Source organism: Streptomyces sp. NPDC028910 (genome assembly GCF_055564955.1).
Genome location: NZ_JBVHVF010000019.1, coordinates 1 through 57,452, shown reverse-complemented (window position 1 = coordinate 57,452; position 57,452 = coordinate 1). Strand labels below are relative to the sequence as shown.

The following is a 57,452-nucleotide window of genomic DNA, read 5'->3' as shown; positions in this document are numbered from 1 at the left end:
ATCCGCCGCTACCAGGCGCGTCTGTCGGGGCCGTTGCTCGACCGGGTGGACCTGAGGGTGGAGGTCGAGCCCGTGACGCGGTCCGACCTGCTCGGACAGGGCGGCCGGGGGGAATCCACCGCAGTGGTCGCCGACCGGGTGCGGGAGGCCCGGGAGCGGGCCGCGGCCCGGCTCGCCGACACCCCGTGGCGGCTCAACTCCGAAGTGCCGGGACAGGAGTTGAGGACCCGGTGGCAGGCGGGGCCGGGAGCCCTGGCGCAGGCCGAGCGGGAGTTGGAAAGGGGGCTGCTCACCGCGCGCGGGCTGGACCGGGTCCTGCGGGTCGCCTGGACCGTGGCCGACCTGCGGGGGCGGGACCGGCCCGAGGCGCTGGACGTGGCCGTGGCACTGGAGCTGCGGACCGGGATCGCCCGCGGGGCGATGTCGGTGACGGGGGCCGGGACGTGACCGGGGCCGGGGAGGAGGAACTGCTGGCGCGGGCGGCGCTGACGCGGGTGCTGGAGCCCGGGGACGAGCACGGCGGGCGGTGGCTGCGGGAGCACGGTGCCGCGGGCCTGATACGGCTGCTGACCCGCCCGGAGGCGCAGTCGCCCGATCCGGGCGGGGCGGGGCCGGCTCCGGCCGGGGTGGGGCCGGAGCGGCTCGCCGGGTACCGCAGACGGGCGGCGCTGGCCGACCCGCGGCGGGACCTCGCGCTGGCCGCCGAGTCGGGAGGCCGCTTCGTATACCCCGGATCGGCGGAGTGGCCGACCCAGCTCGACGACCTCGGAGACGAACGGCCCGTGGGGCTGTGGCTGCGGGGCCGGCCGAACTTGCGTACTTGGGCGCTGCGTTCGGTCGCCGTGGTCGGGGCCCGGGCCTGCACCCCGTACGGCGCGCACATGGCCCAGACGCTGGCCGCGGGCCTCGCGGAGCGGGGCTGGGTCGTGGTCTCCGGCGCCGCCTTCGGGATCGACGGCGCCGCCCACCGCGGGGCCCTCGCCTCGGGCGGTGCGACGGCCGCGGTGCTCGCCTGCGGGGTGGACGTCGCCTACCCCCGCGGACACGCCGGGCTGCTCGGACGGATCGCCGGCCAGGGACTGGTCCTCGGGGAACTGCCCCCCGGCAGCCACCCGACGCCCAGCCGGTTCGTCCTGCGCAACCGGGTCATCGCGGCCCTCACCCGGGGCACGGTCGTCGTGGAGGCCGCCCACCGCAGCGGTTCCCTGGTCACCGCCCGGCGGGCGCAGCGCCTCGGGCGGTTCACGATGGGCGTCCCCGGGCCCGCCACCAGCGGACTCTCGGCCGGGGTGCACGAGCTGCTGCGGGGCGAGGCCGTGCTCGTCACCGACGCGGCGGAGGTGGCAGAGCTGGTCGGCTCCATCGGCGAGCTGGCTCCCGAGCGGCGCGGCCCGGTGTTCGCCCGGGACCTGCTCGACCGGGACACCGCCCGCGTGCTCGAAGCGCTCCCGGCCGGCCGCCCGGCCGACGCGTCGGATCTGGCACTTGCCTGCGGCACCGGCACCGATGAAGTCATCGGCAGACTGTACGAACTTCACTCTCTGGGGTTCGTCGAACGGCAGGGCGACGGCTGGCAGTTGAGCAGAGAAACGGCTGGAGGAGGCAGACAAACCGGAGTCGCCCGGCGAGGCGGTCGTTGACCTGGGGCGTTCCGGTGAAAGAGTGAAACCGATGAGAGACGCGGTCTTCCCGGTGGCAGCCGCCGGGACCGTGCGCGAGGCGCCGGTCCCGGGTCGCCCGTGCGAGTCGGGACGCCCCTGCGCCCCCGCGCCATCCCGTACTCTTCGCGCACCGCGACACTTCCGTCACGCTACGCTCCCAAGGAATCCGGCTCCGGCAAAGGCGAAGCATGCCCCAGCACACCTCAGGGTCTGACCGCGCTGCGGTGCCCCCCGCTGCCCGCGGCAGCGTGCGGTCGACCGCGCCCTCGTCCCTGGAGGTGCTGTGGCGCTCGTACAAGGACTCGGGTGACGAGCGGCTTCGGGAGCAGCTGATCCTGCACTACTCGCCCCTGGTGAAGTACGTCGCCGGCCGCGTGAGCGTGGGGCTGCCGCCCAATGTGGAACAGGCCGACTTCGTCTCCTCCGGGGTCTTCGGACTGATCGACGCCATCGAGAAGTTCGACATCGACCGGTCGATCAAGTTCGAGACGTACGCGATCACCCGGATCCGCGGCGCGATGATCGACGAACTGCGGGCACTGGACTGGATCCCCCGCTCGGTCCGGCAGAAGGCGCGGGCCGTGGAACGGGCCTACGCCACGCTGGAGGCCCAGCTGCGGCGCACCCCGACGGAGAGCGAGGTCGCCGGGGAGATGGGGATCGGAGTGGAGGATCTCCACACCGTCTTCAGCCAGTTGTCCCTGGCGAACGTGGTCGCCCTGGAGGAACTGCTGCACGTCGGCGGGGAGGGCGGCGACCGCCTCTCGCTGATGGACACCCTGGAGGACACCGCCGCCGACAACCCGGTGGAGGTGGCGGAGGACCGCGAACTGCGGCGCTTGCTGGCGCGGGCCATCAACACACTGCCCGAGCGGGAGAAGACGGTGGTGACCCTCTACTACTACGAGGGCCTCACGCTGGCCGAGATCGGCAACGTGCTGGGCGTCACCGAGAGCCGGGTCAGTCAGATCCACACCAAGTCCGTCCTGCAACTGCGTGCGAAGTTGGCGGATGTGGGGCGGTGAGCTTGCGGTACCTCCGTAGAGTGGATGCGTGCCCAGGATTCGAGCGGCCTCCGTGGCCGAGCACCGGTCGATGCAGCGCGGCGCCCTCTTGGACGCCGCGCGTTCCCTGCTGTCCGAAGGCGGGACGGAGGCGCTGACCTTCCCCGCCCTCGCGGAGCGGACCGGGCTCGCCCGGTCCTCCGTGTACGAGTACTTCCGCTCCCGCGCGGCCGTGGTCGAAGAACTGTGCGCGGTGGACTTCCCCGTGTGGGCCGCCGAGATCGAGGCGGCGATGGAGCAGGCGCAGTCACCCGAGGCGAAGATCGAGGCCTACGTGCGCAGCCAGTTGGGGCTGGTCGGCGACCGGCGGCACCGGGCGGTGGTGGCCATCTCGGCGAGCGAGCTGGACGCCGGGGCGCGGGAGAAGATCCGCGCGGCCCACGGGGGGCTGGTGGCGATGATCGTCGAGGCGCTGGGTTCTCTTGGGCAGGCGGAGCCGAGGCTGGCCGCGATGCTGTTGCAGGGGGTCGTGGACGCGGCTGTGCGGCGGATCGAGCTCGGTGCGGCCGAGGATCCGGCCGTGATCACGGAGGCGGCCGTGGCCATGGCCCTGCGCGGCGTCCGGGGCTGAGTTCCCTGGGGCTCGGCCCCCGACCCCGCGCCTCGAACGCCGGCGGGGCTGGAGTTGCCCGGTAGGAGGCGGGGAGTGGGTCGGGGGAGGAGGGTGAGGGGGTTCAGGTACACCTCGCCCGCCAGCAGGCCCCAGTGGAGGCAGGGTGCCGGGCAGTGGGAGCCGGCCGTCAGGACCGCCACCACCTGGCCCGCCGTGACCTGCTCGCCCTCCGCGACCAGTGGGCGGACCGGCTCGTAGGTCGTGCGCAGCCCGTTCGGCAGGGCGAGCGAGAGGACCCCGCGGCCGGCGACCTGGCCGGCGTAGTGGACCCGGCCGGCGGCGACCGCCCGGAGCTCCGCGCCCACCGGGGCGGACAGGTCCACACCGCGGTGCCCCGCCGCGTACGGGGTCGGGGGCGGGTCCCACCACCGGGCCACCGACAGCGGCGCGGGCAGCGGGCGGACCCCGGGTACGGCCGCCTGGGCCAGGGCCAGGAGCAGGCTGAGCAGCAATGTCGTCATGGCCCACAGAGTCCCGCGCGTGCCCGGGGCCGTGGGCCGTCCTGTGGACAGTCCGGGCACTGTGGACAACGGCGTCACCCGGCATACCGCCGGGTCCCGTACACTTCTTGTGGCGATCCGGGTCACCGGGTCGACTTCGCACGCCCCAGCACCAGCCGGAAACGGCCAGGTGACAGCGTCTCTCGGTCCCTCATGGGGGCAGGGCGCGTCGGGGCGTCAGGAACCAAACCGAGAAACCAAGGAGATGGCCATGGCCGTCGTCACGATGCGGGAGCTGCTGGAAAGCGGCGTCCACTTCGGTCACCAGACCCGCCGTTGGAACCCGAAGATGAAGCGCTTCATCTTCACGGAGCGCAACGGCATCTACATCATCGACCTGCTGCAGTCGCTGTCGTACATCGACCGCGCCTACGAGTTCGTGAAGGAGACCGTCGCGCACGGTGGCTCCATCATGTTCGTCGGTACCAAGAAGCAGGCCCAGGAGGCCATCGCCGAGCAGGCGACGCGCGTTGGTATGCCGTACGTCAACCAGCGCTGGCTGGGTGGCATGCTCACCAACTTCTCCACCGTCTACAAGCGCCTCCAGCGTCTGAAGGAGCTTGAGGCGATCGACTTCGAGGACGTCGCCGCCTCGGGTCTCACCAAGAAGGAGCTCCTGGTCCTCTCCCGCGAGAAGACCAAGCTGGAGAAGACCCTCGGTGGTATCCGCGAGATGTCGAAGGTCCCCAGCGCCGTCTGGATCGTCGACACCAAGAAGGAGCACATCGCCGTCGGTGAGGCGCGCAAGCTCCACATCCCGGTCGTCGCGATCCTCGACACCAACTGTGACCCCGACGAGGTCGACTACAAGATCCCGGGCAACGACGACGCGATCCGTTCCGTCACCCTGCTCACCCGCGTGATCGCCGACGCCGTCGCCGAGGGCCTCATCGCCCGCTCCGGCGCTGCGACCGGCGACTCGAAGCCGGGCGAGAAGGCCGCCGCCGAGCCGCTCGCCGAGTGGGAGCGCGACCTGCTCGAGGGTGACAAGAAGGCCGACGACGCCGAGGCCGCTCCGGTCGAGGCCGCTGCCGAGACCGCCCCGGCCGCCGAGGCTGTCGAGGCCCCGGCCGCCGACGCCGAGCAGGCCTGACCCACTGAGCGCGCCCGGCGTTCACGCGCCGGGCACTCGCAGCACGGACGATGACGGCGGGGGAGCCGCGCCCTGGGCGCGGCGCCTCCGCCGTTCACCCGTAGATCTACGACTTCGAGAGAGAATCACAGACTCATGGCGAACTACACCGCCGCTGACGTCAAGAAGCTCCGCGAGCTCACCGGCGCCGGCATGCTGGACTGCAAGAACGCACTCGTGGACGCCGACGGCGACGTCGAGAAGGCCCAGGAGGCCCTCCGTATCAAGGGTCAGAAGGGCGTCGCCAAGCGCGAGGGCCGTTCTGCCGAGAACGGTGCCGTCGTCTCCCTGATCTCCGACGACCACACCTCCGGTGTCCTCGTCGAGCTGAAGTGCGAGACCGACTTCGTCGCCAAGGGCGAGAAGTTCCTGGCCGTCGCCAACCAGCTGGCCGCCCACGTGGCCGCCACCTCCCCGGCCGACATCGAGGCGCTCCTCGCGTCCGAGATCGAGCCCGGCAAGACCGTCACCGCTTTCGTCGACGAGGCCAACGCCAACCTCGGCGAGAAGATCGTCCTGGACCGCTTCGCGCAGTTCACCGGCGGTTACGTGGCGTCGTACATGCACCGCACGATGCCCGACCTGCCCTACCAGATCGGTGTCCTCGTCGAGCTCGACAAGGAGAACGCCGAGGTCGCCCGCGGCGTCGCGCAGCACATCGCCGCGTTCGCCCCGCAGTGGCTCTCCAAGGAAGACGTTCCGGCCGAGAAGGTCGAGTCCGAGCGTCGCATCGCCGAAGAGGTCACCCGCGCGGAGGGCAAGCCCGAGGCCGCCCTCCCGAAGATCGTCGAGGGTCGCATCAACGGCTTCTTCAAGGACGCCACCCTGCTCGGCCAGCCGTACGCGCTGGACAACAAGAAGTCCGTCCAGAAGGTTCTGGACGAGGCCGGTGTCACCCTCAAGCGGTTCAGCCGCATCAAGGTCGGCATCTGAATCCGTCCGTACGCGACGGACACCGGACCCCGGTAGGGTCTGAGGCAGTCGTCCGCGCTCGCGCAGGACGACCGCAGATCTGACGAGGAGGCCATTGCCGTAGAGGGAACCGCAAGGACCCACCGGCAATGGCCTTCTTCGTATGTGCACGAGGAGATCTCCATGAATCAGGGCGTGGACCCCCACACCGCATCCGACGACAAGAGCGACCAGGACCAGAAGGGCCGCCGCTTCATGCTGAAGCTGTCGGGCGAGGCCTTCTCCGGCGGCGGAGGACTGGGCGTCGACCCCGACGTCGTCCACGCCATCGCGCGTGAGATCGCCGCGGTGGTCCGCGACGGCGCGGAGATCGCCGTCGTGATCGGCGGCGGCAACTTCTTCCGCGGCGCCGAACTCCAGCAGCGCGGCATGGACCGGGCCCGGTCCGACTACATGGGCATGCTCGGCACCGTCATGAACTGCCTCGCACTCCAGGACTTCCTGGAGAAGGAGGGCATCGACTCCCGCGTGCAGACCGCCATCACCATGGGCCAGGTCGCGGAGCCGTACATCCCGCTGCGTGCCGTACGGCACCTGGAGAAGGGCCGCGTCGTCATCTTCGGCGCCGGCATGGGCATGCCCTACTTCTCCACCGACACCACGGCCGCCCAGCGCGCCCTGGAGATCGACGCCGAGGCCCTGCTCATGGGCAAGAACGGTGTCGACGGCGTGTACGACTCCGACCCGAAGAAGAACCCGGACGCGGTGAAGTTCGACGCGCTGGAGTACAGCGAGGTCCTCTCCCGCGACCTCAAGGTCGCCGACGCCACCGCGATCACGCTCTGCCGTGACAACAAACTGCCGATCCTCGTGTTCGAGCTGCTCGCCGAGGGCAATATCGCCCGTGCGGTCAAGGGTGAGAAGATCGGCACGCTCGTCAGCGACCAGGAAACCCGGGTCTGAGGAGTCCGCTGCCGGACCGAGCCCGGACCGGCCCCGCCCGCCCCGCCCGCCTGAACCATCCATTCAAGACATGCAGGAGCACGTGGTGACCGAAGAGATCCTCCTCGAGGCCGAGGAGAAGATGGAAAAGGCCGTCGTCGTCGCCAAGGAAGACTTCGCCGCGATTCGCACCGGCCGTGCGCACCCGGCGATGTTCAACAAGATCGTGGCGGAGTACTACGGCGCCATCACGCCCATCAACCAGCTCGCCTCCTTCTCGGTGCCCGAGCCGCGCATGGCGATCGTGACCCCGTTCGACAAGAGCGCCCTGCGCAACATCGAGCAGGCCATCCGGGACTCCGACCTCGGTGTCAACCCGAGCAACGATGGCAGCATCATCCGGGTGACCTTCCCCGAGCTGACGCAGGACCGCCGCAAGGAGTACATCAAGGTCGCCAAGAACAAGGCCGAGGACTCCAAGGTCTCCATCCGCTCCATCCGCCGCAAGGCGAAGGACGCCCTTGACAAGCTCGTCAAGGACAAGGAGGCCGGCGAGGACGAGGTGCGCCGCGCGGAGAAGGAGCTCGACGACACCACCGCGAAGTACGTCGCGCAGGTGGACGAGCTCCTCAAGCACAAGGAAGCCGAGCTCCTCGAAGTCTGATGAACGACTCTTCCTGGCAGCCGGAGCCTGTTCCGGCGGGTCCCGCATACGATGCACAGGTGGGCCCGCACACTCGGCCCATGCCCATCGTGCCCGATGCCGCCGGCCGTGACTTCGACGACCGGGAAGCACGCGATCGGGGGGCCGCCGTGGACGGTGGCCCCCTCTTCCGCGCCGATACGCCGCCGCAGGAGCCCATGCCCAGCCCCCCGCCTCCGCATGCCCAGCAGCCGCAGGACGCCTCGCCCCCGCCGCCGAAGAAGCGCGCCGGGCGGGACCTGCGCGCCGCCATAGGGGTCGGCGTCGGTCTCGGCGCGGTGATCTTCGCCTCGCTGCTGATCGTCAAGGCGGTCTTCGTCGGCGTCATCGTCGTCGCGGTGGTCGTCGGCCTGTGGGAGCTCACCTCCCGGCTCCAGGAGAAGAAGGGCATCAAGGCCCCGCTGGTCCCGCTCGCGGTCGGCGGCGCGGCCATGGTCATCGCCGGATACGTCCGGGGGGCCGAGGGCGCCTGGGTCGCCATGGCCCTGACCGTGCTGGCGGTCCTGGTGTGGCGGATGACCGAGCCGCCCGAGGACTACCTCAAGGACGTCACGGCGGGTGCCTTCGCGGCGTTCTACGTGCCCTTCCTGGCCACCTTCGTCGCGATGCTGCTCACCGCCGACGACGGTCCCGAGCGGGTGATCACCTTCCTGCTCCTGACCGTGGTCAGCGACACCGGGGCCTACGCGGTCGGCTGGCGCTTCGGCAAGACCAAGCTCGCGCCGCGCATCAGCCCCGGCAAGACCCGCGAGGGGCTGTTCGGCGCGGTGGCCTTCGCGATGGCGGCCGGCGCGCTGTGCATGGAGTTCCTGATCGACGGCGGCTCCTGGTGGCAGGGCCTGCTGCTCGGTCTCGCGGTCGCGGTCAGCGCCACCCTGGGCGACCTGGGCGAGTCGATGATCAAGAGGGACCTGGGCATCAAGGACATGGGCACCCTGCTGCCGGGCCACGGCGGCATCATGGACCGGCTGGATTCCCTGCTGCCGACGGCTCCGGTGGTCTGGCTGCTGCTGGTGGCCTTCGTCGGAACCGGTTGACAGGGCTCGGGTTATCCTGGAGGGCGCGCCGCGACCACGTGGCGCGCCCTTTCCGTCTCGCGGCCGAGCCGCGGACCGGCCCTGCACGCGCGGGGTGACCCCCACCTCGTCGTACTGAGGAGTACCGCATGGCCCCCCGTCCTGCTCCGGGTGAGCTCACTTTCGTCGCGCCCCGCGGAGCGAAGCGGCCGCCCCGCCACCTCGCCGACCTCACTCCGGAGGAGCGCCGCGAGGCGGTCGCCGCGATCGGTGAGAAGCCCTTCCGGGCCAAGCAGCTCTCCCAGCACTACTTCGCCCGCTACGCGCACGACCCGGCCGAGTGGACCGACATCCCCGCGGGCTCGCGCGAGAAGCTCCAGCAGGAGCTCCTCCCGGACCTGATGAACGTCGTCCGGCACATCAGCTGCGACGACGACACCACCCGCAAGACGCTGTGGAAGCTGCACGACGGCACGCTCGTCGAGTCCGTGCTGATGCGCTACCCGGACCGCGTCACCATGTGCATCTCCTCGCAGGCCGGCTGCGGCATGAACTGCCCCTTCTGCGCCACCGGCCAGGCCGGCCTGGACCGCAACCTGTCCACCGCCGAGATCGTGCACCAGATCGTCGACGGCATGCGCGCCCTGCGCGACGGCGAGGTCCCCGGCGGCCCGGCCCGGCTGTCGAACATCGTCTTCATGGGCATGGGCGAGCCGCTGGCCAACTACAACCGCGTGGTCGGCGCCATCCGCCGGCTCACCGACCCGGAGCCCGACGGCCTCGGGCTGTCGCAGCGCGGCATCACCGTCTCCACCGTCGGCCTGGTCCCGGCCATGCTGCGGTTCGCCGACGAGGGCTTCAAGTGCCGTCTCGCGGTCTCGCTGCACGCGCCCGACGACGAGCTGCGCGACACCCTCGTCCCCGTGAACACCCGCTGGAACGTCCGCGAGGTGCTGGATGCGGCCTGGGAGTACGCCGAGAAGTCCGGCCGCCGGATCTCGATCGAGTACGCCCTCATCCGCGACATCAACGACCAGGCCTGGCGCGGTGACCTGCTCGGCAAGCTGCTCAAGGGCAAGCGCGTGCACGTCAACCTGATCCCGCTGAACCCGACGCCCGGCTCCAAGTGGACGGCCTCCCGGCCCGAGGACGAGAAGGCCTTCGTGGAGGCCATCGCCCGCCACGGCGTGCCCGTGACCGTACGGGACACCCGCGGCCAGGAGATCGACGGCGCGTGCGGCCAGCTGGCCGCTTCGGAGCGCTAGATTCCGCTGCTGCTCGTCATGATCCGGCCACGGGGTACCCTGTGGCCGAACCAATTTCATATTCCGACAGGGGAGCGCCACAGCGCTGAGAGTGCGGCAACCGTCATCCGCAGACCCTCTGAACCTCGCCCCGGTCATTCGGGGTAGGAAGTTCGGTCACCACTCAAGCTGTTGCGCCCTGCCCGGCGTCCGCTCCCACAGAGCGCCGGGCAGGGCCGCGTCTTCTCCTGGTCATCCCAGGAGGAATTCACCAGTGAGCACCACCAAGAAGCTGGCGGGCGCCGCGCTCGCGGCCGCGCTGGGCGTCACGACGCTCAGCGCCTGCGGCGGCGACGCCGAGGACAAGACGGCGGGCGCGACCGACGCCCCGAAGCCCCAGACCGTCACGCTCGTCTCCCACGACTCCTTCAACGTGACCGACACGGTCCTGAAGGAGTTCGAGCAGCAGAGCGGCTACACCGTCAAGGTGCTGAAGTCCGGGGACGCGGGCGCGGCGCTGAACCAGGAGATCCTCACCAAGGGCTCCCCGCGCGGCGACGTCTTCTTCGGTGTGGACAACACCCTCCTCTCGCGCGCCCTCGACAACGGCATCTTCACGCCCTACGAGGCCAAGGGCCTGGGAGAGGTGAAGCCCGAGTACGTGCTCGACAAGGAGCACCGGGTCACCCCGGTCGACTCCGGTGACATCTGCGTCAACTACGACAAGGCGTACTTCGCCGACAAGAAGATCGCCCCGCCGCAGACGCTGGACGACCTGATCAAGCCGGAGTACAAGAACCTGCTGGTCACCGAGAACGCCGCGACCTCCTCGCCCGGTCTCGGCTTCCTGCTCGCCTCCGTCGGCACGTACGGCGAGGACGGCTGGAAGGACTACTGGAGCAAGCTCAAGGCCAACGGCGTCGAGGTCGTCGACGGCTGGGAGCAGGCCTACAACGAGCGCTTCTCCGGCTCCGCGGGCGGCAAGAAGGCCAAGGGCGACCGCCCGCTGGTCGTCTCCTACGCCTCCAGCCCGCCGGTCGAGGTGCTGTACGGCGAGCCGCAGCCGGCCGAGGCCCCGACGGGTGTCGCCACCGGCACCTGCTTCCGCCAGATCGAGTTCGCGGGTCTGCTGAAGGGCGCGAAGAACGAGGAGGGCGGCAAGGCGCTCGTGGACTTCCTGATCAGCAAGAAGTTCCAGGAGGACATGCCGCTCCAGATGTTCGTGAACCCCGTGATCAAGGACGCCGCGCTGCCGGAGCTGTTCACCAAGCACGGTGTGGTGGTCGAGAAGCCCACGAGCGTGGCTCCGGAGACCATCGCCAAGAACCGTGATCAGTGGGTCAAGGCATGGACCGCGCTCGTCGTGAAGTAAGCGGTACCAGGGGTTCGGGCGCGGCGCCGGGGGGCGCCGCGCCGGTTCCCGGCCCGGGGGAGGGGGTGCGGGCGACCGCCGTGCGGCTCGCCCTGATGGCGCTGCCCCTCGCCTTCTTCGGACTGTTCTTCGCCTACCCCGTCAGCGCGATCGTCGGGCGCGGGCTCAGGGCCGACGCCGGGTGGCAGTTCGGCCGGATCGGGGAGGTGCTGACCCGGCCCGACATCGCCGGCGTGCTGTGGTTCACCACCTGGCAGGCGCTCGCCTCCACCGCGCTCACGCTGCTGATCGCACTCCCCGGCGCGTACGTCTTCGCGCGCTTCGAGTTCCCCGGCAAGCAGCTGCTGCGGGCCGTGGTGACCGTTCCCTTCGTGCTGCCGACCGTGGTGGTCGGCTCCGCTTTCCTCGCGCTGCTGGGACGCGGCGGACTGCTGGACGAACGGGTGGGCGTCCGTCTCGACACCACCGTCTGGGCGATCCTGCTCGCGCACGTCTTCTTCAACTACGCCGTCGTGGTCCGCACGGTCGGCGGGCTGTGGGCCCAGCTGGACCCGCGCCAGGAGGAGGCCGCCCGGGTGCTGGGCGCCGGACGGTTCGCCGCCTGGCGGCGGGTGACGCTGCCCGCGCTGGCCCCGGCGGTGGCCGCCGCCTCGCTGATGGTGTTCCTGTTCACCTTCAGTTCCTTCGGCGTCGTGCTGATCCTGGGCGGGCCCTCGTACTCCACCCTGGAGGTGGAGGTCTACCGGCAGACCGCGCAGCTCCTCGACCTGCCGACGGCCGCCGTACTGACCATGGTCCAGTTCGCCGCGGTCGGGGCGATCCTCGGCGTGCACGCCTGGACGGTGCGCAAGCGCGAGACCGCACTGCGGCTGGTTGATCCGGGCCGGACCACGCACCGGCCGCGCGGCTGGGCGCAGCGCGCCCTGCTGGGCGGGGTGCTGCTGAGCGTGGCGCTGCTGATCGTGCTGCCGCTGGGAGTACTGGTCGAACGGTCCTTCGATGCCCCGGGCGGCTACGGCTTCGGCTTCTACCGGGCGCTCCAGGACGCGGGCGCCGGCGGCGGCACCTTCCTGGTGCCGCCGCTGGAGGCGATCTGGAACTCCCTCCAGTACGCGCTCGCCGCCACCGCGATCGCCCTCTTCATCGGGGGACTCGCGGCCGCGGCACTGACCCGGCGCGCGGGCCGCTTCGTACGCGGCTTCGACGCGCTGCTGATGCTCCCGCTGGGAGTGTCCGCGGTGACGGTGGGCTTCGGCTTCCTGATCACCCTGGACGAGCCGCCGCTGGACCTGCGGACCTCGTGGATCCTGGTGCCGCTGGCGCAGGCCCTGGTGGGCGTGCCCTTCGTCGTACGGACCATGCTGCCGGTGCTGCGCGCGGTGGACGGGCGGCTGCGCGAGGCCGCCGCGGTGCTCGGCGCGTCGCCGCTGCGGGTATGGCGGGAGGTGGACCTGCCGCTGGTGCGGCGGGCGTTGCTGATCGCGGCCGGGTTCGCCTTCGCGGTGTCGCTGGGGGAGTTCGGCGCGACCGTCTTCATCGCACGGCCGGACCGGCCGACGCTGCCGGTGGCCGTGGCGCGGCTGCTGGGGCGGGCCGGTGAGCTGAACTACGGGCAGGCGATGGCCCTGAGCACGATTCTGATGCTGGTGTGCGCGGTGTCCCTGCTGGTGCTGGAGCGACTGCGACCCGACAAGACCTCCGGGGAGTTCTGATGACACTGCTTCAGCTGGAAGGCGTGTCGGTCCGCTTCGGTGAGCGCGCGGACGGGTACGCCCTGGACGGCGTGGACCTGCGGGTCGCCGAGCACGAGATCGTGTGCGTGCTGGGGCCGAGCGGGAGCGGCAAGTCCACCTTGCTGCGGGTCGTCGCCGGGCTCCAGGAGGTGTCCGGGGGCCGGGTGCTGCTGGACGGGGCCGACCAGGCCGGCGTACCCGTGCACCGGCGGGGCGTGGGCCTGATGTTCCAGGACCACCAGCTCTTCCCGCACCGGGACGTGGGCGCGAACGTCTCCTTCGGGCTGCGGATGCGGGGCGCCGGGCGGACCTCGTACGCGTCCCAGGCCGCGGAACTGCTGGAACTCGTCGGGCTCCCCGGGGCCCAGGGCCGGGCGGTGGCCTCCCTTTCGGGCGGCGAGCAGCAGCGGGTGGCACTGGCCCGGGCGCTGGCGCCCTCGCCGCGGCTGCTGATGCTGGACGAACCGCTGGGGCAGCTGGACCGGGGACTGCGGGAGCGCCTCGTGGTGGAGCTGCGGGAGCTGTTCTCCCGGCTGGGCACGACGGTGCTGGCCGTCACGCACGACCAGGGGGAGGCCTTCGCGCTGGCCGACCGGGTGGTGGTGATGCGGGACGGCCGGATCGAGCAGGCGGGAACCCCGCTCGAGGTGTGGCAGCGGCCCGCGTCGGAGTTCGTGGCGCGGTTCCTCGGCTTCGAGAACGTGGTCCCGGCCGCGATCTCGGGCGCGGTGGCCGGGACCCCGTGGGGCAGGGTCCCGGTCCCGGCCGGTTCCCCCGAGGGGGACCAGCGGCTGCTGATCCGCCCGGCGGGGGTGGCGCTCAGCGGGGCCGGCCTGCGGTGCGAGGTCGTGTCCCGCACCTTCCGCGGGACGCACGTCGCGCTGCTGCTGCGGCCGGAGGCCGGGCCGGAGCTGGAGGCGGAGTGCGAGTTGGCGGGGGCGCCGGCCGCGGGGGACCGGGTCGCGGTGACCTTCACCCCGGCCGAGGTGGTCGTCCTGCCGCCGCATGCCTAGCTAGGCCGCTACCGGGGACCAGCCCCGGGCCCCGCGCCTCAAACGCCGGCGGGGCTGAAAGATCGGGGCTCCGCCCCGGCCCCCGCGCCTCAAACGCCGGCGGGGCTGGATGTGCCCGGTGGGGCTGAAAGGGCGCCGACGGGGCTGAAAGATGGGTCAGACGCCGGCGAGGGTGGGTTCGGCGGGGTCTTTCGTCTCGGCCGCGTCGTGTTTGCCGTACCAGGCGACGGCCACCGCGCCGGCGACGGCCAGGACGAAGCCCAGGACCGCCAGCCAGGCCAGGCCGGGCCGGGAGGCGTCGCCGAGCCAGAGGACGCCGATCGCGCCCGGGAGAACGGTCTCGCCGACGACCAGGGCCGCGGTGGCGCCGTTCACCGAGCCGATCTGCAGGGCGACCGTGTGCAGGTACATGCCGCCGATGCCCGCCACCAGAATGGCGTAGAGGGCCGGGTCGGAGAGGAAGGTGCCGAGGTCGAACGGGTCGACGCCGTCCAGGATCCGGACGCCGACGCCGAGCGCGCCGAAGCCCAGGCCCGAGAGCAGGCCCGCCAGGATCGCGGCCCCGCCGCCGAGGAGGCGTACGGCCACCGTGCCGCCCACCATCAACAGCAGGGTGATCCCCAGCAGCCACCAGTGCGTGGACATCGGCGCGTGGTGGCCGCCCTCGTGACCCGCCGCCGTCGCCAGCAGCACCAGCGCCGTGCAGACGACGCCGATCGAGGTCCATTCCTTGCGGCTCAGCCGGATGCCTAGCATCTTCACGCTCAGCACGGCCGTGATCACAAGATTGGCGCTGATCACCGTCTGGGAGAGGAAGAGGGGCAGGAGCCGGGCGGCCAGGGCGCCGAGCCCGAAGCCCACGAAGTCCAGGATCGTACCGACGATGAATTCCCAGGTCATCGCCGCCTTCGCGGTGGACGACAGGTTGGGGCCGCCATGGGCGGTCACCCCGGCGGCGGTCGGGGACATCCGGGCGGCGCGGCGCGATCCGACGGCTTGCAGCACGGATCCCGTGCCGTAGCAGATGGACGCCGCGACAGCGGTCAGCAGGCCTATGAGCACCAAGGGCTCCGTTCACGTCTGGCAGGTTTTGCGGTACCTCTGCCAGACGTGTGAATCGGCCCGGAAGTTGCTTCCGGAGTTCAGCTCATTGACGCGAGGGCGTCGGGGACCTCGTCCACCGAGTCGACGAGCGCGATCCGGGACTCCATCGCCCGGCCCCGGGCCAGTGCCTGGAGCAGGGGCCACGCCGGAAGGTGCTCGGTCCAGTGGGCGCGGTCCACGAGGACCATGGGCGCCGGTTCGCCGCGCGAGGAGTAGTAGTTGGGGGTGGCGCTGTCGAAGACCTCCTGAACGGTGCCCGCGGCGCCCGGCAGGAAGACCACGCCCGCCGTGGACCGGGCCAGCAGCCCGTCCTCACGGGTGGCGTTCGCGAAGTACTTCGCGATGTGCCCCGCGAAGGCGTTCGGCGGCTCGTGCCCGTAGAACCAGGTCGGGATGCCCACCGAGTCGCCGCCGTCGGGCCACCGCTCCCGTACGGCGAAGGCCGCGTGCGCCCAGTCGGACACCGACGGCGCGAAGGAGGGGGCCTTGGCGAGCAGTTCCAGGGCCTCCGCAAGCGCTTCGTCCGGGGCCGGGGCCAGGTAGGCGCCGAGGTTGGCGGCCTCCATCGCGCCCGGGCCGCCGCCGGTGGCCACCGTCAGCCCGGAGCGGGTCAGTGCCCGGCCCAGCTCCGCCGCGCCGCGGTAGTCCGTACCGCCACGGGACATGGCGTGCCCGCCCATCACGCCCACGACCAGGGCGCCGGCCAGGTGCTCGTCGAGCGCGTCCGACATGGCGTCGTCGTGGAGGGAGCGGAGCATCGAGGAGAAGACGTCGCCGTCCGCCTTGGTCTCCTGGAACCAGGCGTACGCCTCGGCGTCCGGGGTGACCTCGTACCCGTCGGGCAGCCCGGTGAAGAGCTCCTCGGGCGTGTAGAGCAGTCCCCGGTACGGGTTGAACGGCAGGTCCGGCACGGGAGGGAAGACCAGCGCGCCCTCGGCGCGGACCTTCACCGAGGCATCGGGTTCCATCGGGCAGCCCAGGAACACGGCCGCCGAGGTGTCGGCGGCCAGCAGCGCGAAGGTCCGCTCCAGCAGGTTGACCGACTGGATGCGGTAGCCGCTGAGCGAGCCGCGGGCCACGACCTGGTCGAATTCGGCGAGCGTCTCGATCTCGGTGTCGATGTATCCGTTGACCATTCGGCCCACCCTAAGGGCTGGTCGCGTCAGCGGGTCAGTGCCAGCGACGTCAGCTGCGCCACACCCCAGCTGAGCGGTACGCACACGGCCGCGAGCGCGGTGGCCCGCAGACTCGCCGCCGTACGAAGGACCCTGGCGGGAGCGCCCAGGTCGGGCAGGGCCCCCCGGTCGGCGGCCCGGATCTGGCGGGCCTCCACCGCGGATGTGAGAAGGGTCGCGGTGGCGCACAGGGCCACCAGAGCGGCGGCCGGCCAGGTCAGCGGGCCCAGTGGGACGAGCAGCACTCCCCGGTCACGCAGTGCGAGGGCGGTCAGGGCGCCCGCGCCGACCGAGCACAGCACCCCCAGCGGCGGCCCGATCCGGGGCGCTTCCTGCTGGAGGGCCCGCCCGGCCAGCAGCCGGAGCGCGCCCGGGCGTACGGCCTGGACCAGGCTCCCGCAGGCATAGGCGAGGCCCGGTCCGGCGAGGGCGAGGCCGATCGCGGTCAGCGACCAGCCGGCGAGCATCCCGGCGTCACCCCGGCCCGCGTAGGCCTCGACGGCGAGCCCGCAGGCGGTCAGCGCGATGCCCCAGGGCAGCCCGGTCTGCGGGGCCAGCGGCGGGTGCGGGCGCAGTGCGAAGACGGTGGCGGCCGAGGCGGTCAGCGGGACTAGGGCCAGGAGGGTGAGGGCGCCCGCCACGGGCAGCGGCTGGTCGGCGTGGAGCAGGGCCGCGCCGGCCCCGTCGAACGGCAGCCCGGCCACGTCCCCGCGCAGGTGGAGGAAGGCGGCCAGGGCCAGGGCGCTGCCGAGGGTGCAGGCGACGGCGGTGGAGATCGCGGCGACCAGGGTGAGCCGTACGGGTCCCAGCCCGGCGGCGTCCAGTCCTTCGCGGAGCCGGGTCGCGGGGTCGGCCCGGGCCACGACGACGGCGAGGTGGACGGTGACGGCCAGCGGGACCATGGCCCACAGCAGGCGAGGGAACGATCCGGCGGGCCGGGCCACGGCCCCGGCGAGTACGTGGAGCAGCAGGAACCCGGTCCCGGCCGAGGCGGCGGCGACGAGGAGCCGCCGCAGCTGGACGAGCGGGCGGGAACCGCGGGCTAGGCGGAGAGCGAGCACGCGGCCTGGCCCTCCGGGTTGTCGGAGACGGGGGAGGAGGGCGCGGCCCCCGCGAGGCGGCCGTCGAGCAGGGCCAGGCGGCGGTCCGCGACGGCCGCGGTGGCCTCGTCGTGGGTGGCCAGCAGCACGGTGATCTCGTGGGAGCGGGCCGCGGTGGTCAGCGTGCGCAGCAGCAGGGCCCGTTCGGCCCGGTGCAGCGGGGCCGTGGGCTCGTCGGCGAAGAGCACCGCGGGGACGCTGACCAGGGCCCGGGCGAGCGCGACCCGCTGGGACTCGGCACGGCTCAGGGCGGTGGGGCGCTTGCGGGCGAAGGCGCCGATGTCGAGGCGGTCCAGCCATTCGCAGGCGGCGTGCTTGGCGCTGCGGTGCGGGGCACCGGCGAGCAGCAGCGGCAGGGCCGCGTTCTCCCAGACCTTCAGCTCGGGCAGCAGCTGAGGCTCGGGACCGATCCAGCCGAACCGGTCGCGGCGCAGCCGTTCGCGCGCCGACGTGCTCATGGTGTGCACGGGGACGCTGTTGAACCAGACCTCGCCGCCCCGCTCGGGCCGCAGCTGCCCGGACAGGCAGCGGAGCAGGGTGGTCTTGCCGCTGCCGCGGGGACCGGTCAGGGCCAGGATCTCGCCCTGGCGGACTCCGAGGGAGACCCCGACGAGGGCAGGGGCACCGCTGTGGGAGTAGTGAAGGGACCGTGCCCACAGGACGTCATTGTCAGGCGGGGCATTGTCCGGTGGAGCCACCATGGCGTACACCTCCGTCCGGGGGAACGAAGCGGAGCCCGCTGAAGTCACTGGCGCCGCACTGAGATGTAAAGAGATGAACCTCTTGGATGGTGACAGCACACGGCCCGGACCCCCGCGTTCTCACTCGAACGGGGGATCCGGGCCGTGTGGTTGGACTAGCCGTGTGGTTGGCCTATTACAGCTTCGTCCACGCCTCGGTGAGCACCGAGCGCAGGATGCCTTCGATCTCGTCGAAGGTGCCCTGGTCCGCGATCAGCGGCGGGGCGAGCTGGATGACCGGGTCACCGCGGTCGTCGGCCCGGCAGTACAGGCCGTTGTCGAAGAGCGCCTTGGAGAGGAAGCCGTAGAGCACGCGCTCCGTCTCCTCGTCCGTGAAGGACTCCTTCGTGACCTTGTCCTTGACGAGCTCGATGCCGTAGAAGTAGCCGTTGCCGCGGACGTCGCCGACGATCGGCAGGTCGTGCAGCTTCTCCAACGTCGAGCGGAAGGCGTCCTCGTTCTTGAGGACGTGCTCGTTGAGCCCTTCCTTGTCGAAGATGTCGAGGTTGGCGATCGCCACCGCCGAGGACACCGGGTGCCCGCCGAAGGTGTAGCCGTGCAGGAAGGTGTTGTCACCCTTGTAGAACGGCTCCGCGATGCGGTCCGAGATGATGCAGGCACCGATCGGGGAGTAGCCCGAGGTCATGCCCTTGGCGCAGGTGATCATGTCCGGCACGTAGCCGAACTTGTCACAGGCGAACATCGTGCCGAGGCGGCCGAACGCGCAGATCGTCTCGTCCGAGACGAGCAGCACGTCGTACTGGTCGCAGATCTCGCGGACCCGCTGGAAGTACCCGGGCGGCGGCGGGAAGCAGCCGCCGGCGTTCTGCACCGGCTCCAGGAAGACGGCGGCGACGGTGTCGGCGCCCTCGAAGAGGATCTCCTGCTCGATCTGGTCGGCGCACCAGCGGCCGAAGGCCTCGGGGTCGTCGCCGTAGATCGGGGCGCGGTAGATGTTGGTGTTCGGCACCTTGTGCGCGCCGGGAACCAGCGGCTCGAAGGGGGCCTTCAGGGCCGGCAGACCCGTGATCGACAGGGCGCCCTGCGGGGTGCCGTGGTAGGCGACCGCACGCGAGATGACCTTGTACTTGGTGTGCTTGCCCTGCAGCTTGTAGAACTGCTTGGCGAGCTTCCAGGCGGTCTCGACGGCCTCGCCGCCACCGGTGGTGAAGAAGACCTTGTTCAGGTCGCCCGGGGCGTAGTCGGCGAGGCGCTCGGCGAGCTCCACGGCCTTCGGGTGGGCGTACGACCACACGGGGAAGAAGGCGAGCTGCTGAGCCTGCTTGTAGGCGACCTCGGCCAGTTCCTTGCGGCCGTGACCTGCGTTGACCACGAACAGTCCGGCGAGACCGTCGAGGTAGCGCTTGCCCTTGTCGTCGAAGATGTAGGTGCCCTCACCACGCACGATGGTGGGGACGGGTGCGTTCTCGTACGACGACATGCGGGTGAAGTGCATCCACAGGTGGTCGTATGCGGTCTTGGAGAGGTCCTGGCTCACGGGCTATCGAGTTCCCCACATGTAGGTCTGCTTCTTCAGCTTCAGATAAACGAAGCTTTCGGTTGATCGCACGCCGGGGAGCGTGCGGATCTTCTTGTTGATCGTTTCGAGCAGGTGGTCGTCGTCCTCGCAGACGATCTCCACCATCAGGTCGAACGACCCTGCGGTCATCACCACGTACTCGCACTCGGCCATGGCGGTCAGCGCATCGGCCACGGGGTCGAGGTCGCCCTCGACGTTGATGCCGACCATGGCCTGGCGTCGCAGGCCCACGGTGAGCGGGTCGGTGACGGCGACGATCTGCATGACGCCCTGGTCGAGCAGCTTCTGTACGCGCTGGCGTACGGCAGCTTCGGACAGGCCGACGGCCTTGCCGATCGATGCATAGGGACGGCGACCGTCCTCCTGCAGTTGCTCGATGATCGCCAGGGACACAGCATCGACCGAAGGGGACGGTTGTCTGTTCCTGGAATCTGCGCTTCGACTGACCACGACCTCACTGTGCACGAGGGTCGTCTGTTACGCAAGACGGAATCGATGAAATCCGTTGTTTGAAGACTTGGATCTCACTGATTTCGTAGTTCGTAGCGTCCGGGTCTGTCGAAAGCCTCCGCCGAGGGGCTAGGCTTGGTCTTCGTCTCAATCGTTGGACATGTGATCAGGAGTGTGGCTGTAGTGACCACCGAACTGCGTCGTCTGCGCAACTACATCGGCGGGGAGTTCAAGGACGCCGCCGACGGGCGGACCACCGAGGTGGTCAACCCGGCCACCGGCGAGGTGTACGCCACCGCCCCGCTCTCGGGCCAGGCCGACGTCGACGCCGCCATGGCCGCCGCCGCGGCCGCCTTCCCGGGCTGGCGCGACACCACCCCGGCGGAGCGCCAGAAGGCGCTGCTGAAGATCGCCGACGCCTTCGAGGCGCGCGCGGACGAGCTCGTCGCCGCCGAGTCGGAGAACACCGGCAAGCCGCTGGGCCTCACGGCCAGCGAGGAGCTGCCGCCGATGGTGGACCAGATCCGCTTCTTCGCGGGCGCCGCCCGGCTGCTCGAGGGCCGCTCGGCCGGCGAGTACATGGAGGGGATGACCTCGATCATCCGCCGCGAGCCGGTCGGCGTCTGCGCCCAGGTCGCGCCGTGGAACTACCCGATGATGATGGCCGTGTGGAAGTTCGCCCCGGCCATCGCGGCGGGCAACACCGTGGTCCTCAAGCCCTCGGACACCACCCCGGCCTCCACCGTCCTGATGGCGGAGATCATCGACGCGATCCTGCCCAAGGGCGTCTTCAACGTCGTCTGCGGCGACCGCGAGACCGGCAAGGCCATGGTCGAGCACTCCACCCCGGCGATGGCCTCCATCACCGGCTCGGTGCGCGCGGGCATGCAGGTCGCCGAGAGCGCCTCCAAGGACGTCAAGCGCGTCCACCTGGAGCTCGGCGGCAAGGCCCCGGTCGTGGTCTTCGAGGACGCCGACATCCCCAAGGCCGTCGAGGACATCGCGGTCGCCGGCTACTTCAACGCCGGCCAGGACTGCACCGCCGCCACCCGCGTGCTCGTGCACGAGTCGATCCACGACGAGTTCGTGGCCGCGCTCGCCAAGGCCGCCGCCGACACCAAGACCGGCCAGCCGGACGACGAGGACGTGCTGTACGGCCCGCTGAACAACCCGAACCAGCTCAAGCAGGTCGCGGGCTTCATCGAGCGCCTCCCCGCCCACGCCAAGGTCGAGGCGGGCGGCCACCAGGTCGGCGAGAAGGGCTACTTCTACGCCCCGACCGTGGTCTCGGGCCTCAAGCAGGAGGACGAGATCATCCAGAACGAGGTCTTCGGCCCCGTCATCACCGTCCAGTCCTTCGCGGACGAGGCGCAGGCCCTGGAGTACGCGAACGGCGTCGAATTCGCCCTCGCCTCCTCCGTGTGGACCAAGGACCACGGCCGTGCGATGCGGATGTCCAAGAACCTCGACTTCGGCTGCGTGTGGATCAACACCCACATCCCGCTCGTCGCCGAGATGCCGCACGGCGGCTTCAAGAAGTCCGGCTACGGCAAGGACCTCTCCGCCTACGGCTTCGAGGACTACACGCGCATCAAGCACGTGATGACCTCGCTCGGCGGCTGATCGGTCGCACCGATCACCGCACAGCCTTGACGGGGCGGGCAGCGGACACCATGTCCATTGCCCGCCCTTTCGCATGGCTTGAGGCTTTGGACATGCCTCGGCACGACGCCCCCCGTCGGGTTGAACACGTTCAGGGAGAATGCTGAACGTGTTCAATTCCAGGTGTACGCTTCCTTCCATGAGCGAGAGAAGCGTCCTTCAGCGGCGTATCCGTGCCTGGCTGATCCTGTTCATCGTCTGCCTTGTGCTGAGCGGACTCACCGCCTTCCCCCTGGTCAGCGAACTCCGTTGGGCCAATGCCCTGGTGGACAACTCATGGCTCCGCCGGGTGGGCGAAGGGCTGGAACGGGCCGATGCCGATTACCCCTTCCTCCTCTACGGCACCGACTGGCTCGCTTTCGCCCATCTGGTCATCGCGGTGTTCTTCTACGGCGTCCACCGCGACCCGGTTCGCAACATCTGGATCGTCGAAGCCGGCGTGATCGCCTGCGCCGGCGTGATCCCCCTTGCCCTGATCTGCGGACCCATCCGGGGGATACCCGTCTGGTGGAGCGTCATCGACATGGCCTTCGGCGTCTTCGGGGTGATCCCCCTGCTGGTGCTCCGTCGCATGATCAAGCGCCTTGAGGCGATGCCTACCTAGCGAAAGCGGCCATGGTCCCGCAGCATCCGGGCCCGTTCGCGTGCGGCAGCCTGCTCCGCCTCGATCCGGTTGGCCCGCTCCAGCTCCGCGGCGCGGGCTTCGACGGCCTCGGTGTACGCCTGCCGCGTGTGCTGGAGCCGCCCCAGGGCATAGGCCGCCGCCGAGACGAAAAGGGTGAACAGCAGCTCACGCGCCGCCCCGGTCTCCCAGCCCACCGACAGCGCGACCACCACCACGGTGGCCAGGCCCACGGCCGCGCGGACCCGGGCGCGGCACTGCAGGGCGACCGTGTAGAAAGCGATCAGGCCCGCGTACGGCAGCGGCTGGCCCGGCCCGTCGAGAGCGAGCTTGTACACCCCTCCGATGACGACGATCGCCGCGAGCACGGCCACCGGCGCCCGGCGCCGCCAGACCAGCGGCAGCACGCCGAGCGTGGTCATCCCGTACGAGGCCCAGGTCGCGGCCGGCAGCTCGGGCGACCGGGGCACCACGAACGGCATCGTGACGGCCAGCTGCACCAGCAGGGTCAGACCCAGGTCCCGCCACCGCGGATCGGCGCCGCGGATCCCGTCCCGGAAGGCGCGTATCACCGGCCGAGCCCGGCCCGTACGGCCGTCAGCGCGTCCACCCGGTTCGTGGTGATCGCGTCGGCCCCCGCCGCGACGAGCGCCTTCATCGTCCGCTTGGTGTCCGCGGTCCAGGCCGACACCAGCAGGCCGTCCCGGTGGAGCGCGTCCACGAGCTCCCGGCTCACCAGCCCGAAACGGTAGTTGAGCCAGCGCGGCGCCACGGCGTCGATCAGCACCCGCCGCGGCGGCGACAGCGTGGTCCAGGTGAGCGCGATCTCGGCGCCCGGATCCGCGGCGCGGACCGACAGCATCGTCCGCGGGCCCGCGCAGTAGTACGTCCGCTCGCGCGCCCCGCACTCGCGGACCTGTTCCACGACCGTGCGCACCGCCTCGAAGGTGGCACCCGGGAGGTCGAGCATCAGCCGGCCCGCCCCGGCCGCCGTCAGGGCGTCGCGGAGCGTGGGAACACCGCCCTGCGTCAGCTCCTTGAGCTGCGCGGCGGTGACGTCGGCCAGGCGCACGTCGTGGCCCCACAGCCGCTGGAGCTTCTCGTCGTGGAGCAGGACCGGCACCCCGTCGCGGGTCAGCCGTACGTCGATCTCGACCGCGTCCGCCCCGCGGGCGAAGGCGGAGCGGATCGAGGGCAGGGTGTTCTCACGGGCACGGTAGGGATCGCCGCGGTGGCCGACGGCAGTCAGGGTGCGCATGGCTCCATTCTCAGGGGCCGACCGGCCAACAGGGGTCAGCGCGCGAGCCATTCGGCGGTGTACGCGTCGATCTCCGCGTTGAGCTTCGCCTTGCCGGCCGGGTCCAGGAAGGAGGCCTCGACGGCGTTCTTGGCGAGCTCGGCGAGTCCGCGCTCGTCGAGGTCGAGGAGGCGGGCGGCCACCGCGTACTCGTTGTTGAGGTCTGAGCCGAACATCGGCGGGTCGTCGCTGTTGATGGTGACGAGCACGCCCGCCGCCACCATCTCCTTGACGGGGTGCTGGTCGAGGTCGGTGACGGCGCGGGTGGCGATGTTGGAGGTCGGGCAGACCTCCAGCGCGATCCGGTTCTCCGCGAGGTACTTCAGCAGGGACGGGTCCTGGGTGGCGCTGGTGCCGTGGCCGATGCGCTCGGCGCCCAGCTCGTTGATGGCGTCCCAGATCGTCTCCGGGCCGGTGGTCTCGCCGGCGTGCGGCACGCTGCGCAGGCCGGCCGCGCGGGCCTGGTCGAAGTACGGCTTGAACTGCGGGCGCGGGACGCCGATCTCGGGTCCGCCGAGGCCGAAGGAGACCAGGCCCTCGGGGTGCAGGTCGACGGCGAGGCGGGCGGTCTCGGCGGCGGCCTCCAGGCCGGCCTCGCCGGGGATGTCGAAGCACCAGCGCAGGATGACCCCGAGCTCGGCCTCGGCGGCCTTGCGGGCGTCCTCGATGGCCTCCATGAAGGCCTTCTCCTCGATGCCGCGACGGGTGGAGGAGTACGGGGTGATGGTCAGCTCGGCGTAGCGGATGTTCTGCCGGGCCATGTCGCGGGCGACCTCGAAGGTCAGCAGCCGTACGTCCTCGGGAGTGCGGACGAGGTCGACGACCGACAGGTAGACCTCGATGAAGTGCGCGAAGTCGGTGAAGGTGAAGTAGTCGGCGAGGGCCTCGGGGTCGGTGGGGACCTTCGAGTCGGGGTGCCGGGCGGCGAGCTCGGCCACGATGCGCGGGGAGGCCGAGCCGACGTGGTGGACGTGCAGTTCGGCCTTGGGCAGCCCCGCGATGAAGGGGTGCAGGTCGGTCATGGGGGCGCCTCCGGGAGAACGCGAGAGCGGTCGGGTCGGGTTCATCGTAGGCACGCCCCATGACTGTCGGTGGCAGCGCTTAGCATGGCTGTACGAGAGGGGGGCGCCGCATGACCGAGAACAGTCCCGAGCCGCGAGACCCGTGGGCGCCGCCGGAGCGGCCGGCGGTGGATCTGGGCAAACCGCAGGGCCAGCACGGCACACCGGGCGTGTCGGGCCCGGCGTCCGCGCACGACCAGCCGACGCTCGCGGGGATGCCGGGCGACCAACTGCCCCTCTCCGCTCCGGCCACCACCCCGACCCCGCCCACGACTGCGATGCCGATGGCGGGGCCCGCGTCAGCGGCGTACGGGTACCCGGCCCAGCCCGGGTACGGATACCCCGGCGACGCGGGCCATCCCGGATACCAGGGCTACCCCGGGTACCCGGGATACCCGGGATACCCGGGCCACGGCTCGTACCCGCCGTACGGGACCCAGCGGAGCAACGGCTTCGGCATCACCGCGCTCGTCCTCGGCATCCTCTCGGTCGTCGCCTGCATCACCAGCTTCATAGCGATAGCGCTCGGGATCGGGGCGGTCGTCTTCGGCGCCCTGGGCAAGGGCAAGGCGACCCGCGGCGAGGCCGACAACGGCGGGATGGCGCTCGCCGGCATCATCCTGGGCGCGATCGGCATCGTGCTGGGCGGCCTGATGATCGCGATCATATTCGCCGGCCTCATGGACGAGGGGTCGACGGACGATTCCCCGTACGACAGTCCGTACGACAACTCCCAGGTCCACGAGAAGGTCTGACCGACCGCTTCAAGAAGCCCACGGCCACTCGGCGTTCCGGCCGTCCTCGATCAGGGACACCATCCGGAACGCCCCGTCGGTGAGCCCGCCGAAGGTGTGCCGGTTCGCGCCGCCGGAGGGCGCGTGCCCCACCCGGTAGCCGGCCAGGTTCCACGTGTAGACGGGAACCGTGGGCGGCACCTCCGCCGTCGGATCGCCGCCGTGGCCGTACGAGGCGGCCTGCTCGTCGGTGACGATCAACACCCGGTCGTGGCCCCGGTAGTGCTTCCTCACGGCCTGGGCCGTGTAGGTGCCCCCGAGGTCCCCGAACCGATCGAGCACCTTCAGTACCGACTCCCCCCGGGCGTACGGGACGACCTGGCTGGTCGTACCGAACTGCACCAGGTCGGCGCGCTCGGCCCGCAGAGCCAACGCCGCCCCGAAGACGGCCGCGGCATCCGCCCGGTTGAGCTGGGAGCGGTCCGAGAGCGGGGACCACATCGAGCCGGACCGGTCGACGAGGACCAGCGTCCGGCCGGGCAGCGCCGGTACGTTGGCCAGCGAGTGCCCGAGCGCCTGCTCCAGCGGGTACGCCCAGCGCAGCGAGGGCGCGTGCTGGTAGGCGGCCAGGTAGCGGAAGGGGAACTGCCGGGACCGGGCGACGGTCTCCGGGTCGCAGATCCTCGCCGCGACCCGTGCGGCCACCGCGCCCGAGACCCCGGCCTGGTCGAAGTTGCGCAGGTTGCGCAGCAGGGCCATCGCTCCCATGGACGGGATGACCGCCTCCCAGGCGGCCGCGTCCATCGGCCCCTGGAGCCATCCGGCCAGCGCCTCCCAGGTCATGCCCGCCTCCGCGAGCCGCTGCGCGCCGTCCGGAGCGACGACCACACCACGCCGCTCGGACACCGGCAGCTCCATCAGCGCCCGGTGGGCGACGAGGGTGCGGCTGCCCGCGGGGACCTCGGCGCTCTCCGGGTGGTGCCTGCGGTCGAGGGCGTAGCGGAACAGCTCGCCCTGCCAGGGCTTGGCCGGGTCGGGGGAGGCGTGCACGAGGTTGAGGACGTCACCGAAGCGGTAGGCCTTGGAGTCGGTGTCGTACTTCAGCAGCGAGGTGGCGGAGTAGAGCCGGCGCACGGCGTCGGCGATGCCGCGCTTGACGGGCTTGGGCACGCCCCGCCCGTACGTCGCCGTCCAGTAGGCCAGCAGCTCACCGGGCTCGTCCGCGCGCCGCAGGACCGAGTCCACGACCTGGCGGTTCGAAGGCCCGTCCGTCGCGCCAGCGTCGAGCCGGGCCCTGACGTACTCGGCGGCGCCGACGAGCGAGGCGGTACGCAGGTTCGCGTCCCCGCGGAGCCAGCCCAGCAGGCCGGCCGTCCACGCGGGATCCTCTACGGCGAGGGTGCGCACGAGCGCGGCGAAGCGGTCGTCGCGCGCCTCACCGCTCTCGTACGCGGTGCGCTGCGTCACGAAGTTGGCGACGGCCAGCAGGAACAGCGTCGGAACGCAGGGCTGTCCCGGCCGCCCTGGTGGGTGCGGCCGGTATGCCCGAAATGTGGACCGGAGAGCTGACTGGCTCGGTCCAGGATGGCTCTTGGTTGAAGCGAGCCATTTGAATCCTCCCCAGCCCGAAGAACGGGGGATTCCTGGCTCACGCTGCCTGACGCCCCGTTGGGACATCAGGTCTTCCGCGATCAACACCAGCCGGGTTGAGACCAGCCCGGAAAGGAGCAATGCGAAGAAAGATGTGCGTGCTTGGTTCTCGCGACGCACTTTCCACAGCCATCTTACTCCGGCAGTCCGCGTGAATGCCCCTGATTCCACAGGATGTTCGCCAGGAGCGCGGGGGCCGCAACCACTCAGTCGTGCGTGACGTACGTGTCCAGAGGTCGAGTCCGGCGAAACCACGTGGTGCTCTACCCGCTGAGCTACATCGGCCCGAAGCCGGTGACGGGACTCGAACCCGCGGCCGCCCGATTATGAGTCGAAGTAGGTCTCGCCTTCGCACCTGGACGAGGACCACGTTAGGCGCCGGGGACGGGCTCCACCACGCAATTACTGAGCAGCGTGGGCACCATGACCGACGCGCCGTCCGTGCCGCGCGACAGCGGGACCCAGATGAGCCCGACCATCCGCGGGCAGTCGCACTCCAGGTCCGCGTCGACACCGAGGACCGGCTCGCCGGGCTCGACGTCCACGCGGAAGCAGGAGGTCCAGCCCGAGGGGTACGGGGAGTCGTACGCGTACCGCACGCCCAGGGCGCGCAGGCCCACCTCCTCGGCCACCTCCCGCCGGACCGCCTCCTCGGGCTCCTCGCCCGCCTCCAGACCGCCGCCCGGCAAGGTCCAGTACTCCGGCCCGTCGTGCCTGCCCGTCGCCCCGCGGCCACGCTCGCGCACCATGAGCACACAGCCGTCCCGGATGATCACGGCGGCGACCCGGCGCCGCTCCGGCATGGGACGGTCGGTCACGCTGCGTCGGCCCGCAGCCGCTCCCGGGCCTCCATCAGGGCGAAGCCCAGCAGGTTCAGCCCCCGCCAGCGCGCCGGATCCAGGGCGCGCTCGTCGTCGGCCGCCAGCCCGATGCCCCAGATCCGGTCCAGCGGGCTCGCCTCCACCAGCACCCGGCTCCCGGTGCCCAGCAGGTACCCGCGCAGCGCCGGATCGGAGCCGAACTTGTGCACGCTCCCCTCCACCACCAGGGCGAACCGCTCCCGCTCCCATATCGCGTCGTCGAAGCCGCGCACGAGCCGCCCGGCCTTCTTGGCGGCCGCCGGACTCTTCGCCTCCAGCGCGGCACGCTCCGCCGCGGAGTCTGCGAACAACCGGGCCTTGCCGGCCATCATCCAGTGCTCGGCGGTGGCATAACGGACGTCACCGACAGTGAAAGCGGATGGCCACCACTGGCTCAGACAGCTCGGGCCGAGCCTCCCGTCCGCCTGCGGCTGGTGGCCCCAGAACGGCAGGAACTTCACCCGCTCACCACGGCTGACCTGGTCGATCAGGTTTTCGATCATCTCCATGCACGCGAGTCTGGCAGTCGCCACTGACACTTCGTACCGGATTTTCGGTGTGCCTCGACACATGGTCGACCGATTCCGTCGCGTAATCAAAAGGCAACAACGGAATCACTTGGCCGAGGGCCCCTCCTCTGTCAGGATCGGCACTCAATTCGAGCTGTAGCTCGAACTGTAGCTACGGAGAGCGTGAGAGCGTGATGGGCAACCGCTTCCAGGTCAAGGACCGCTTCGCAGACGGCGCGCAGTACATCGACGGGCGGCTCAGGCCCGGCACCTCCGGGCGGTCGCACACGGTGGTCGATCCGGCGACCGGCGACGAGGTCCTCACCTACGAACTCGCGAGTACCGCGGACGTAGACGAGGCGGTCGCCGCCGCCCGACGGGCCTTCCCGGCCTGGTCCGGCGCCACCCCCGGCGAGCGGTCCGACGCCCTGCACCGGCTGGCCGCCGTACTGGCCGAGCAGGCCGAGGACTTCGCGTACGCCGAGTCCCTCCAGTGCGGCAAGCCGATCAAGCTGTCCACGGAGTTCGACGTGCCGGGGACCATCGACAACACCGCCTTCTTCGCGGGCGCCGCCCGCCACCTCCAGGGGCAGGCGGCCGCCGAGTACTCCGGCGACCACACCTCCTACGTACGCCGCGAGGCCATCGGCGTCGTCGGCTCGATCGCCCCGTGGAACTATCCGCTGCAGATGGCCGCCTGGAAGATCCTCCCTGCCATCGCCGCGGGCAACACCATCGTTCTCAAGCCCGCCGAACTCACCCCGCTGACCTCCCTGATGTTCGCGCAGGCGGCCAAGGACGCGGGCCTGCCCGACGGCGTGATCAACATCGTCACCGGCGCCGGCCGCGACGCCGGGGAGCACCTGGTCGGCCACCCCGACGTCGTGATGACCTCCTTCACGGGCTCCACGGCCGTCGGCAAGCGGGTCGCCGAGATCGCCACCGCCACCGTCAAGCGGCTCCACCTGGAACTGGGCGGCAAGGCCCCCTTCCTCGTCTTCGACGACGCCGACCTGGAGGCCGCCGCGCACGGCGCCGTCGCCGCCTCCCTCATCAACACCGGCCAGGACTGCACCGCCGCGACGCGCGCCTACGTCCAGCGCCCCCTGCACGACGCCTTCGTCGCCCGCGTCGCGGAGCTGATGGAGAGCGTCCGTCTCGGCGACCCCTTCGCGGCCACCACCGACCTCGGCCCGCTGGTCTCCCACGCCCAGCGCGACCGGGTCGCCGGCTTCGTCGAGCGCGCCCGGGCGTACGCCACCGTCGTCACCGGCGGCGAGATCCCGCAGGGCGGGGAAGGCGAGAGCGGCCTCGCCGACGGCGCGTACTACCGGCCCACCCTCATCGTCGGCGCCGCCCAGGACAGTGAGGTGGTCCAGTCCGAGATCTTCGGTCCGGTCCTCGTCGTCCTGCCCTTCGACACCGACGACGAGGGCATCGCGCTGGCCAACGACACCCCGTACGGACTCGCGGCCTCCGCCTGGAGCCGGGACCTGTACCGGGCGAACCGCGCCACCCGCGAGATCAAGGCGGGCTGCGTCTGGATCAACGACCACATTCCGATCATCAGCGAGATGCCCCACGGGGGCTACAAGGCCAGCGGCTTCGGAAAGGACATGTCGGCCTACTCCTTCGAGGAGTACACGCAGGTCAAGCACGTGATGTACGACAACACGGCGGTAGCCGCGAAGGACTGGCACCGCACGATCTTCGGGGACCGATAGCAGTCAGCCGCCCGACCAGCGGCGCACCCATCCCGAAAGGGCACAGCGCATGGAGCAGTTCGAGCCCGACCGCCTCTCCGCGGCGCAACTCGCCGCGATGCGGCGCAGCCTCACCAGCGGGCGCGGCGCCCTCACCCGCCGCTCGCTGTTGCGCGCCTCCGGAGTCGGAGCGCTCACTCTCGGAGGCCTGTCCACCCTCGCCGCCTGCGGCATCCCGCCCGCCAAGCGCGAGGGCGACTCGGCCGCGGCCTCCGACGACCACTCGGCCCGGGAGAAGGAGATCAACTTCTCCAACTGGACCGAGTACATGGACACCAGCGAGGACGAGAAGTCCCGTCCCACCCTGGAGGAGTTCACCAAGCGGTCCGGGATCAAGGTCAAGTACACCGAGGACATCAACGACAACGTCGAGTTCTTCGGCAAGATCAAGCCGCAGCTCGCGGCCGGCCAGGACACCGGCCGCGACCTGATCGTCGTCACCGACTGGCTCGCCGCCCGCATCATCCGCCTCGGCTGGGCGCAGAAGCTGGACCCCTCGCACCTGCCGCACGCCTACGCCAACCTGTCCCCGCAGTTCCGCAGCCCCGACTGGGACCCGGGGCGCGCGTACAGCTACCCGTGGACCGGCATTTCCACCGTCATCGCCTACAACGAGAAGGCGACGGACGGCAAGAAGGTCGACTCCGTCACCCAGATGCTCGACGACCCCTCCCTCAAGGGCCGGGTCGGCTTCCTCACCGAGATGCGCGACAGCGTCGGCATGACCATGCTCGACCAGGGCAAGGACCCCTCCTCCTTCACCACCGCCGACTTCGACGAGGCGATCGGCCGGCTCCAGAAGGGCGTGGACAAGAACCAGATCCGCCGCTTCACCGGCAACGACTACACCTCCGACCTCGACAAGGGCGACCTCGCCGCCTGCCTGGCCTGGGCGGGCGACGTCATCCAGCTCCAGGCGGGCAACCCGGACATCAAGTTCGCGATCCCGGCCGCCGGTTACATCACCTCCAGCGACAACCTGCTGGTCCCCGCCAAGGCCCGGCACAAGGCCAACGCGGAGAAGCTCATCGACTACTACTACGAGCTTCCCGTCGCCGCCCAGCTGGCCGCGTTCATCAGCTACGTCTGCCCCGTCGAGGGCGTCAAGGACGAGCTCGCGAAGATCGACCCCGCGCTCGCGGACAACGCCCTGATCGTCCCGGACAAGGCGATGACCGCCAAGTCCCGCGCCTTCCGCTCCCTCAGCAGCGAGGAAGAGACGGCCTACGAGGAGAAGTTCGCCAAGCTCATCGGCGCGTGACGCCTCGCGGCGAGCCGTGCAGACCGAGGCACCGCCCACCGGACGCCCCGTCGGCGGCGGAGCCCGCTCCGGCTCCACCCCGCCGGACGCCCCGTGCGCCGGCGGAGCCCCCGGCCTGCTCCCGCTCCGCAGCCGGATGACACCGTCCTTGCCCCCTGCTCTCATCCAACCCCCGGGACCCATCCATGACTGAAACGACCGCGGGCGGCGACGTCCGCCTCTCCGGGATCAGCAAGCACTACGGCTCCTTCACCGCCGTGCACCCGCTGGATCTCACCATCCCCCAGGGCTCCTTCTTCGCCCTGCTCGGCGCCTCGGGCTGCGGCAAGACCACCACCCTGCGCATGATCGCCGGCCTGGAGGAGCCCTCCACCGGCACGGTCCACCTCGGCGACCGGCCGGTCACCCACCTGCCGCCCTACAAGCGGCCGGTCAACACGGTCTTCCAGAGCTACGCGCTCTTCCCGCACCTGAACGTCTACGAGAACGTCGCCTTCGGCCTGCGCCGACGCGGCATCTCCTCGGTCAAGAAGCAGGTCGACGAGATGCTGGAGCTGGTCCAGCTCGGCCAGTTCGCCCAGCGCAAGCCGCACCAGCTCTCCGGCGGCCAGCAGCAGCGCGTCGCCGTCGCCCGCGCCCTGATCAACCACCCGCAGGTGCTGCTCCTCGACGAGCCGCTCGGCGCCCTCGACCTCAAGCTGCGCCGCCAGATGCAGCTGGAGCTCAAGCGGATCCAGACCGAGGTCGGCATCACCTTCGTGCACGTCACGCACGACCAGGAGGAGGCCATGACCATGGCCGACACGGTCGCCGTGATGAACGGCGGGCGCGTCGAGCAGCTGGGCGCCCCCGCCGAGCTGTACGAGAACCCGGGCACCACCTTCGTCGCCAACTTCCTCGGCACCTCGAACCTCATCGAGGCCCACGTGGAGTCGGCCGGCTCCGAGGTCGTGGTCTCGGCCTCCGGCACCAGGCTCCGGCTGCCCGCGGCGCGCTGTGCGACGACGCCCTCCACCGGCGGGAAACTGCTGGTCGGGGTACGCCCGGAGAAGATCTCCCTGGTCCACGCCGACGAGGAGCACACCATCGCGGCCGGCCGCAACAAGGTCCCCGGCCGGATCGCGGACTCCTCCTTCATCGGCGTCTCCACGCAGTACGTCATCGACAGCCAGGTCTGTCCCGACCTGGAGGTGTACGCCCAGAACATCGAGCGGGACACCCGCCTGGTGCCCGGCGCCGAGGTGGTCCTGCACTGGAACCCGGAGCACACCTTCGGCCTCGACGCCGCCCAGGCCATCGACGCGGGTGTGGAGACGGTGGAGGAGAGCGCGTGACCGCCACCGCGGCGCCGCCCCTCGCGCCCGCCCCCGCCGAACCCCCGGTCCACAAGCCGTCCGTGCGCAAGCGGCTGGTCCCCTACTGGCTGCTGCTCCCCGGCATCCTGTGGCTGCTGGTCTTCTTCGTGCTGCCGATGGTCTACCAGGCCTCCACCTCGCTGCAGACCGGCTCCCTCGAAGAGGGCTTCGAGGTCACCTGGCACTTCCGGACCTACTGGGACGCCTTCACCGAGTACCTCCCGCAGTTTCTGCGCTCCCTGCTCTACGCCGGCACCGCGACCGCGCTGTGCCTGCTGCTCGGGTACCCGCTGGCCTACATGATCGCCTTCAAGGCGGGCCGCTGGCGGGGCCTGCTGCTGGTGCTGGTCATCGCGCCCTTCTTCACCAGCTTCCTGATCCGCACGCTGGCCTGGAAGACGATCCTGGCCGACGGCGGCCCGGTGGTCGCCGTTCTGGGCGGCATCGGCTTCCTCGACGTCACCAGCTGGCTCGGCATCACCCAGGGGGACCGGGTGCTCGCCACACCGCTCGCGGTCGTCTGCGGTCTGACGTACAACTTCCTCCCCTTCATGATCCTGCCGCTGTACTCCTCGCTGGAGCGCATCGACACCCGCCTGCACGAGGCGGCCGGGGACCTGTACGCCCACCCCGCCACGGTCTTCCGGAAGGTGACCTTCCCGCTCTCCATGCCCGGCGTGGTCTCCGGGACCCTGCTCACCTTCATCCCGGCGAGCGGCGACTACGTGAACGCCGAGCTGCTCGGGTCCACGGACACCCGGATGATCGGCAACGTCATCCAGTCGCAGTACCTGCGGATCCTCGACTACCCGACGGCGGCCGCGCTGTCCTTCATCCTCATGGCCATCGTGCTGATCATGGTCACCATCTACATCCGCCGAGCGGGGACGGAGGACCTGGTCTGATGCGCGCTCCCGTCACCTGGCTCCGGCGCAATCTGGTCGTCATCGCGGGCCTCGGCACGCTCGCGTACATGATCCTGCCGAACGTCGTCGTCACCGTCTTCTCCTTCAACAACCCCACCGGGCGGTTCAACTACGCCTGGCAGGAGTTCTCGCTCGACGCGTGGAAGGACCCCTGCGGGGTCGCCGACCTGTGCGGCTCCCTCGCGCTCTCGCTCCAGATCGCCCTGTGGTCCACCATCGCCGCGACCGCCCTGGGCACCGCGATCGCCTTCGCGCTGGTGCGCTACCGCTTCCGGGCGCGCGGCGCGGTCAACTCGCTGATCTTCCTGCCCATGGCCATGCCCGAGATCGTGATGGCGGCCTCGCTGCTCGCGCTCTTCCTCAACATGGGCATCCAGCTGGGCTTCTGGACGATCCTGATAGCCCACATCATGTTCTGCCTCAGCTTCGTCGTCGCCGCCGTCAAGGCGCGGGTCCTGTCCATGGACCCGCGCCTGGAGGAAGCCGCCCGTGACCTCTACGCGAGCCCGGTGCAGACCTTCCTGCGGGTGACCCTGCCCATCGCGGCCCCCGGTATCGCGGCGGGCGCGCTGCTCTCCTTCGCGCTCTCCTTCGACGACTTCATCATCACCAACTTCAACTCGGGCAACACCGTCACCTTCCCCATGTTCGTGTGGGGATCGGCCCAGCGCGGTACGCCCGTGCAGATCAACGTCATCGGCACGGCGATGTTCGTCATCGCGGTGCTGGTGGTCCTGGCCGGCCAGATGGTCGGCAACCGCCGCAAGAAGGCACAACCGAAGTAGACCCCTGTAGGGAGTTGGAAGCCATGGCCCCAGTCGCCATGCGTAGTGTTGCTAAATCCCTTTCCGAAGCGAAGCCGGTCTCGTACTGGCTGGACGACCCCGGCAAGCCCGCCCCGCAGCCGGCGCTCACCTCCGACGAGCGCTGCGACCTGCTGGTCATCGGAGCCGGCTACAGCGGGCTGTGGACCGCGCTGCTCGCCAAGGAGCGCGACCCCGAGCGGGACGTCGTCGTGATCGAGAGCAAGGAGGCGGGCTGGGCCGCCTCCGGCCGCAACGGCGGTTTCTGCGCCGCGTCCCTCACCCACGGCCTCGGCAACGGGCTGGCCCGCTGGCCCGGCGAGCTGGCGAAACTGGAGGAGCTGGGCGCCCGCAACCTCGACGCCATCGAGGAGGCCGTCGCCCGCTACGGCATCGACTGCGACTTCGAGCGGACCGGCGAGATCGACGTCGCCACCGAACCCCACCAGGTCGAGGAGCTGCGCGAACTGCACGAGCAGGCGCGGCGCCTCGGTCTGGCGGACGGCTCCACATGGCTGGACCGGGACGCGGTGCGCGCCGAAGTCGACTCCCCGACCTTCCTCGCGGGCCTCTGGGACCGCGACGGCGTGGCCATGCTCCACCCGGCGAAGCTGGCCTGGGGCCTCAAGCGGGCCTGCCTCGGCCTCGGGGTGCGGATCTACGAGAACACCCGCGGCCTGAAGCTGGCCTCGGCCGGCTCCGGAATGACCGTGCAGACCCCCTACGGCACGATCCTCGCGCGCCGGATCGCCCTGGGCACCAACATCTTCCCGTCGCTGGTCCGGCGGATCCGCCCCTTCACCGTCCCCGTCTACGACTACGCGCTGATGAGCGAGCCGCTGGACGAGGCGCAGCTGGCCGCGGTCGGCTGGAAGAACCGGCAGGGGCTGGGCGACAGCGCGAACCAGTTCCACTACTTCCGGATCACCCGGGACAACCGGATCCTGTGGGGCGGCTACGACGCGATCTACCCCTACCGGGGGAAGCTCGACTCCGAGTACGACCACCGCCCCGAGACCTACCTCAGGCTCGCGGAGCACTTCTTCACCGCCTTCCCGCAGCTGGAGGGGCTGAAGTTCAGCCACGCCTGGGGCGGCGCGATCGACACCTGCTCGCGCTTCTCCGCGTTCTTCGGCACCGCGCACTCCGGGAAGGTGGCCTACGCGGCCGGCTACACCGGGCTCGGGGTGGGCGCCACCCGGTTCGGCGCGGACGTGATGCTGGACCTGCTGGACGGACTCTCCACCGAGCGCACCCGGCTGGAGATGGTGAAGTCCAAGCCGATGCCGTTCCCGCCCGAGCCCTTCGCATGGACCGGGATCGCGCTCACCAAGTGGTCGCTGGCCCGCGCGGACGCCCGGGGCGGGCGCCGCAACCTCTGGCTCAAGACGATGGACCGCCTCGGCCTCGGTTTCGACAGCTGATCCGTTCATGTGCTGATCGCGGTGCGCACGCCCGGCGCACACCGCCCCTCGCCGCGTGACCCGGTTCACTACCACGGAGTAACGAAACCCGCGTCATAGCCGCGCCCGGCCCCGCTCTCTCCAGGTGAGAACCCCTCACCTACAGGGAACGGAGGCCGGGCGATGACGATCCCGGGGGCCAAGACGGCAGTGGAATGGCTGGTATCGGTGGCGCCGGACCCCGACGCCTGCCGGTGGGAGTGGGAGCGCAGCCCCCTCGGCGTCGTCCTGCTGCCCGCCGGCCGGCGCTGGGACGTGCTGATCCTGCCCGGGGAACTGGGGCAGGCCACCCTCGACGTGCTCCACCTGCTCCTCGACCGGCCCGGCCCGGTGCTCGCCGATTTCGGCGCCTCCCGGCTGGGCTTCTTCGTGCCCGCGGGCACCGCGTCCCGCTGGATCGGCACGGGCGTACGGGGGGCCGGGCGCGGGACCTGGATCGTGGTCCCGTACCCCGGCCGGGCGACCGGCGGAGTGCGCTGGCTGGTGCTCCCCGACGGGCAGGGCACCCTCACCGACCCGGCCCTGCTGGAGCTCGCGATGCACGAGGCCGCGGCGATGGTCGCGGCCACGCTCGCCGCGGCCGCCGAGGAGGGGGCGGGCGGGACGCCCTGACACGGCCGAGAGCTCAGCCGGAACTTCGACGCGTACTACGGCAGGACCGCCTGACCGCCAGCAGCAGGGGCGTGCACAACAGGAGGCTGGCCAGCACGTCCAGCGGCCAGTGGAAGCCCCGCAGGACCAGCCCGACGGCCGTGGCCCCCGTGAGGACGAGGGCGGCGACCGTCGGCCACCACCGGCCGGCGTACGGACGTACGAGCAGGGCCGCGCCCGCGTACGCCACGAAGGCCGTGGCGGTGTGGCCCGAGGGGTAGTAGCCGGCGGCCCACGGTTCCAGCGGTCCCGGCCGGGCGGTCCACTCCTTCAGCGGGATGACCAGGGCCGGGACCAGCGCCACGGCCACCACCGCGGCCAGGGCGCCGCGGCGGTTGCCGCGCCAGGCGGCGTACGCGGCGGCGAGGAGCAGGACGGGCAGCGCGACCGGGATGTTCCCGAGGTCCGACAGGCCCTCGGTGACCGGGTCGGGCACGGTGCGGACCAGCGCGCGGCTGAGGCGGGCGTCCGCGGAGAGCAGTGGTCCCGCCACCAGGACCTGCCAGGTGATCAGTGCGAGGAGGAGGGCGCACAGCGCCGGGACCACGAGCTCCCTGAGAGGAATGGCCGGCCGTCCCGGAACAGGGGGGATGGTTCCGGGACGGCCGCCCGGATCGGGTCGCCGCACGCCCCGGGGGGTTTGGGGCGGACGGCCGTCCGATCGGTGAGGAGTGTGCGCGAACGCATGCCCGGTACGGCGCTGGGGAAGCCCGGTACCGGGATCGCCCCCGGTTTCCCGGGAGCGGGCTGTCTCACTCATCTGCAGAAACCGTACGGCAGCGAAAGGGGGACCGACAGCAGGAAAGCGCTCCCGCCATCGGCCCCCCACAGCTTCTTCACAGCGCCCGCGCGTTACCGCTGGTACTGATCGAGCGCCGCGCTCTCACGTTCTAGCCGTTCGATCAGACGGCCGTGCCGATGGCCGCGAAAGCGGCCTCGATGAGGTCCAGGCCCTCGTTCAGCAGGTCCTCGCCGATGACGATCGGCGGGAGGAAGCGGAGCACGTTGCCGTAGGTGCCACAGGTGAGGACGAGCAGGCCCTCGGCGTGGCAGGCCTTGGCGAGCGCGCCGGCCGCCTCCGGGAACGGGGTCTTGGACACCGGGTCCTTGACCAGCTCGATCGCGATCATGGCGCCGCGGCCGCGGATGTCGCCGATGATCTCGTACTTCTCCTGCATGGCCGTCAGGCGGGTCTTCATGATGGACTCGATCTTCTTCGCCGCGGCGTTGAGGTCGAGCTTCTTCATGGTCTCGATGGAGCCGAGCGCGCCGGCGCAGGCCACCGGGTTGCCGCCGTAGGTGCCGCCCAGGCCGCCCGCGTGGGCGGAGTCCATGATCTCGGCGCGGCCGGTCACGGCGGCGAGCGGCAGACCGCCCGCGATGCCCTTGGCGGTGGTGATCAGGTCCGGGACGATGCCCTCGTCCTCGCACGCGAACCACTGGCCGGTGCGGCAGAAGCCGGACTGGATCTCGTCGGCGACGAAGACGATGCCGTTCTCGTTGGCGAACTTCACGATCGCGGGCAGGAAGCCCTTGGCCGGCTCGATGAAGCCGCCCTCGCCGAGGACCGGCTCGATGATGATCGCGGCGACGTTGTCGGCGCCGATCTGCTTGGTGATCTGGTCGATCGCCTGGGCGGCGGCCTCAGGGCCGCAGTTCTCGGCGCCGGTGGGCCAGCGGTAGCCGTAGGCGACCGGGACGCGGTAGACCTCGGGGGCGAACGGGCCGAAGCCCTGCTTGTACGGCATGTTCTTCGAGGTCAGCGCCATGGTGAGGTTCGTACGGCCGTGGTAGCCGTGGTCGAAGACGACGACGGCCTGGCGCTTGGTGTACGAACGGGCGATCTTGACGGCGTTCTCGACGGCCTCGGCGCCGGAGTTGAACAGGGCCGACTTCTTGGCGTGGTCGCCCGGGGTCAGCTCGGCGAGGGCCTCGCACACCTCGACGTAGCCCTCGTACGGCGTGACCATGAAACAGGTGTGGGTGAAGTCGGCGAGCTGCGCGGAGGCGCGGCGCACGACGGCCTCGGCGGAGGCGCCGACGGAGGTCACGGCGATGCCGGAGCCGAAGTCGATCAGGCGGTTGCCGTCGACGTCCTCGATGATGCCGCCGCCCGCGCGGGCCGTGAAGACGGGGAGCACGGAGCCCACGCCACCGGCCACCGTCTCGAGGCGGCGGGCCTGCAGCTCCTGCGACTTGGGGCCGGGGATCGCGGTGACGATGCGGCGCTCCTGCGGGACAGCGGTCATAGAGGGCTCCTGGGGGGTGTTTTCGGACGCACTTGTGTCTTTGTCCGCAGGCTAGGCCCGGGGGCGGTGGTCCTGCATGCTCCGTTCGGTAGTGATCTCCGCGTGTCCTTGTCCGCGACGGCCATAGGAAGGGCGCGGCACGGGTCTTGGGGATCATGGCCGAGGTGCGGGTCCCGGGCCGGGACCTGGCACTAGATTGAGCGCCGCAGCGCACGGCACGGGCAGGGGGCAGGGGTTCATGGACACCGACGGCACGCACGAGACGCGCCCGCCCCACAGCGGGCACATCCCGAGACCGGCCGCGCCGCCGCCCCCGGGCCTCCCGCCGAGGCCCTCCCACGCTCCGGCCGCCGGGCCGACGCTGGGGGACTGGCTGCGCTTCCCGCGCGCCTCGGACGGGCCGGGCGTATGGACGTACGGGCACACGCCGCGGGCCGCCGAGGAGCCCGAGGAGACCCCCACCCGCCAACTGGTCAGCGGGGCCCTCATCTCACTGCTGGCGGGCCTGCTGCTGTGGTCCCTGCTGTGGAACGGCTACCTCGGCGGGTTCTGGCTCTGGCCGCTCTACATGTTCACGCCCGACTCATGGGCCGGGACGCTCCCCTCCGTCGTGGCCTCGTACGTCTGGTACGCCGTGGTCGCCACCTTCCTGTTGATCGGCTTCGGGCGTCTCGGCCGCTGGCCGGAACTGGGCCGCCGGGTGCTGCGCGGCCGCGCCGTGCGGCCCCTGCTCTCCGTCGACGCGGCCCGCACCGAGGCCGGTGGCGCGGACGATCCCGTGCGGTGGCCGCAGTTGCGGGGGGCCGGGCTGGGGGAGGTGGCCGATCGGCTTGAGGGGGAGGCCGGGAGCGGGCGGATGAACGACGTGGACTACGTCCGCATCCGGCGGGCGTGGGATTCCGTGCGCGTCGATCCCTCGCGCATGCGGGCCTTCGCCGACTCCGTGCGCGACAAGGGCGCCGGGGCCTGCGTGCACCCCTCCGGGGCGCGGGATCTGCCCGTGCGAGCCGCCCGGCACGATCTGCTGGCCCGGCAGGTGCTGCTCGGTACCGTCGAGGACGGCGCGCGCAACCCGTACGCCCGCCGCGGCACCGCGCTCGCGCTCGACCCCGACGTCCTCGGCACCTCCCTGCTCGCCGTCGGGCCCTCCGGTACCGGCAAGACCCAGCGCCTGGTGCGGCCCGTCGTCGAATCGCTCGCGCTCCAGGCGCTCGCCGGCCAGGCCGCCGTCGTCGCCGTCGGCGCGGCCGGGGCCCAGCTCGGGCCGGACACCGCCTATGACGTCGTGGTCCGCGTCGGTGATCCCGCCTCCGTCTACGACCTCGACCTCTACGGCGGCGCCACCGACCCCGACGAGGCCGCCACCCTGCTCGCCGAGGGCTTCGTCGGGGATGTTCCGGGGATCGACGTACGCCGCGCCGCGACCGCCCTCGCCCAGCTCCTCGGGCCCTTCCGGGCGGCGCACGGGCGCTTCCCCGCCGTGCCCGAGCTGCGCGAGCTGCTCGACCAGGTACCGGCCGCCCTCGCGGGGCTGCGGCGCGCGCTGGAGGACGCCGGGCAGCACGCCATGCTGCGCGAACTCGACGCGCGGGAACGCCAGCACGGGGCTCCCGCGGACCCCGGACCGGCCCTCGCCGACCGGGTGGCCCTGCTGGACCGGCCCGCCTTCGCCGGCTTTTTCAGCGTCGGGGTCCCCGACGCCGGCGCCGGCGATGCCGACGGCCAGGGGCGGCCGTTCTCGCTGCGCGCCCTGGAGCACCCGATCCGCGTCCGCATCGACCTGCCCGAACGAGGGCACGCCGACGCCTCCCGGATGCTGGCCCGGTTGCTGCTCGCGCAGTTCAACGCCGCCGCGACCGCCCGCACCGACCGTTCCCTCTTCGCCTTCCTCGCCTTCGACGACGCCTCGCACACGCTGACCGCGCAGACCGTGCGGGGCGTCCAGCGGCTGCGTTCGGCGCACGCGGGGGTCCTGCTCACGCTGCGCACGCTGGACGACGTACCGGAGGCGCTGCGGACCCCGCTGCTCGGGGCGGTCGGCTGCCGGATGGCCTTCTCCGGCGTCACCACCTGGGACGGCAAGCGCTTCGCCGAGGCCTGGGGCACCGAGTGGGTCGAGACGCGGGACGTCACCCACCGCACGGTCTTCGCCGACCAGCCGCTGACCCGGGCCATGCACGCCTTCCGCAAGCTCGTCACCGGCAAGGCGGTCACCACGGACGCGGTGACCGTGCGGCAGGTGGAGCGGGAGCGGTGGTCCGCCTCCGACCTGGCCCACGCCGTGCCGCCGGGGTACGCGGTGCTGTCGCTGACGTCGGTCCGGGGGGAACGGGCGGCTCCGCTGCTGGTCCGACTGGCCGGGACGGCCTGACCCGCGCTCCGACCCGTACGAGGTGGCAGAATCGAGACGTGCCCTTCATACGAGACGGCGAAAAGCGCCACGGCTCCTCTGCTGCTCTTCTCTAGCCGCCGCCGCGCGGTCCGCCGCCCCCCGTCGCCCCCTCCCGCTAAGGCCCCTGGTAACCGATGCCGCTCACCCTCGCCTCACTCGTCCAGCACTCGGCGCTCAAGCTCAGCGTCCGGGCGGGGGAGAGCCGCCTCGACACCCCCGTGCGCTGGGCCCACGTCAGCGAGCTCGCCGACCCCGTCCCGTACATGGAGGGCGGGGAGCTGCTGCTGATCACCGCGATGAAGCTGGACGCGGAGGACCCGGAGGAGATGCGCCGCTACGTACGCCGCCTCACCGCGGCCGGGGTCGTCGGCATCGGCTTCGCGATCGGCGTCAACTACGAGGAGATCCCCGAAGCGCTGGTCGAGGCCGCGCGGGCCGAGGACATGCCGCTGCTGGAGGTACCGCGCCGGACCCCCTTCCTGGCGATCAGCAAGGCCGTCTCCGCGGCCCTGGCGGCGGACCAGTACCGGGCCGTGACCGCCGGTTTCGAGGCGCAGCGGGAGCTGACGCGGGCCGCGCTCTCCGCCGACGGCCCCGCCGAGCTGCTGGCGAAGCTGGCGGCGCACGTGCACGGCTGGGCCGCGCTGTACGACACCTCGGGCGCGGTCGTCGCGGCCGCCCCCGACTGGGCCGCGCGGCGGGCCGCCCGGCTCACCCCCGACGTGGAGCGGCTGCGGGAGCGGCCGGCGCCCGCGAGCGCCGTGGTCGGCGGCTCGGAGGACCGCGTCGAACTCCAGTCCCTGGGAACGGGCCGGCGGGCGCGGGGCGCGCTCGCCGTCGGCACCGGGGCCCCGCTGGGCACGGCCGAGCGGTACGCCGTCCACTCGGCGGTCGCGCTGCTGACCCTCACCACCGAGCGGTCGCGCTCTCTGCACGACGCCGAGTCCCGGCTGGGCGCGGCGGTGCTGCGGATGCTGCTAGCGGGCGAGGCGGACCACGCGCGGGCCGTGGCCGGCGATCTGTACGGGGCCCTGCTGGAGGCACCGTTCCGGCTGATCGTGGCCGAGCCGGCGCTGCCGGGGACCGCGCAGCCGCAGGGCATGGCGCTGCTGGCCGACGCGGTGGAGTCGGCGGCCGCCCGTACGGGTGAGGCGCTGCTGGTGGTCCCGGAGGCGGGCCGGCTCGTCGTCCTGGCCTCCGACGCGGGCTCGGCCGTACAGGCGTGCGTGGAGCACGCGGAGGCGCTGGAGGCACGGCGCGGCCGGGACGCGGCCGGGCCGGAGCCGGACGAACTGGTGGTCGGCCTGTCGGCGCCGGCCTCGGCGGGCACCGTGGCGGCGGCGCTCAAGCAGGCGGACCAGGCGCTCGCCGTGGCCCGGCGGCGCGGACGGCCGATGGTGGAGCACGAGGAGATGGCGGCGGGCTCGGTCCTGCCGCTGCTGGCCGACGACGCGGTACGGGCCTTCGCGGACGGCACCCTGCGCGCGCTGCGGGAGCACGACGCGACCGGGCGCGGCGATCTGGTGGCCTCGCTGCAGGCGTGGCTCTCCCGCCACGGCCAGTGGGACGCGGCGGCCGCCGATCTCGGGGTGCACCGGCACACGCTGCGCTACCGGATGAAGCGGGTCGAGGAGATCCTCGGCCGCTCGCTGGAGGACCCGGACGTCCGCATGGAGCTGTGGCTCGCCCTGAAGGCCACCTCGTCCCCGTCGTAGCCGCCCCTGTCGTAGCCGCCCTTGTCGTAGCCGCCGTCGCCCGCCGGGGCGGAAATCGCGTGACAGGCGCGGGGCCCGGGCGGAGCCCCAGCAGCGGACCCGCCGGTGCGACAGTGACAAACCGGCGCGACCCCGACGGCAGGTACTACACCCCGGCTAAACGCCGAAACGCCGGCGGAGTCCTACGGTGGAGGGGACAAGGACCCACCGCACACATCCGAAGGGCCGGGATTCGCATGACTTCCACCCACGCCTTCTGGCTCGCCGGCCGCCAGGCCACCGGCGAGGACAGCTTCGACGTCCACTCCCCGTGGGACGGCCGACTGGTCGGCACCGTCAGCGTGCCCACCGACGAGCAGGTCGAAGAGGCCGTGGCCGCGGCGCACGCCGTGACGGCGGAGTTCTCCGCGACCCCCGCCCACGTACGGGCCGCCGCCCTGGACCACGTGTCCAAGCGGCTCGTCGAGCGCACCGAGGAGATCGCCCAGCTGATCTCCGCCGAGAACGGCAAGCCCATCAAGTGGGCCCGCGGTGAGGTCGGCCGTGCGGTGTCCGTGTTCCGCTTCGCCGCCGAGGAGGCCCGCCGCTTCAACGGCGGCGACGCCCAGCGCCTCGACACCGACCCCGGTGGCGTCGGCCGTCTCGCGCTGACCCGCCGCTTCGTCAAGGGCCCGGTCCTCGGCATCGCGCCGTTCAACTTCCCGCTGAACCTGTGCGCCCACAAGGTGGCCCCGGCCATCGCCGTCGGCGCGCCGATCATCCTGAAGCCCGCCCCGGCCACGCCCCTCTCCGGGCTGATCCTGGGTGAGCTGCTCGCCGAGACCGACCTCCCGGCCGGCTCCTGGTCGGTCCTGCCGGTCGCGAACGACAGGATGCCCGCCCTGGTCAAGGACGAGCGCCTGCCCGTCATCTCCTTCACCGGCTCCGACACCGTCGGCTACGCCATCCAGCAGTCGGTGCCCCACAAGCACTGCACCCTGGAGCTCGGCGGCAACGCGGCGGCCGTGGTCCTGGAGGACTGGTCCTCCGAGGCCGACCTCGACTGGGCCGCGACCCGTATCGCGACCTTCTCGAACTACCAGGCCGGCCAGTCCTGCATCTCGGTGCAGCGCGTGATCGCCGACGCCTCCGTCTACGACCGCCTCGTCGAGAAGGTCGTCGCGAAGGTCCAGGCGCAGGTCACCGGTGACCCGTCCGACTCCGCCACCGACGTCGGCCCCCTCGTCTCCGAGGCCGCCGCCCAGCGTGTCGAGTCCTGGGTCGACGAGGCCGTGTCCGCCGGGGCCAAGCTGCTCACCGGTGGCAAGCGTGAGGGTGCCTCGTACGAGCCCACCGTCGTCGCGAACGTCCCGGACGGCGTCAAGCTCGCCACCGAGGAGGTCTTCGGCCCGGTCCTGACCCTGCAGCGGGTCGAGAACACCGACGAGGCCTTCGCCGCGGTGAACGACTCGAAGTTCGGCCTGCAGACCGGCGTCTTCACCCGGAACATCCAGACCGCGTTCCGCGCCCACCGCGAGCTCGAGGTCGGCGGTGTGGTCGTCGGCGACGCGCCGTCCTACCGCGCCGACCAGATGCCCTACGGCGGCGTCAAGCAGTCCGGTGTGGGCCGCGAGGGCGTCCGCTATGCGATGGACGACTACACGTACGAGCGAGTCCTGGTCCTGACCGGCCTCGACATCTGATCTCGTACGGCCCAAAAGCCGACGGCCGGAGCCTACTGTGCGGGGGCTCCGGCCGTCCCCCTTTCTCATTTCGGAGGCCCGGTTCGCCTCCGGCGCGCCTTTGCCGGCTCCCGGAAGGCGCGCCCCTTCGGCTCACTCGCTTCAATGCTGCCGCTCCGCACTGCGGTCCGTGGGGCGGCGGCGTAGCATTCCACAGAGAGCCCCCGAGAGACTCCGGGGAGGCGCGGTGCCGTCCCTATCGGTGCAATCGCGAACCGGCGACCTGGTGGTCCTGGATGAATCGGCTGCCGAGCGCTTGGGTGCGGGGCTGCGTGGCGGGCTGCTCCGGCCGGGTGATCATGCGTACGAGCAGGCGCGTGCAGTCTGGAACGGCCTGATCGACCACCGGCCCGCGCTGATCGCCCGCTGCTCCGGGGCGGCCGACGTCGTTCAGGCCGTCGCCTTCGCCCGTGAGCACGACCTGCTGGTGTCGGTGCGAGGAGGCGGGCACAACATCGCGGGCAAAGCCGTGTGCACCGGCGGCCTGATGATCGACCTCTCGCCCATGCGAGGTGTCGCGGTCGATTCGGAGCGCTGCACGGCACGAGTCGAGGGAGGCGCGACCCTCAAGGAACTGGACCGAGCCACGCAGCCATCGGGCCTGGCCACGACGGCTGGCGTCGTCACGCACACGGGCGTCGCCGGACTCACCTTGGGCGGCGGCGTGGGCCGGCTGGCCCGCAGATACGGCCTCTCCTGCGACAACCTGCGGGCTGCGGAGGTCGTCACGGCCGATGGCCGGGTCGTGAGGGCGGACGAGTCCGACAACGCCGACCTCTTCTGGGGTCTGCGGGGCGCCGGAGCCAACTTCGGGGTCACGACCTCCTTCGAGTTCCAGCTCCACCGCGTGGGCCCGGAAGTGCTCGGAGGCGTCGTCGTCCACCCCCTGGAGAAGGCGAAAGCCGCGCTGAGGTTCTACGGCGAGTACTCCCTCTCGGCTCCCGACGAGCTGTCGGCCGATGCGATCTTCCTGACCTCGCCCGATGGCGACCCAGTGCTTGCCATCTCCGCCTGTTACATCGGGTCCGTGGAGGAGGGCGAGCGCGCGATGCGGCCACTGCGGCGGTTCGGCCCGCCGATCGTCGACGGGATCGGGCCGGTGGCCTATACGGAACTCCAGGCCGCGGCCGACGCCTTCTTCCCCGCCGGCCTCCGCTACTACTGGAAGTCCCATTTCCTGGAACGGATCGCCGACGACACCGTGGAGGCCACGGTGGACCACTTTGCTCGCGCCCCGTCCCCCAGGTCCCTCATCGTCTTCCAGCAATACGGCGGTGCCGTCAGCCGCGTCGACCCGTCCGCCACGGCCTTCCGCCCCCGGAACGCGCAGTACGACAACTTCGCCGCGTCCATCTGGACCGACCCCGAGGAACTCCGGACGCAGAGGCAGTGGGTCCGCCGGTGGTGGGACATGGTCAGCCCCTTCTCTCTGGGAGCCGAATACGTGAACAACCTGGGAGAAGAGGGAGAGGAGCGCGTGCGGGCGGCCTACGGCGGGAACTACGAGCGGCTGGTGTCTCTCAAGAACACCTACGATCCCGCCAACCTTTTCCGCCTGAACGCGAACATCCGGCCGAGCACGCGCGTCAGTTGAGCACCGGCCCGCCACGTTCGGCGCCATAACGCGTGTTCCCGGGAGTGTTCCCAAGGGAACACCGGTGGCCGATCATGCGGGTGGATGCGGCCGAATGCGTGAAGATGCGGGCCGAAGCGCCGAGCATTGGCGCAGGTCGGAGAGAAGCCGCAGGTCAGGGGTGTTGTAGTGAGACCACTGTGCGGGGGCTCCGGCCGTCCCCCTTTTCCATCACGCCCACATTGGGTACGACTCACTGGTAGCACCGGCTGGTCATCCGGTGAACCATCCGACTCCGGCGGCGAGGTGAGTCCCCTCATGTCCGCAACACAGCCCGCAGAGCCCGTAGAGCCCGCACAGCCCGCAGAGCCAGCACGGCCCGCAGAACCGGCACGGCCCCTACAGCCCGGCGGCACGCAGCCCAAGGTGACCGAGCGCGAGGCGCGGCAGGTCGCGGAAGCGGCCCGGGAACAGGACTGGCGCAAACCCAGTTTCGCCAAGGAACTCTTCCTCGGGCGGTTCCGGCTGGACCTGATCCACCCCCACCCGCTCCCCGCAGACGAGGACGTCCGGCGCGGCGAGGCCTTCCTGGCGCGGATGCGGGCCTTCTGCGAGACGGCGCTCGCCGACGGACTCCCAGCCCGCATCGAGCGCGAGGCGAAGATCCCCGACGAGGCCGTGCGCGCGCTGAAGGAGCTCGGCGCCCTCGGCATGAAGATCGACCCCAAGTACGGGGGCCTCGGTCTCACCCAGGTGTACTACAACAAGGCGCTCGCCCTGGTCGGCTCGGTCAGCCCGGCCATCGGGGCCCTGCTCTCCGCCCACCAGTCGATCGGCGTACCCCAGCCGCTGAAGATGTTCGGCACGCAGGAGCAGAAGGACGCCTACCTGCCGCGCTGCGCCACCAGCGCCATCAGCGCCTTCCTGCTCACCGAGCCCGACGTGGGATCGGACCCGGCGCGCCTGGCCACCACGGCCGTCCCGGACGGGGACGACGCGTACGTGCTCGACGGCGTGAAGCTGTGGACCACCAACGGCGTCGTCGCCGACCTGCTCGTCGTGATGGCCCGGGTGCCCCGGAGCGAGAACCACCGCGGCGGGATCACCGCCTTCGTCGTGGAAGCCGACTCGCCCGGGATCACCGTCGAGCACCGCAACGCCTTCATGGGCCTGCGCGGCCTGGAGAACGGCGTCACCCGCTTCCACCGGGTACGGGTCCCGGCGGCCCAGCGCATCGGCGCCGAGGGCGCCGGGCTCAAGATCGCCCTGACCACCCTGAACACCGGCCGCCTGTCGCTGCCGGCCATGTGCGTCGGCGCCGGGAAATGGTGCCTGAAGATCGCCCGCGAGTGGTCCGGCGTACGCGAGCAGTGGGGCCGGCCGGTCGCGCGGCACGAGGCGGTCGGGGCCAAGATCTCCTTCATCGCCGCCACCACCTTCGCCCTCGAAGCGGTGGTCGACCTCGCCTCCCAGATGGCCGACGAGGACCGCAACGACATCCGCATCGAGGCCGCCCTGGCCAAGCTCTACGGTTCCGAGATGGCCTGCCTGATGGCCGACGAGCTGGTCCAGATCCGCGGCGGGCGCGGCTTCGAGACCGCCGAGTCCCTGGCCGCCCGCGGCGAACGCGCCGTCCCCGCCGAGCAGATGCTCCGCGACCTGCGCATCAACCGGATCTTCGAGGGCTCGACGGAGATCATGCACCTGCTGATCGCCCGCGAGGCCGTCGACGCCCACCTGTCGGTGGCGGGCGACCTCATCGACCCGGAGAAGGCACTCGGGGACAAGGCCAGGGCGGGTGCCCGCGCCGCCGGGTTCTACGCCCGCTGGCTGCCCAAGCTGGCCACCGGCGCCGGTCAGGTCCCCGGCACCTACCGGGCCTTCCACCCCGGTGGCCACCCCGACCTCTCCACCCACCTGCGCTACGTCGAACGCAGCGCCCGCAAACTCGCCCGCTCCACCTTCTACGCCATGTCCCGCTGGCAGGGCCGGATGGAGACCAAGCAGGGATTCCTCGGCCGGATCGTCGACATCGGCGCCGAGCTGTTCGCGATGAGCGCGGCCTGCGTCCGCGCCGAGCACCTGCGCGCCACCGGCGAGCACGGCCGCGAGGCGTACCAGCTGGCCGACGCCTTCTGCGAGCAGTCCCGGATCCGCGTCGAGGAACTCTTCGGCCGGCTCTGGTCCAACAGCGACGACCTCGACCGCAAGGTCGTCGCGGGCGTCCTCTCCGGCACCTACGCCTGGCTGGAGGAGGGCGTCCTCGACCCCTCCGGCGACGGCCCGTGGATCGCGGACGCCGCCCCCGGACCCTCCGCACAGAAAAACGTGCACCGCCCCATTCGCTGACCTGCAATCATCGCCGGACGTCGGACAGACGTACGAGGATGAGTACGAGTACGAGTGCGTGTACGCGTACGAGCACAGCGCGAGGCGGACGAGAACGATGCCGACGGCCGAGCAGGACCGCACCAGCCGACGGCTGGCCTGGTGCGTGGCGCACCTGCTGCGTCACGCACCGGACCACGTCGTCACCGACCTGATCGACCGGCTCGACGCGCCGACCCGCAAGTACCTGTGCCGCGACGAGTGGCTGTCGGCGTCGACCGTCACCCTGCTGCTGCGCCACGGCAGCAACGAGGACCGCCAGTACGTCGCCCGCAACCCGCACGTCGTCGGCCGGCCGCTGCCCGGGCTGCCCGGCCCGGCGCGGTACGCGGCCCACCCCGGGCTCACCCCCGAACTGCTGGCCGACGTCGGCCCCGGGCCGTTCGGCCAGGACGAGCTGATCGCGCTGCTCAGGCGGCACGGCGGCCGGCCCCGGATCCCCCTCACCCTGCTGCGCATGCCGCACGCCCCGCTCGACCCGGAGGCGCTGCTGCGCGAACACGCCCGCGCGCCGCTGCCGCCCAGCGCGGTGGAAGCCCTGCTGCTGGTGGGCGCACTGCCCCGGGAGACCTGCCGGGCACTGCTCGACGCGGGCGCCCAGGACACGGTCGGGTACCGGTGGTACCGGCCCGCCGTACGGGCCGTCCGCATGGGGATGCTCACCTGCGACGAGCTCGTCGCGCACGTCGCCCCCGCCCACCGCACCCTGCTGCTCGCGTACCTCCCCGAGACCAAGGGCCTGCGCTGGTCCCTGCCCGAGTGGACGGGCATGCGGACGGCGGTGTCCCGGGCGCTGCGCCCCCTGCGGGACGACCCCCGGCTCTGGGCGGAGCTGCTCCGCCACGCCCACGCCTTCCCCGGCACCCTGCCCGTCCTCGTGGCCCGGATCGTCCGCGGCACCCTGACCGAGCTGGCCGACGGGCCACCCGTCTTCGGGCTGGCCACGGCGGTGGGCTCGCTGGCCCCGAAGCCCGCCTCGCCGGTCGGGGGCGTGGAGCGCGAACTGGCCCTCGCGAGCCTCGCGGTGCCCATGGAGTCCGTACAGGAGGACATCCGGTGGGTGCGGGACTGCCTGGCGCGCGGACTGCTCACCGGTGAGGACGTCATCCGGCACAAGGCGCCCGCCTGCTGGGCCCTGGACGAGGACCACTGGCTCGGCGACGTGTTCCACCCCGACCGCCACGACTGGGCGGCGCCCGTGCTCGCCGCCCGGGCCGAGGCGGACCGGCTGTTCGCCCTCACGCTCGGCGCCGACCCGGACGCCTGGTGGGACGTCGCCCGCACGCTCCCCGACTTCGCCGGAACGCTCCCGCACCTCCTCCTGCGGGTCACGGAAGGGGGCTCCGTGTCGGGCCGCTCCTGACTTGCGGCAACAATGGGGGCATGAGCGACCGCCCAGCCCCCCTCGCCGATCCGCACCTCCTCTTCGACCCCGCGGCCGGCCTCCGGGACATCGTCATCCTCGGGTCCACCGGGTCCATCGGCACCCAGGCCATCGACCTCGCCCTGCGCAACCCGGACCGCTTCCGGGTCACCGCACTGTCCGCCGCCGGCGGACGGGTCGGGCTGCTGGCCGAGCAGGCCCGGCTGCTGCGGGTCCGGACGGTGGCCGTCGCCCGCGAGGACGTCGTACCGGCCCTGAAAGAGGCGCTGAGCGCCCAGTACGGTCCGTCCGAGCCGCTGCCCGAGATCCTGGCCGGACCGGACGCCGCGACCCAGCTCGCCGCCTCCGAGTGCCACACCGTGCTCAACGGCATCACCGGCTCCATCGGCCTCGCGCCCACCCTCGCCGCCCTGCGGGCGGGCCGGACCCTGGCCCTCGCCAACAAGGAGTCGCTGATCGTCGGCGGTCCGCTGGTCAAGGACCTCGCGAAGCCCGGCCAGATCATCCCGGTGGACTCCGAGCACGCGGCGCTCTTCCAGGCGCTCGCCGCAGGCACCCGGGCCGACGTGCGCAAGCTCGTGGTCACCGCCTCCGGCGGGCCCTTCCGCGGCCGCAGCCGCGCCGAGCTGGCACGGGTGACCGTGCAGGACGCGCTCGCGCACCCCACCTGGGCCATGGGCCCGGTGATCACGGTGAACAGCGCCACGCTCGTCAACAAGGGGCTGGAGGTCATCGAGGCGCACCTGCTCTACGACATCCCCTTCGACCGCATCGAGGTCGTGGTCCATCCGCAGTCCTACGTGCACTCGATGGTGGAGTTCACGGACGGCTCCACGCTCGCCCAGGCCACCCCGCCGGACATGCGCGGCCCCATCGCGATCGGCCTCGGCTGGCCCCAGCGGATCCCGGACGCGGCCCCCGCCTTCGACTGGACCACGGCGTCCACGTGGGAGTTCTTCCCCCTGGACACCGAGGCCTTCCCCGCGGTGGGTCTGGCCCGGCACGTGGGCACCCTCGGCGGCACCGCCCCGGCCGTGTTCAACGCGGCCAACGAGGAGTGCGTGGAGGCGTTCTTGGCAGGTCGGCTGCCGTTCACGGCAATCATGGATACCGTCTCTGCCGTGGTCGATGAGCACGGGACGCCGGAGTCGGGAACTTCCCTGACCGTCCAGGACGTCCTTGAAGCGGAGGCCTGGGCCAGGGCCCGGGCGCGGGAGATGGCGGCTCGGGCCGCCGCGGAGGCGCGCGCATGACACTACTGATGACGGTGCTCGGGGTCGTGGTCTTCGCGGTCGGCCTGCTGGTCTCCATCGCGTGGCACGAGCTGGGGCACCTCTCCACGGCCAAGCTGTTCGGCATCCGCGTGCCGCAGTACATGGTGGGCTTCGGCCCGACCCTCTGGTCGCGGAGGAAGGGCGAGACCGAGTACGGGATCAAGGCCATCCCGATGGGCGGCTACATCCGCATGATCGGGATGTTCCCGCCCGGCGACGACGGCAAGGTCACGGCCCGCTCCACCTCGCCGTTCCGGTCCATGATCGAGGACGCGCGCTCGGCCGCGTACGAGGAGCTCCAGCCCGGTGACGAGAGCCGGCTCTTCTACACGCGCAAGCCGTGGAAGCGCGTGATCGTGATGTTCGCCGGCCCGTTCATGAACCTGGTCCTGGCCGTGGCGATCTTCCTCACCACCCTGATGACCTTCGGGCTGAACACCCAGACCACGTCGGTCGCCACGGTCTCGGACTGCGTCATCCAGCAGAGCGAGAAGCGCGACAAGTGCCTCCCCGGGGACCCGGCCGCCCCCGCCAAGGCCGCGGGCCTGAAGGCGGGCGACAAGATCGTCGCCTTCAACGGCCGCCCGGTCGACGACTGGTCCACCCTGCAGAAGGACATCCGCGCCACCATCGGCCCCGCCGAGATCACCGTTGAGCGGGCCGGTCAGCGCGTGGACCTCACGGCCCACCTGATCGAGAACAAGGTCGCCAAGACGGACGGCAGCGGCAAGTACGTCGAGGACCAGTACGTCACCGCGGGCTTCCTCGGCTTCGCCCCCGCCTCCGGTTACGTCCCCCAGTCCTTCGGCCAGTCCGTCGACCGCATGGGTGACATGATGCAGGCCGGCGTCCAGTCCCTGATCGAACTGCCGTCCAAGGTCCCGGACCTGTGGAACGCGGCCTTCAACGGGGCCGAACGCAAGCAGGACAGCCCGATGGGCGTCGTCGGCGCGGCGCGGGTCAGCGGCGAGATCTTCACCCTCGACATCCCCGCCCAGCACCAGCTGGTCTTCTTCCTCAACCTGCTGGCCGGCTTCAACCTCTCGCTGTTCCTGTTCAACATGCTGCCGCTGCTCCCCCTCGACGGAGGGCACATCGCCGGCGCCCTGTGGGAGTCGGTCCGGCGCGCCGTGGCACGGGTCTTCCGGCGCCCCGACCCCGGCCCGTTCGACGTGGCGAAGCTGATGCCCGTCGCGTACGTGGTCGCCGGGCTGTTCATCTGCTTCACGCTGCTGGTGATGGTGGCGGACGTGGTGAACCCGATCAAGATCACCTAGTTCGCGGAGCTCCGCCCAGCCGTCCGGGAGCCGGGCACACATCGTGCCCGGCTCCCTGCGTTCGAGTGGCACACCCCCCTCGGATGCACGGGGCGCGCCGTGATTGGCGTAATCTCGAAGGCTGGAGCCCGCCGATCTCGGGACCTTGATCCACACCTTGGGGTTGCACAGCAGATGACTGCCATCTCTCTCGGAATGCCGTCCGTGCCGACGAAGCTTGCCGACCGCAGGGTCAGCCGCAAGATCCAGGTCGGTTCCGTGGCCGTCGGCGGCGACGCACCCGTCTCGGTGCAGTCGATGACCACGACGCGCACCTCCGACATCGGCGCCACCCTCCAGCAGATCGCCGAGCTGACCGCCTCCGGCTGCCAGATCGTCCGCGTCGCCTGCCCGACCCAGGACGACGCCGACGCGCTCGCCGTGATCGCGAAGAAGTCGCAGATCCCGGTCATCGCCGACATCCACTTCCAGCCCAAGTACGTGTTCGCCGCGATCGACGCCGGCTGCGCCGCGGTCCGCGTGAACCCGGGCAACATCAAGCAGTTCGACGACAAGGTCAAGGAGATCGCGTACGCCGCCAGGGACGCGGGCACCCCGATCCGGATCGGCGTCAACGCGGGCTCGCTCGACGCCCGGCTGCTGAAGAAGTACGGCAAGGCCACCCCCGAGGCGCTGGTCGAGTCCGCGCTGTGGGAGGCCTCCCTCTTCGAGGAGCACGGCTTCGGCGACATCAAGATCTCGGTCAAGCACAACGACCCGGTCATCATGGTCAACGCCTACCGCCAGCTCGCCGCCCAGTGCGACTACCCGCTGCACCTCGGCGTCACCGAGGCCGGCCCCGCCTTCCAGGGCACCATCAAGTCCGCCGTCGCCTTCGGCGCGCTGCTGTCCGAGGGCATCGGCGACACCATCCGCGTCTCCCTCTCGGCCCCGCCGGTCGAGGAGGTCAAGGTCGGCATCCAGATCCTGGAGTCGCTCAACCTCAAGCCGCGCCGCCTGGAGATCGTCTCCTGCCCGTCCTGCGGGCGCGCCCAGGTCGACGTCTACAAGCTGGCCGAGGAGGTCACGGCGGGCCTGGAGGGCATGGAGGTCCCGCTGCGCGTCGCGGTCATGGGCTGCGTCGTCAACGGCCCGGGCGAGGCCCGCGAGGCCGACCTCGGCGTCGCCTCCGGCAACGGCAAGGGCCAGATCTTCGTGAAGGGCGAGGTCATCAAGACCGTCCCCGAGTCCAAGATCGTGGAGACCCTCATCGAAGAGGCGATGAAGATCGCCGAGCAGATGGAGAAGGACGGCGTGATGAGCGGCGAGCCCACCGTGGCCATCGGCGTCTGATCTCCAGGCCGGTTCCCCCCTGGACTTCGTCCGGGGAGCCCTCGGCGCCGGCTCGGTGAAGTCATCGGCCCCGGCCCCGTTCCCGCAGCTCGGGGGCGGGGCCGGGGCCTTTTCGTGACCTGTGGGCGCGGCATCGTCGGACGCCGCCGGGTACAGTTCGGAGATCAGCAGACTTGCATGGTGAGGCCCCAGTGTTGACGCAGACCACCACCCGGGTCCTTGAGCCCAGTGATCTCGACGCCGCGCTCGACATCCTCGGACGCGAGCCGGTCGCGAACGCCTTCGTCGCCTCGCGGGTCCAGGTCGCCGGACTCGACCCCTGGCGCCTGGGCGGCGAGATGTGGGGCTGGTACGCCGGCGGCGAGCTCCGTTCGCTCTGCTACGCGGGCGCCAACCTGGTCCCCGTCTGCGCCGAACCCGACGCCGTACGGGCCTTCGCCGACCGGGCCCGCCGCACCGGCCGCCGCTGCTCCTCCATCGTCGGCCCCGCCGAGGCCACCCGGCTGCTGTGGCAGCTCCTGGAGCCCAGCTGGGGACCGGCCCGCGAGGTCCGTTCCCACCAGCCCCTCATGATCATCGAGCACCCGTCCACCACGGTCGAGGCCGACCCGAGGGTCCGCCGGATCCGCAAGGACGAGATGGACCTGATCATGCCCGCCTGCGTGGCCATGTTCACCGAGGAGGTCGGCATCTCGCCCATGGCCGGTGACGGCGGGCTGCTCTACCAGGCCCGCGTCGCCGAGCTCGTCGCCAGCGGCCGCTCCTTCGCCCGCGTCGAGGACGGCAAGGTCCTCTTCAAGGCGGAGATCGGCGCCGCCACCGCCCGCGCCTGCCAGGTCCAGGGCGTGTGGGTGGACCCCGAGTTCCGCGGCCGCGGACACTCTGAGACCGGGATGGCCGCCGTCGTCGCCTACGCGCTGCGTGACGTCGCTCCCGTGGTCAGCCTCTACGTGAACGACTTCAACACCGCGGCGCGGGCGGCGTACCGGCGGGTGGGCTTCCGCGAGGTCGGCGCGTTCATGAGCGTGCTGTTCTGACCGGACCGGCGGGCCCCCGGCCCCGGGCCCCGGCAACGGCATTCCGGCGCACCCCTACCGCGAAGTAAGGTCGCCGCATGCTGCCTTCCGGAGTCCGCATCGGCCCCCTCGACCTCGCCGCCCGCGTGGACGAGGCCCTGCGCGTCCAGGCCGTCGCCTTCGGCCTCAGCGAGGAGGAGGTCGGCATCCGGCGCTACATCGTCCAGCGCCACATGACCTGCCCCGGCGCCCGCGCCCTCGGAGCGTTCGCCGACGACGGGGCGCTCACCGGCTTCGTGTACGGGATGCCGAACGACCGCACGCACTGGTGGTCCACGATCGTCGAGCCCTACCTGCGGGCCGGCGGGCACGAGGACTGGCTCGACGACTCCTTCGTGATCACCGAACTGCACGTCCACCCCGGCTTCCAGGGCCACGGCGTCGGCCGCGAACTGATCACCCGCATCACCGACACCGCCGCCGAGCCCCGCTCGATCCTCTCCGCCGTCGACACCGAGAGCCCCGCCCGAGGGCTCTACCGGGCCCTCGGCTACACCGACCTCGCCCGCCAGGTCCACTTCCCGAGCGCGAGCCTGCCGTACGCCGTCATGGGCGCCACGCTGCCCTTGCGGCGCGCCTGAATCCGTTTTCGCCGCCCGCACGGCCCCGGTAGCCTCCCGGCATGTCTACGCAACACGTGCAGCGCATGTCCCGCCTCATGGCCAAGACCTTCCGCGAGGACCCGGCCGACGCCGAAACCCTCAGCCACCGGCTCCTGGTCCGCGCCGGCTACGTCCGGCGCAGTTCGGCCGGCGTGTGGACGTGGCTGCCGCTCGGCAAGCGGGTCCTGGACAACGTCTCGCGCATCGTCCGCGAGGAGATGGACGCGATCGGGGCCCAGGAGGTGCTGCTCCCGGCGCTGCTGCCGAAGGAGCCGTACGAGGTCAGCGGGCGCTGGTCGGAGTACGGGGACCTGCTCTTCCGGCTCAAGGACCGCAAGGGCGCGGACTACCTGCTCGGCCCGACGCACGAGGAGATCTTCACCCTGGTCGTGAAAGACCAGTGCACCTCGTACAAGGACCTGCCGGTCATGCTGTACCAAATCCAGACCAAGTACCGCGACGAGGCGCGGCCCCGTTCGGGGGTGCTGCGGGGGCGCGAGTTCCAGATGAAGGACTCGTACTCCTTCGACGTGTCCGACGAGGGGCTGGAGGAGTCGTACCGGCTCCACCGCCAGGCGTACGTCCGCATCTTCGAGCGGCTCGGCCTGGACCACCGGATCGTGTCGGCGGTGTCGGGGGCGATGGGCGGCTCGGCGTCGGAGGAGTTCCTGGCCCCCGCCGAGGCGGGCGAGGACACCTTCGTGGACTGCCCGTCCTGCGACTACGCGGCGAACACGGAGGCCGTGACCTTCCCCCTCGCCCCGGTGTCCGCGGAGCACCCGCCGCTGGAGGAGGTGGACACCCCGGACACCCCGACGATCGAGACGCTGGCGGCGTACCTGGGGGTCCCCGCCTCGGCGACGCTGAAGAACCTCCTGGTCAAGGTGGACGGCGAGATCGTGGCCGTCGGCGTGCCCGGCGACCGGGAGGTGGACCTCGGCAAGCTGGCGGAGCACCTGGCCCCGGCGGTCGTGGAACTGGTGACGGCCGAGGACTTCGTGGGCCGGCCCGATCTCGTACGGGGCTACGTCGGCCCGCAGGGTCTGGAGAAGGTCCGCTACCTGGCCGACCCCCGCGTGGCGCCGGGAACGGCGTGGGTCACGGGGGCCAACCGGGCGGACACCCACGCCCGGAACGTGGTCTGCGGGCGGGACTTCGAGGTGGACCGGTACCTGGACGTGGCGGTCGTGGAGCCGGGCGACCCCTGCCCGTCCTGCGGGGCGGGCCTGCGGCTCGACCGGGCGATCGAGATCGGGCACATCTTCCAGCTGGGCCGCAAGTACGCGGACGCCTTCGGACTGGACGTGCTGGGCCGCGAGGGCAAGCCGGTACGGGTCACGATGGGCTCGTACGGCATCGGCGTCTCCCGCGCGGTGGCGGCGCTGGCCGAGCAGACGGCGGACGAGCGCGGGCTGTGCTGGCCGGCGGCGGTGGCCCCGGCCGACGTCCACGTGGTGGCGGCGGGCAAGGCGGTACCGCTGGCGCTGGCTTCGCAGGCCGCCGATGCGCTGGCCGCGGCGGGTCTGCGGGTGCTGCTGGACGACCGCCCGGGCCTGTCGCCCGGCGTGAAGCTCACGGACGCGGAGCTGATCGGCGTGCCGTGGATCCTGGTGGCGGGCCGTCGCTCCGCCGAGTCGGTGGTCGAACTCCAGCACCGCGCGTCCGGCACCCGCGAGGAGCTCCCCCTGCCCGAGGCCCTGTCCCGCCTGACGTAACCCGCGCCGCCGCTGCCGGGGGCGCTGCCCCCGGACCCCAGGGGGGGGAGAAGAGGGGGGGGGGGGGGGGGGGGGCTGGGGGGGGGTTTGGGGGGGGGGTCTGGGAGGGGACAGGGAAAAGAG

The 57,452-nt window shown here is 71.4% G+C and carries 48 protein-coding genes and 2 pseudogenes (1 of these 50 running past the window's edge); 35 read left to right on the top strand and 15 right to left on the bottom strand.

Annotation, left to right across the window (positions count from 1 at the left end):
* The 4 genes from ACZ4TV_RS22840 to ACZ4TV_RS22825 all read left to right on the top strand — a co-directional run.
* On the top strand, positions 1-447 hold the end of the coding sequence (locus ACZ4TV_RS22840) for a YifB family Mg chelatase-like AAA ATPase (RefSeq protein ID WP_468136588.1). Its footprint begins 1,185 nt before the window's first position; 447 of the gene's 1,632 nt are visible here — the last part of the coding sequence; its start codon lies off the left edge, out of view; the stop codon is at positions 445-447.
* A complete protein-coding gene (gene dprA, locus ACZ4TV_RS22835) occupies positions 444-1,640 on the top strand; it encodes a DNA-processing protein DprA (RefSeq protein ID WP_468136587.1) in 1,197 nt (398 codons plus the stop codon). Before ACZ4TV_RS22840 ends, dprA begins: the two co-directional genes overlap by 4 nt.
* Positions 1,641-1,849: 209 nt before the next feature.
* On the top strand, positions 1,850-2,686 hold the full coding sequence (whiG, locus tag ACZ4TV_RS22830) for an RNA polymerase sigma factor WhiG (RefSeq protein WP_215145239.1): 837 nt from the start codon (positions 1,850-1,852) through the stop codon (positions 2,684-2,686).
* 52 nt (positions 2,687-2,738) lie between these two features.
* A complete protein-coding gene (locus ACZ4TV_RS22825) occupies positions 2,739-3,296 on the top strand; it encodes a TetR/AcrR family transcriptional regulator (protein ID WP_468136673.1) in 558 nt (185 codons plus the stop codon).
* Between the two features lie 158 nt (positions 3,297-3,454).
* Here the strand turns inward: ACZ4TV_RS22825 and ACZ4TV_RS22820 are convergent.
* Positions 3,455-3,799, bottom strand: a pseudogene (locus ACZ4TV_RS22820) (M23 family metallopeptidase); the annotation flags it as partial.
* 250 nt (positions 3,800-4,049) lie between these two features.
* Here ACZ4TV_RS22820 and rpsB point away from each other — a divergent pair.
* From rpsB to ACZ4TV_RS22775, 9 genes are all read left to right on the top strand, one after another.
* Positions 4,050-4,931 carry a 30S ribosomal protein S2 gene (gene rpsB, locus ACZ4TV_RS22815; RefSeq protein ID WP_468136586.1) on the top strand — a complete coding sequence of 294 codons (882 nt, stop codon included), beginning with the start codon at positions 4,050-4,052 and terminating at the stop codon, positions 4,929-4,931.
* Between the two features lie 135 nt (positions 4,932-5,066).
* On the top strand, positions 5,067-5,903 hold the full coding sequence (gene tsf / locus ACZ4TV_RS22810) for a translation elongation factor Ts (protein WP_468136585.1): 837 nt from the start codon (positions 5,067-5,069) through the stop codon (positions 5,901-5,903).
* Positions 5,904-6,065: 162 nt separating this feature from the next.
* The gene (gene pyrH, locus ACZ4TV_RS22805) at positions 6,066-6,845 is read left to right on the top strand and encodes a UMP kinase (RefSeq protein WP_398665349.1); all 780 of its coding nucleotides are present in this window, start codon (positions 6,066-6,068) and stop codon (positions 6,843-6,845) included.
* Between the two features lie 85 nt (positions 6,846-6,930).
* Entirely contained in the window at positions 6,931-7,488 is a 558-nt protein-coding gene (gene frr / locus ACZ4TV_RS22800; protein ID WP_468136584.1) for a ribosome recycling factor, read from the top strand.
* A complete protein-coding gene (locus ACZ4TV_RS22795; RefSeq protein WP_468136583.1) occupies positions 7,488-8,564 on the top strand; it encodes a phosphatidate cytidylyltransferase in 1,077 nt (358 codons plus the stop codon). Before frr ends, ACZ4TV_RS22795 begins: the two co-directional genes overlap by 1 nt.
* Before the next feature lie 128 nt (positions 8,565-8,692).
* Positions 8,693-9,808, top strand: coding sequence for a dual-specificity RNA methyltransferase RlmN (rlmN, locus tag ACZ4TV_RS22790; RefSeq protein WP_468136582.1), 1,116 nt, complete (start codon positions 8,693-8,695; stop codon positions 9,806-9,808).
* Between the two features lie 253 nt (positions 9,809-10,061).
* On the top strand, positions 10,062-11,159 hold the full coding sequence (locus ACZ4TV_RS22785) for a thiamine ABC transporter substrate-binding protein (protein ID WP_468136581.1): 1,098 nt from the start codon (positions 10,062-10,064) through the stop codon (positions 11,157-11,159).
* A gap of 95 nt (positions 11,160-11,254) precedes the next feature.
* Entirely contained in the window at positions 11,255-12,871 is a 1,617-nt protein-coding gene (locus tag ACZ4TV_RS22780; protein ID WP_468136672.1) for an ABC transporter permease, read from the top strand.
* On the top strand, positions 12,871-13,905 hold the full coding sequence (locus ACZ4TV_RS22775) for an ABC transporter ATP-binding protein (RefSeq protein WP_468136580.1): 1,035 nt from the start codon (positions 12,871-12,873) through the stop codon (positions 13,903-13,905). The genes ACZ4TV_RS22780 and ACZ4TV_RS22775 overlap by 1 nt, the downstream gene beginning before the upstream one ends.
* A gap of 156 nt (positions 13,906-14,061) precedes the next feature.
* On the opposite strand, the gene ACZ4TV_RS22770 is transcribed toward ACZ4TV_RS22775, so the two are convergent.
* From ACZ4TV_RS22770 to ACZ4TV_RS22745, 6 genes are all read right to left on the bottom strand, one after another.
* Positions 14,062-14,967: a DMT family protein gene (locus ACZ4TV_RS22770; protein ID WP_468136579.1), complete on the bottom strand. Its 906-nt coding sequence runs from the start codon at positions 14,965-14,967 to the stop codon at positions 14,062-14,064.
* 80 nt (positions 14,968-15,047) lie between these two features.
* Positions 15,048-16,145, bottom strand: a complete 1,098-nt coding sequence (locus ACZ4TV_RS22765) for an LOG family protein (protein WP_468136578.1) — start codon at positions 16,143-16,145, stop codon at positions 15,048-15,050.
* Between the two features lie 26 nt (positions 16,146-16,171).
* Positions 16,172-17,245 carry a hypothetical protein gene (locus ACZ4TV_RS22760; protein WP_468136576.1) on the bottom strand — a complete coding sequence of 358 codons (1,074 nt, stop codon included), beginning with the start codon at positions 17,243-17,245 and terminating at the stop codon, positions 16,172-16,174.
* Positions 17,227-17,985 (bottom strand): ABC transporter ATP-binding protein, encoded by a 759-nt coding sequence (locus ACZ4TV_RS22755; protein ID WP_468136575.1) that lies wholly within the window; start codon positions 17,983-17,985, stop codon positions 17,227-17,229. Before ACZ4TV_RS22755 ends, ACZ4TV_RS22760 begins: the two co-directional genes overlap by 19 nt.
* A 175-nt stretch (positions 17,986-18,160) precedes the next feature.
* Positions 18,161-19,522 (bottom strand): aspartate aminotransferase family protein, encoded by a 1,362-nt coding sequence (locus tag ACZ4TV_RS22750; protein WP_468136573.1) that lies wholly within the window; start codon positions 19,520-19,522, stop codon positions 18,161-18,163.
* A gap of 3 nt (positions 19,523-19,525) precedes the next feature.
* Complete coding sequence (locus tag ACZ4TV_RS22745; protein WP_007266859.1) at positions 19,526-20,029, bottom strand: Lrp/AsnC family transcriptional regulator; 504 nt, start codon at positions 20,027-20,029, stop codon at positions 19,526-19,528.
* Between the two features lie 168 nt (positions 20,030-20,197).
* On the opposite strand from ACZ4TV_RS22745, the gene ACZ4TV_RS22740 reads away from it, so the two are divergent.
* Together ACZ4TV_RS22740 and ACZ4TV_RS22735 are read left to right on the top strand one after the other, a co-directional pair.
* On the top strand, positions 20,198-21,637 hold the full coding sequence (locus ACZ4TV_RS22740; protein WP_468136572.1) for a gamma-aminobutyraldehyde dehydrogenase: 1,440 nt from the start codon (positions 20,198-20,200) through the stop codon (positions 21,635-21,637).
* Positions 21,638-21,815: 178 nt separating this feature from the next.
* Positions 21,816-22,280, top strand: a complete 465-nt coding sequence (locus ACZ4TV_RS22735) for a hypothetical protein (protein ID WP_468136571.1) — start codon at positions 21,816-21,818, stop codon at positions 22,278-22,280.
* Here ACZ4TV_RS22735 and ACZ4TV_RS22730 read toward each other — a convergent pair.
* Genes ACZ4TV_RS22730 through ACZ4TV_RS22720 form a run of 3 tightly spaced genes read right to left on the bottom strand, consistent with a single transcriptional unit; the run spans position 22,277 to position 24,617 of the window.
* Positions 22,277-22,870 (bottom strand): DUF7134 domain-containing protein, encoded by a 594-nt coding sequence (locus ACZ4TV_RS22730; RefSeq protein ID WP_468136570.1) that lies wholly within the window; start codon positions 22,868-22,870, stop codon positions 22,277-22,279. The genes ACZ4TV_RS22735 and ACZ4TV_RS22730 overlap by 4 nt on opposite strands.
* Positions 22,867-23,556 carry a glycerophosphodiester phosphodiesterase gene (locus ACZ4TV_RS22725; protein WP_468136569.1) on the bottom strand — a complete coding sequence of 230 codons (690 nt, stop codon included), beginning with the start codon at positions 23,554-23,556 and terminating at the stop codon, positions 22,867-22,869. The genes ACZ4TV_RS22730 and ACZ4TV_RS22725 overlap by 4 nt, the downstream gene beginning before the upstream one ends.
* A gap of 35 nt (positions 23,557-23,591) precedes the next feature.
* A complete protein-coding gene (locus tag ACZ4TV_RS22720; RefSeq protein ID WP_468136568.1) occupies positions 23,592-24,617 on the bottom strand; it encodes an adenosine deaminase in 1,026 nt (341 codons plus the stop codon).
* 110 nt (positions 24,618-24,727) lie between these two features.
* Between ACZ4TV_RS22720 and ACZ4TV_RS22715 the strand changes: the two genes are divergently transcribed.
* On the top strand, positions 24,728-25,411 hold the full coding sequence (locus ACZ4TV_RS22715) for a DUF4190 domain-containing protein (protein ID WP_468136567.1): 684 nt from the start codon (positions 24,728-24,730) through the stop codon (positions 25,409-25,411).
* Positions 25,412-25,420: 9 nt separating this feature from the next.
* On the opposite strand, the pseudogene ACZ4TV_RS22710 reads toward ACZ4TV_RS22715, so the two are convergent.
* The 3 genes and pseudogenes from ACZ4TV_RS22710 to ACZ4TV_RS22700 form a co-directional block, all read right to left on the bottom strand.
* Positions 25,421-26,999: pseudogene (locus tag ACZ4TV_RS22710) on the bottom strand (TROVE domain-containing protein).
* Positions 27,000-27,411: 412 nt separating this feature from the next.
* Positions 27,412-27,858, bottom strand: coding sequence for an NUDIX hydrolase (locus ACZ4TV_RS22705; RefSeq protein ID WP_468136566.1), 447 nt, complete (start codon positions 27,856-27,858; stop codon positions 27,412-27,414).
* Positions 27,855-28,409 carry an NADAR family protein gene (locus tag ACZ4TV_RS22700; RefSeq protein WP_468136564.1) on the bottom strand — a complete coding sequence of 185 codons (555 nt, stop codon included), beginning with the start codon at positions 28,407-28,409 and terminating at the stop codon, positions 27,855-27,857. The genes ACZ4TV_RS22705 and ACZ4TV_RS22700 overlap by 4 nt, the downstream gene beginning before the upstream one ends.
* A 194-nt stretch (positions 28,410-28,603) precedes the next feature.
* Between ACZ4TV_RS22700 and ACZ4TV_RS22695 the strand changes: the two genes are divergently transcribed.
* From ACZ4TV_RS22695 to ACZ4TV_RS22665, 7 genes are all read left to right on the top strand, one after another.
* The gene (locus tag ACZ4TV_RS22695; protein WP_468136671.1) at positions 28,604-30,133 is read left to right on the top strand and encodes a gamma-aminobutyraldehyde dehydrogenase; all 1,530 of its coding nucleotides are present in this window, start codon (positions 28,604-28,606) and stop codon (positions 30,131-30,133) included.
* A gap of 49 nt (positions 30,134-30,182) precedes the next feature.
* Positions 30,183-31,433 (top strand): polyamine ABC transporter substrate-binding protein, encoded by a 1,251-nt coding sequence (locus tag ACZ4TV_RS22690; RefSeq protein ID WP_468136563.1) that lies wholly within the window; start codon positions 30,183-30,185, stop codon positions 31,431-31,433.
* A gap of 185 nt (positions 31,434-31,618) precedes the next feature.
* Positions 31,619-32,767, top strand: a complete 1,149-nt coding sequence (locus ACZ4TV_RS22685) for an ABC transporter ATP-binding protein (RefSeq protein ID WP_468136562.1) — start codon at positions 31,619-31,621, stop codon at positions 32,765-32,767.
* Complete coding sequence (locus ACZ4TV_RS22680; RefSeq protein WP_468136561.1) at positions 32,764-33,693, top strand: ABC transporter permease; 930 nt, start codon at positions 32,764-32,766, stop codon at positions 33,691-33,693. The genes ACZ4TV_RS22685 and ACZ4TV_RS22680 overlap by 4 nt, the downstream gene beginning before the upstream one ends.
* On the top strand, positions 33,693-34,499 hold the full coding sequence (locus ACZ4TV_RS22675) for an ABC transporter permease (protein ID WP_468136560.1): 807 nt from the start codon (positions 33,693-33,695) through the stop codon (positions 34,497-34,499). Before ACZ4TV_RS22680 ends, ACZ4TV_RS22675 begins: the two co-directional genes overlap by 1 nt.
* A gap of 23 nt (positions 34,500-34,522) precedes the next feature.
* On the top strand, positions 34,523-35,941 hold the full coding sequence (locus tag ACZ4TV_RS22670; RefSeq protein ID WP_468136558.1) for an NAD(P)/FAD-dependent oxidoreductase: 1,419 nt from the start codon (positions 34,523-34,525) through the stop codon (positions 35,939-35,941).
* Positions 35,942-36,103: 162 nt separating this feature from the next.
* On the top strand, positions 36,104-36,592 hold the full coding sequence (locus ACZ4TV_RS22665; RefSeq protein WP_468136556.1) for a hypothetical protein: 489 nt from the start codon (positions 36,104-36,106) through the stop codon (positions 36,590-36,592).
* Between the two features lie 13 nt (positions 36,593-36,605).
* Here the strand turns inward: ACZ4TV_RS22665 and ACZ4TV_RS22660 are convergent, their stop codons facing one another.
* Both ACZ4TV_RS22660 and gabT read right to left on the bottom strand, forming a co-directional pair.
* The gene (locus ACZ4TV_RS22660) at positions 36,606-37,178 is read right to left on the bottom strand and encodes a phosphatase PAP2 family protein (protein ID WP_468136555.1); all 573 of its coding nucleotides are present in this window, start codon (positions 37,176-37,178) and stop codon (positions 36,606-36,608) included.
* A gap of 355 nt (positions 37,179-37,533) precedes the next feature.
* Positions 37,534-38,880, bottom strand: a complete 1,347-nt coding sequence (gabT, locus tag ACZ4TV_RS22655; RefSeq protein ID WP_468136553.1) for a 4-aminobutyrate--2-oxoglutarate transaminase — start codon at positions 38,878-38,880, stop codon at positions 37,534-37,536.
* Positions 38,881-39,118: 238 nt separating this feature from the next.
* On the opposite strand from gabT, the gene ACZ4TV_RS22650 reads away from it, so the two are divergent.
* From ACZ4TV_RS22650 to ACZ4TV_RS22595, 12 genes are all read left to right on the top strand, one after another.
* A complete protein-coding gene (locus ACZ4TV_RS22650; protein ID WP_468136552.1) occupies positions 39,119-41,251 on the top strand; it encodes a serine/threonine-protein kinase in 2,133 nt (710 codons plus the stop codon).
* A 155-nt stretch (positions 41,252-41,406) separates the two neighbouring features.
* A complete protein-coding gene (locus tag ACZ4TV_RS22645; protein WP_468136551.1) occupies positions 41,407-42,987 on the top strand; it encodes a PucR family transcriptional regulator in 1,581 nt (526 codons plus the stop codon).
* A 236-nt stretch (positions 42,988-43,223) separates the two neighbouring features.
* Positions 43,224-44,669: an aldehyde dehydrogenase family protein gene (locus ACZ4TV_RS22640; RefSeq protein WP_468136550.1), complete on the top strand. Its 1,446-nt coding sequence runs from the start codon at positions 43,224-43,226 to the stop codon at positions 44,667-44,669.
* Between the two features lie 241 nt (positions 44,670-44,910).
* The gene (locus ACZ4TV_RS22635; RefSeq protein ID WP_468136549.1) at positions 44,911-46,302 is read left to right on the top strand and encodes an FAD-binding oxidoreductase; all 1,392 of its coding nucleotides are present in this window, start codon (positions 44,911-44,913) and stop codon (positions 46,300-46,302) included.
* A gap of 405 nt (positions 46,303-46,707) precedes the next feature.
* Entirely contained in the window at positions 46,708-48,630 is a 1,923-nt protein-coding gene (locus ACZ4TV_RS22630; protein WP_468136548.1) for an acyl-CoA dehydrogenase family protein, read from the top strand.
* Between the two features lie 97 nt (positions 48,631-48,727).
* Entirely contained in the window at positions 48,728-50,032 is a 1,305-nt protein-coding gene (locus tag ACZ4TV_RS22625) for a hypothetical protein (RefSeq protein ID WP_468136547.1), read from the top strand.
* Between the two features lie 20 nt (positions 50,033-50,052).
* The gene (gene dxr, locus ACZ4TV_RS22620; RefSeq protein ID WP_468136546.1) at positions 50,053-51,306 is read left to right on the top strand and encodes a 1-deoxy-D-xylulose-5-phosphate reductoisomerase; all 1,254 of its coding nucleotides are present in this window, start codon (positions 50,053-50,055) and stop codon (positions 51,304-51,306) included.
* Entirely contained in the window at positions 51,303-52,604 is a 1,302-nt protein-coding gene (locus ACZ4TV_RS22615; protein WP_468136545.1) for a M50 family metallopeptidase, read from the top strand. Before dxr ends, ACZ4TV_RS22615 begins: the two co-directional genes overlap by 4 nt.
* 174 nt (positions 52,605-52,778) lie before the next feature.
* Positions 52,779-53,936, top strand: coding sequence for a flavodoxin-dependent (E)-4-hydroxy-3-methylbut-2-enyl-diphosphate synthase (ispG, locus tag ACZ4TV_RS22610; protein WP_468136544.1), 1,158 nt, complete (start codon positions 52,779-52,781; stop codon positions 53,934-53,936).
* 191 nt (positions 53,937-54,127) lie between these two features.
* Positions 54,128-54,973, top strand: coding sequence for a GNAT family N-acetyltransferase (locus ACZ4TV_RS22605; RefSeq protein WP_468136542.1), 846 nt, complete (start codon positions 54,128-54,130; stop codon positions 54,971-54,973).
* Positions 54,974-55,050: 77 nt separating this feature from the next.
* On the top strand, positions 55,051-55,593 hold the full coding sequence (locus ACZ4TV_RS22600) for a GNAT family N-acetyltransferase (RefSeq protein ID WP_468136541.1): 543 nt from the start codon (positions 55,051-55,053) through the stop codon (positions 55,591-55,593).
* Positions 55,594-55,634: 41 nt separating this feature from the next.
* Complete coding sequence (locus tag ACZ4TV_RS22595; RefSeq protein WP_468136540.1) at positions 55,635-57,329, top strand: proline--tRNA ligase; 1,695 nt, start codon at positions 55,635-55,637, stop codon at positions 57,327-57,329.
* Positions 57,330-57,452 lie beyond the last annotated feature (123 nt).

Coding starts and splice junctions, on each gene's coding strand:
- pyrH (WP_398665349.1), top strand. CDS start 6,066: ATGAATCAGGGCGTGGACCCCCACACCGCATCCGACGACAAGAGCGAC.
- ACZ4TV_RS22650 (WP_468136552.1), top strand. CDS start 39,119: ATGGACACCGACGGCACGCACGAGACGCGCCCGCCCCACAGCGGGCAC.
- ACZ4TV_RS22640 (WP_468136550.1), top strand. CDS start 43,224: ATGACTTCCACCCACGCCTTCTGGCTCGCCGGCCGCCAGGCCACCGGC.
- ACZ4TV_RS22720 (WP_468136568.1), bottom strand. CDS start 24,617: ATGACCGACCTGCACCCCTTCATCGCGGGGCTGCCCAAGGCCGAACTG.
- ACZ4TV_RS22715 (WP_468136567.1), top strand. CDS start 24,728: ATGACCGAGAACAGTCCCGAGCCGCGAGACCCGTGGGCGCCGCCGGAG.
- ACZ4TV_RS22670 (WP_468136558.1), top strand. CDS start 34,523: ATGGCCCCAGTCGCCATGCGTAGTGTTGCTAAATCCCTTTCCGAAGCG.
- dxr (WP_468136546.1), top strand. CDS start 50,053: ATGAGCGACCGCCCAGCCCCCCTCGCCGATCCGCACCTCCTCTTCGAC.
- ACZ4TV_RS22615 (WP_468136545.1), top strand. CDS start 51,303: ATGACACTACTGATGACGGTGCTCGGGGTCGTGGTCTTCGCGGTCGGC.
- gabT (WP_468136553.1), bottom strand. CDS start 38,880: ATGACCGCTGTCCCGCAGGAGCGCCGCATCGTCACCGCGATCCCCGGC.
- ACZ4TV_RS22735 (WP_468136571.1), top strand. CDS start 21,816: ATGAGCGAGAGAAGCGTCCTTCAGCGGCGTATCCGTGCCTGGCTGATC.
- ACZ4TV_RS22665 (WP_468136556.1), top strand. CDS start 36,104: ATGACGATCCCGGGGGCCAAGACGGCAGTGGAATGGCTGGTATCGGTG.
- tsf (WP_468136585.1), top strand. CDS start 5,067: ATGGCGAACTACACCGCCGCTGACGTCAAGAAGCTCCGCGAGCTCACC.
- ACZ4TV_RS22690 (WP_468136563.1), top strand. CDS start 30,183: ATGGAGCAGTTCGAGCCCGACCGCCTCTCCGCGGCGCAACTCGCCGCG.
- ACZ4TV_RS22595 (WP_468136540.1), top strand. CDS start 55,635: ATGTCTACGCAACACGTGCAGCGCATGTCCCGCCTCATGGCCAAGACC.
- whiG (WP_215145239.1), top strand. CDS start 1,850: ATGCCCCAGCACACCTCAGGGTCTGACCGCGCTGCGGTGCCCCCCGCT.
- ACZ4TV_RS22755 (WP_468136575.1), bottom strand. CDS start 17,985: ATGGTGGCTCCACCGGACAATGCCCCGCCTGACAATGACGTCCTGTGG.
- ACZ4TV_RS22675 (WP_468136560.1), top strand. CDS start 33,693: ATGCGCGCTCCCGTCACCTGGCTCCGGCGCAATCTGGTCGTCATCGCG.
- ispG (WP_468136544.1), top strand. CDS start 52,779: ATGACTGCCATCTCTCTCGGAATGCCGTCCGTGCCGACGAAGCTTGCC.
- ACZ4TV_RS22645 (WP_468136551.1), top strand. CDS start 41,407: ATGCCGCTCACCCTCGCCTCACTCGTCCAGCACTCGGCGCTCAAGCTC.
- ACZ4TV_RS22725 (WP_468136569.1), bottom strand. CDS start 23,556: ATGCGCACCCTGACTGCCGTCGGCCACCGCGGCGATCCCTACCGTGCC.
- ACZ4TV_RS22700 (WP_468136564.1), bottom strand. CDS start 28,409: ATGGAGATGATCGAAAACCTGATCGACCAGGTCAGCCGTGGTGAGCGG.
- ACZ4TV_RS22795 (WP_468136583.1), top strand. CDS start 7,488: ATGAACGACTCTTCCTGGCAGCCGGAGCCTGTTCCGGCGGGTCCCGCA.
- ACZ4TV_RS22600 (WP_468136541.1), top strand. CDS start 55,051: ATGCTGCCTTCCGGAGTCCGCATCGGCCCCCTCGACCTCGCCGCCCGC.
- ACZ4TV_RS22765 (WP_468136578.1), bottom strand. CDS start 16,145: ATGGTCAACGGATACATCGACACCGAGATCGAGACGCTCGCCGAATTC.
- ACZ4TV_RS22695 (WP_468136671.1), top strand. CDS start 28,604: ATGGGCAACCGCTTCCAGGTCAAGGACCGCTTCGCAGACGGCGCGCAG.
- ACZ4TV_RS22625 (WP_468136547.1), top strand. CDS start 48,728: ATGCCGACGGCCGAGCAGGACCGCACCAGCCGACGGCTGGCCTGGTGC.
- rlmN (WP_468136582.1), top strand. CDS start 8,693: ATGGCCCCCCGTCCTGCTCCGGGTGAGCTCACTTTCGTCGCGCCCCGC.
- ACZ4TV_RS22780 (WP_468136672.1), top strand. CDS start 11,255: ATGGCGCTGCCCCTCGCCTTCTTCGGACTGTTCTTCGCCTACCCCGTC.
- ACZ4TV_RS22775 (WP_468136580.1), top strand. CDS start 12,871: ATGACACTGCTTCAGCTGGAAGGCGTGTCGGTCCGCTTCGGTGAGCGC.
- rpsB (WP_468136586.1), top strand. CDS start 4,050: ATGGCCGTCGTCACGATGCGGGAGCTGCTGGAAAGCGGCGTCCACTTC.
- ACZ4TV_RS22685 (WP_468136562.1), top strand. CDS start 31,619: ATGACTGAAACGACCGCGGGCGGCGACGTCCGCCTCTCCGGGATCAGC.